Source organism: Winogradskyella ouciana (assembly GCF_009709615.1).
GTDB lineage: Bacteria > Bacteroidota > Bacteroidia > Flavobacteriales > Flavobacteriaceae > Winogradskyella > Winogradskyella ouciana.
Genome location: NZ_WJYA01000006.1, coordinates 346,027 through 395,039 on the forward strand (window position 1 = coordinate 346,027; position 49,013 = coordinate 395,039).

Below are 49,013 nucleotides of genomic sequence, written 5' to 3' on the forward strand. Positions count from 1 at the left end.
AATTTTTCAACAGGCAGTCGGTTAAGGATGAATTAGAACGTTTCTGTAACACATATAACTTGTGCAGAAAACATTGTAGTTTGGAAACGGTGAAAGGTCCCTGTAGTAATTATACCGTAAACAAAGAGGCTTGTGTTTGCGCTAGTTTGGAATCAATAGAAGATTACAATCAAAGATTTGAGCGAGCGTTTGAAAAGTTTCAAGCTGAAAAACACAGAACTATACTAAAACTTAGAGGAAGGCATACTGGCGAGGATGCGTTTATTTATCTTGTCAATGGCATATATGAAGGTTACGGTTATATCGATAAAGACGATACAATTAATAATTTCAATGATATTTTAGGGAAATTAATCAGTCAGCCCAACAATTATGATACTGCACGAATTATCAGAAGTTATTTAAATAATATTTCCAAGGAAGACAACCTAATCACCATCTATTAAATGGCATCCACTTTTCATCGATTCTAGAAGAAAAGACTTAACTTAAGAATGATATATATACATATTGGTTCAGTTTTCTTTCAACCTATGTCGTAACATACATAAAACGCCAACTTCTTCTTTAGATAGGCTTTCCATATTTTTCAAAAGTCTATTTATTTCCTGTTCAAAATACTTTATTGTTCTGCCCTCAACATATTCTTCAATAATTCGTGGATCAATGTATGAGCTTCTAGCAACAGAAGGGGTATTTCCTAATCGTTCTGAAACTTGAACAACCGCCTGTTTTATGTTTTTATCTAAAACTTCTTGATCTTTCTTGCTGACAACTCCAATTTCATCTAATGCCATAGCCGCAATCATTGTCCCTGCCCAAGTCCTAAAATCCTTCGCCGAAAAATCCTCTCCCATGACATCTCTTATATAGGCATTTAAGTCATCACTCTTTACATCAACTATATTATCATCTTCATCAAGATATTTAAACACTTCATATCCTGGCATATCATCAATATCCTTTACGATCTTTGCCAATTTTTTATCGACAATGTGTTTTTCTTGTTCCTGATTCGATTTTCCAGTGTATTTAAAGATGATTTCATCATCATCGATAGTTAAATGTTTATGACGTAAAGTGGTTAAACCATAGGTGGAGTTTTCTTTGGCATAATAATCACTACCAGGTCTGAAAAAAGCTGATTCTAATAATCGCAACATTGTAGCCATTACCTTGTTACGATCTAATTTTTTATTTCTTAGATGCTGGCCAGTAACGCGACGCATATGCTCTAATTGGTCAGCAAAATCAATAATACGATCAAATTTTTTGCTATTTTGCTTTTCTATATACTTGGGGTGATAAATGTACTGTTTCCTGGCCTTGTCATCTCTTCCAGTTACCAGTAAATCTGATTTTTTATCTTCACTAATTTCTACATCTGTCCATGCAGGTGGTATAACCAGTGAGTCAATCCAATCACGTATATTCTTGTCCTTAACGGTTTTTCCATTTTCATCTTTTATGGTAAAACCCTTGCCATGTTTTTTTCTATAATACATGTTTAAATCACTCTAAAAATGAATAGATTATCCCTCATCATCGAGATTCAGAATGCTTTTATAGTGACTCTTATTTTCATGTGGAATAGATTCAATAAATTCATGTACTTCTAAATCGGCAGTTGGGCCATAGGAATTAATAATAGTGCCTTTACAATTATCATCAGCTTCAATTACATATAAAATAGACTGGTCAGAAGGATTACTCATACCTTCATATCTATGTTCTGCCACCACCTTAACCTGCTCAGGAGTAAATTCAAGTTCTGAATTTGAGGTTTTTAACTTATTTTCTTCTACTCTAAAATTTTCTGTATAGCCGTTCTTGGCATACAATTCCAAAAAATTCAATTCGTGTTTAGCGTTTGGATCGCTATATTTTGGATCTTTCATTTTTACCAGATTTAAATTGAAAAATAGTTGATAAAACAATATTGTTCTAACTCATTACAATTAAATTTTATCTCAATGAAGTTTTTTGAGAGAATTAAGAAAGTTGGTTATTCAATTAAAGAATAGAATATTAGGACTAATTGAATGGCGTAATATATGATTAATAACAATTATTCATTGAAAAATTTACCCTTGGTTCAACAACTTTGCATCCACGTTAAAAACATGAATTAATAGGTCTGCATCAATAACTTTTACATCAGGTGTTGCGGTTTTGGCCTTCTTTTTCGGTGCTGCTTTGGGTTTTAGTTTTTTAAGTGGTGCTTTAGGAAAAGATTTAGGAATTTTAATTTTGGATTCCTCTTGTTTTATTTCTTCAATCGATGGAATAGGTCTGTTAAATGACTTACAAAAGTTTGCTTTTTTAAGCCAATGTCCAAATCGAGAATTTAACTCTTCATAGTGATCTAATGTGTTATGGTATTGTAAATTTAAATAGTTTTGAATAGTGGATTCATAGTTGCTAGCTTTGTTTTTTGCTTCATTCTTTGTTATTTCTGTAACATTTAACCAAGTGTTTAAATGCTCAGTATATTGATTAAGAAAAAATAAAAAAGCCTCCTTGTTTAGAGAACTACTCATTTTAAGGATTTCAAAAAAGTTTTCAGAGAGGATTTTGTCCCTACCCAATAAAATCATCGCTTCATATGCATGTTGTAAAGGCTTGATCTTACCGTCTTCGAATCTTATGATTAATGTATTTGTAAAGCCTATAGAATCCAAATCTTTCAAATCTTGTCCCAAGGCTTTTTCAAAAATGTCTCTTGGATAAAAGAACAGAGCAGGTTGCTTTATTTTTGTAAGCATATTTTCTAATGATTGATCTCCCATAATTTGCTTTTATAATAAATCTGAATAATCTGGTGGTAATTCTGCATCAATATCACGTAAATATTTTTCAAGGGCTGTCATAGTGCTATGTCCAGTAATAAGCATCAATCTACTTTTCGCTTCAAAAGGCGAAGAGTCTTTAGACATTGCTCTATATAAACGTGTAATAAAGGTGTGTCTAAAACTATAAAGGGTATAATTCTGTGTGAAACCTAATTCTTTCTTTACAGAAGCAAAACGCTTACTAAAATTAGTTCTACGGTTAATTTCTGTGGCATCCCATTGTCCTCCAATTTTATTTGGTGTAAATAACAGGTCGTCTGGTTGGCATTTTGAAAGATCTGGTAATTCATCAAACAGAAGATCTGGAATTAATTTGGTCTTTAGTACTTTATTCTTGGCTTCAAACTTTAGTGTCTTCTCGTCTAAATTTATATCTTTTACTTTCAGTCTGCAAACTTCCTGAGGTCTAAGGAAATTGTAAGAAATGAATTTTATGTAGAGTAGGAGTATAGGATCTTCTTTTTCTAAGTATTTAAAAATACGTTTTTGCTCTTTGTCCGTATACGTTTTGTGACGTTGTGGTTTAGACTTCAGCGATTTAATACGCTTAATTAAATTACTTTCAATCAGGTCGTTATCCTCCAATACTTGGAAAAGGCTGCTAAAAACGGTTCGATAATTATTTCGGTTTCTTGCTGAAGATTGCAATTGTACTTCATTAAGAAACTCCATGATGTGCTTTTTTTCTATATGCTCGATGTGAGTTATCTCTTTGTGTTCTTTTTTGAGCCATTTATGAAGTTTATAGATACGAGATTTGTAATCTTCGAGTGTTTTTGGTTTGGTGACGTTAGTTTTTAATTCTAAAGCCTTGTCAAAAGCCTCTAAAACCTTTGGTGACTTAGGTTTTGGTGGTTTTTCATGTTTTGTTTTCAAGGATATTTTGTCATCAGAAACAGCCTCATTTTTAGGCGTTTCTGTAGAAACGTGTTCTTTTTCGTGTTCCTGTGGCTGTTCTGTAGCAGTAGGTTTTGTTTCAGGCTTTACTGTTGTAGTTGGAGCTGGCTTCTGTGTATGTTTTAGATAGAGTTCAGTATTATCTTCAAACGGATTATAGCCTTGTTTTAAAAACCGTAATAATCTTTTCTTATATAAGCTAAGCACACTATAGCGTTCAGCTTTGGTTTTAAATCTATTGGCTCCGCCATAAATATTCTTCATGCGCTTCATCTTTCCCGTCTCCGGGTCGCGATACGAAAAGTAGACATACCAACGCTTCTTTAAGTCACCATTTGCATCGAAGATTTTTGGTGCTGAAAATTTTCTTTTGTGTTCCAAATCGTGTTCTAAATCGTGTTCGTTTAAGAAGTCTAAGGTAATCAAATCATAAATAATACACATAAAAAAACGGTTTAGCGTGAACTAAACCGTTGATAATGTGCAATTTAAGATTTTGTAGCGAGATCGAGATTTGAACTCGAGACCTCCGGGTTATGAATCCGACGCTCTAACCAACTGAGCTACCTCGCCATAATTGCGGCTGCAAATATAAAAACAAATTCTACGACAACAAACATAACAATCTAAAAAAATTATTTTAGTTTAAAGTTTTGAATTGTACCATAATTGTATATATTGAGCACACAATAAAATGCGTATATGGAGGACAAAGAAAAATATGAAATGGAGTTTGTTATACAGGCATCTCCTTCACTTATATATCAATATATATCTACACCTTCAGGCTTGTCTGAGTGGTTTGCCGATAACGTTAATTCTCGAGGAGAATTATTTACGTTTATTTGGGACGGTTCAGAAGAACAAGCAAAATTACTAACCAAGAAAAGTGGTGAACGTGTAAAATTTCGCTGGCTCAGTGATGATGAAGATGGTGCAAGCTGCTATTTTGAAATCCGTATACAGGTAGATGAAATTACTAAGGATGTATCTCTTATGATTACAGACTTTGCGGAAGAAGACGAGATAGAAGAAGGAAAAATGCTTTGGGATAACCAAATCTCTAGTCTTAAACAAGTTTTAGGCTCAAGGTAACAAGTAACTAACTCAACTATTATATCTTTGTCTCGATTTAATTTTAAACTAAATCGGGACTTTTTTTATGATAAATTTTAACGGAAATCTTGTCGCTGAATCAAACTCTAAATTGACTTCAGAAAACAGAGGATATAAATACGGTGACGCTCTTTTTGAAACTTTAAAAGTTGTAAATGGTAAAATCTTCTTTTGGGAAGATCATTACTTTAGACTCATGGCCTCAATGCGTATTATGCGGATGGATATTCCCATGAATTTTACCATGGAATTTCTCGAAGCAGAAATTTTAAAAACTCTTGAAGCTAACACATTGATTGATGCTTCAGCTAGAATAAGATTAAATGTTGATAGAGGAGAGGGTGGCAAGTATTTACCTGATGAAAACTCGAAAGTTAATTTTAATATAGTAGTTGAACCTCATAACAATCCGTTCTATACAATTGATGCAGATAAACCTTATGTAGTTGATTTGTACAAGGATTTTTTTATGGCTCCTGGCTTATTATCGGGTTTAAAATCTAACAACAAATCTTTACAGGTCATTGGGAGCGTCTATGCTAAGGAGAATGATTTCGACAACTGTTTGGTTCTCAATACCAATAAAAATGTGATTGAGGCACTAAATGGCAATTTGTTCTTGGTAAAAGGAGACAAAATTAAAACACCACCATTGGAGGATGGTTGTCTTAAAGGTGTAATGCGTAAGCAAGTTCTTGAAATTTTGTCCAAGGATGTTAATCTCTATGTTGAAGAAACATCTATTAGCCCGTTTGAACTACAGAAAGCTGATGAATTGTTTATTACAAATGTTATAAAGGGTATTGTGCCAATATCAAAATATCGTAAGAAGAATTATGGTAGTGATTTTGCACAGAAAGTAGTGGGAAAACTTAATGCCAAATTGAGGCTGATGTCTTAATTATAACTCGGATTTTCTGGTGCATTGGACCAAATGCTATAATCTCCACCAAGTTCTAGCATCTTTTCGCGCCAAAACGAATTACATGACTTGGCAATAATATCATTGTTGTATATATTTTCAGAAACCAACCAGGCATTAGACTCTAATTCGCTGTCTAATTGTTGTTCTGCCCAACCAGAATAACCCAAGAAAAACCGAATATCATCTTGTGAAATCTTTTGGTTGTTGATCAAATCTAGGACAATATTAAAATCTCCTCCCCAAAAAATACCATTAGAAATCTCTACACTATTTGGTATCAATTCTGGGGATTTGTGAATGAAATAAAGATTATCCTGCTCTACAGGTCCACCATTGTAAACCGTAAATTCTGATTCGGTACCATCAATAAGATCTTTAAGATTATAATCTAATGGTTTGTTTAGTATAAACCCAACAGAGCCTAGCGCATTATGATCTGCTAAAAGTATCACTGCGCGATTAAAAGACATATCTCCAATAATGGATGGTTCTGCAATTAACAAATTGCCTTTTTCGGGTTTTGTCATCTTAGCTGGCTATTTTCGCTTACTAAATCTATGGTATTTTTGCCATTTAAACAACTTAAACTCCTAAAATTAGAACAAAAAAAAGCCTACTCATTGAGCAGGCTCTGTATTTTTAAGAAAAAATGTCTTAGTTTACTGCGCTACTTAAGTCAGAACCTGCCTTAAATTTCACTACATTTTTAGCTTTAATCTTGATAGTCTTACCAGTCTGTGGGTTTCTTCCGTCTCTTGCCGCTCTTCTAGAAACTGACCAAGAACCAAATCCTACTAAAGAAACTCTGTTTCCTTTTTGTAAAGCTCCTTCGATGTCAATTAACATAGAGTCTAATGCTTTTTTTGCAGCTGCTTTTGTAATTCCAGCATTCTCTGCCATACCATTGATTAAATCTGTTTTGTTCATAAAATTTTAAATTTAAATTGTTAAAAATTCGGTTTTTAATTATGATTCTTAAAAATCCGTACACAAATTTATTAGGAATATTAAGCTACGCAAGTAATAGCAAGGGAAATAAGCGATTTTGTTAATAAGTTATAGCATTTGTTAATAAAGGAATGCATTTTGTCGGATTTTTTACGATACCAACAGCGATAAGGGTTCACAGCAGTTTTGCACTTTTTGAAAATTCAAAACCATTTAAAAGTGATTTTACATCCATTTTTCGCTTTCCAGGAAGCTGAATTTCGTTCACTTTAATATAACCTCCTCTACATGCTACTTTTAACTCATCCTTCAAAACAAAAATAGATCCTGGTTTATGGCTGTGTTTGTCTAATTCTTTTTCAATACCATATATTTTAATGGTAAGGTATTCCTCATCGCCATTGTCTAAATAGCACCAAGCTGCCGGAAAAGGATTTAAGCCACGTATCTTATTATATATGGAGTCTAAATCTTGTTCCCAATCAATTTTGCAATTATCACGATTGAGTTTATAAGCCGTTTTTAAATCTTCTGACTGTGGCTGAATGCTTGTGGAAACCTCGTCTTTTTCTATTATCTCTACCGTTTTTATGACTAAATCACTTCCAATAGCCATTAATTCATCATGAAGTTCGCCTACAGTTGTATCATCATTAATTTTGGTTTCTTCACTTAGAATTATGGCACCAGTATCAATTTTTTCATCGATAAAAAATGTGGTGACACCAGTTTTTGATTCACCGTTGATAATAGCCCAATGAATAGGTGCTGCACCTCTATACTGAGGCAGTAACGATGCATGAAGGTTAAAGGTACCATATTCTGGCATTTGCCAAACCACTTTTGGTAGCATTCTAAAAGCAACAATAATCTGTAAGTTGGCCTTAAGCGCTCTTAATTCTTCAATAAAAGATTCAGCTTTTAAATTTTTAGGTTGTAGAATATTAAGATTGCGCTCTAAAGCAAACGCTTTGACTGCAGATGCTCTTAATTTTTGCCCACGACCTGCTTTACGATCTGGCGCAGTAATGACTCCAACCACATTGTAATTGTGGTCTAAAAGCCCTTTTAGGGAAGCAACAGCAAAATCTGGCGTTCCCATAAATACAATCCGTAAATCTCGTTTTTGTGTCATTTTAAGGTGTAGGTATTAGCTTGGGTTATTTTAATTTTTTTAATTTCCATTAATTCTGAAAGAGTTTGCAACAATTCTTTTTCGGTACAATTAATGGATTTTAATAATTGTCGCGAAGATAAATCTTCTGCTTGTAACGCTTTTAGAATAAGGTTTGAAATATTAATTTTTGAATCTTTTTCTATATGTGAAACTTTTGCTGTACAGACAGAGCACTGAGCACAAGTTTCTATGGTTTTTTCGCCGAAGTAGGCGAGCAATTGCCGATTTTTACAGACAGAATCATTCTTTATATAATTAAGGACAGCTTCAACTTGTTTGTGTTTCAATTGATGTTGTTGCTCAATGGTTTTAGCAATGGGATTTATGGTGATATCGTCCTCACGAGGTTTCAGTAATGTGATTTCAGAATCGGTATTTGCCATTTGAAGGCTAATAACCTCGTCTTTCTCTAAACGTTTTAATTGTTCTATAATTCCTTTTTCCGATAGGTTGGCTTTCTGAACAACCAGATTCAGGTTAACCTTTGTTTCATAATCAAAAATGCCTCCATAGGTTCGTAACAGGACTTTAACCACAGTATTTAGATCTAAATGTGTTTCAAGATATTGAAACAGTGCAGCATTTGTAGTTAAAAACTGAATTTTGGTTCTAAAATTAAAATGCTGTGTTAAAGCTATTATTGAATTTCTGTCTAACACCAATAGTGCGTTATAAGTTATGCTAGCATTCAATTGGTATGTAGAACAAAATGTTTTAAAATCGAACTGATGCGTACTATTTTCTCCTTCGCCATAAGCAATCTGAAAATAGTTGCAAAGCTTTATGTAAACCTTCTTTACAAAGTCAACAGAAGGTAATGTGCTCAAAAACTGATTGCGCAAATGATCTTCGTCAATGTGCTGTTTTAAAATAATAGCATGTGCCAACTCCCCATCGCGACCAGCACGACCAGCTTCTTGATAATAACTTTCTAAACTTTCTGGTAAATTGAAATGAATTACTGTTTTTACATTAGCCTTATCAATTCCCATTCCAAAAGCGGTTGTAGCAACCATAATTTGCTTTTGTCCATTCAGCCATTGTTGCAGACGCTCCTGTTTTTCCTTGTTGGTTATACCTCCATGGTAAAACGTTGAAGAAAACCCTTTGGCTTCTAAATAAGTGTTAATCTCGGTTGTGGCACGTCGATTTCGCACATATATAATGGAAGCTCCATTGTATGTGTTTAAAATGTATTCTAACTGAAATAATTTGTCATCCGTGTGGATAACCTGATAAGCAATATTGGGTCTCGCAAATGATGCCTTAAAAACCTTTGGATTGATAAAATCCAAATTATCAACAATATCATTAATGACATTGTGTTTTGCAGTAGCCGTTAACGCAATGCAGTTGACTTGAGGGTGTAGTTGCCTCAAGGTTGAAATATTCTTGTAAGCCGGTCTAAAATCATTTCCCCATTGACTGATGCAATGCGCTTCGTCAACAGCAATGAGATTAACCTTCATTTGCTGAATACGTTCTTGTACTATGGGCTGTTGTAATCTCTCTGGCGAGAGGTATAGAAATTTATAATTTCCATAGATACAATTATCCAATTGCGTATCCAATTCATTATATGGCATGCCAGAAGTTAACGCAATAGCTTTAATGCCTTTATGTTTCAGTGTGTTAACCTGATCTTTCATTAAAGCAATTAAAGGAGATACTACAATGCAAATGCCATCTTTAATCAATGCAGGTACCTGAAAACATATCGATTTTCCACCTCCAGTTGGCAGTAAGGCAAAAGTGTCTTCATTCTCTAAAACCGAATCGATAATGTCTTCTTGTAGTGGTCTAAAAGAGGTGTAATTCCAGTAGCGTTCTAAAACTTCTATCGGATGCATTACTGAATGTTTAGTTCCTTAAGTATAAAATCAGACCTATCTTCTATTGAACCAAAAGGCACATCGATAAGTTGATAGCCAAAACGCATATATGTCTTTAATAAATGCTCGTGAATTTCAATGGCTTGTTCAAAATTTTCATAGCGTTCGCTATCACTTGTAAAGATTTCTTGCCAAGGTGCCAAAACAAAAACAAAATCATATGTATTGGTATTGCAAACATCGATGAAATACTGTGGGTATTTGTCACCTATATAATCCATATATGCCAAAACGTCTGGTAAACCTCTGTCTAAAAACACCACAGATTCTGTTGCTTTACCAGCATCCTTAAACTGCTGCAGTCTGCCTTCCAATAATTTTTCACTAAAAAGCAAAGGTTCGGTGAGAAACAATTGTTCAATGCCATCTTTTCTAGCTTGTAAAGTGACTTGTCTGGAGATTTCATCAAAACAGAGAAAACCACGTTCTTTTAAGTGATTGATAATTGAGGTTTTTCCTGTTCCAGGGCCACCAGCTATGACAACTTTTATAGGATTCAAATTGGCAATGTTTTTGCTATATAATAAGTGAATAAAAATAAAGATAAAAATGTAAAGTTAAGTGTATCTTTGCAACTGAAAAATTTTGATATGAATAGTTCTAAAAAAAGTGAGGAATTTTACGAAAAATTAAAATCACAATTGTACGATACAGCCATGTGGCCAACGGAGTATCTGTATAAGTTTATTGTGGTTTCTAAGGGTACGGGAATAAAGGATATTGAAGATTTATTCAATGATTTGGGAGCTGTCATTAATACCAACGAATCCAAGAAGGGAAAATATACAAGCGTCTCTATTAACGTTAGAATGAAAAACCCTGAAGCCGTAATTGAAAAGTATAAAGAGGTTGCCGAAAACGTTGATGGTGTAATTTCTCTATAAAATTTATATATGCTGCTTAAAATTTTGTACTTTGCAGCAAAACCTAGAGACTTCAGGTTTTAAAATTATTTACTACACATTTTACAATTTTGATTGACGATTTAGAATACAACACAGAACGCGAGCATTTAATAATTCCTGAGTATGGACGCCATCTACAAAAGATGATAAACTATGCCAAGTCTCGCGAAACCAAGGAAGAACGAAACAAGTTAGCAAAAGCTATTATTTCTGTAATGGGAAATCTACAGCCGCATTTACGAGATGTGCCAGATTTTCAGCATAAGTTATGGGATCAGCTATTTATAATGTCTGATTTTGATTTAGACGCTGATTCTCCGTTTCCGAAACCTTCAAAAGAAGAGTTAACCGCTCGGCCAGAACCGTTAAAATATCCTCAGAATCATCCAAAATATCGTTTCTACGGAAATAATATTAAAACGATGATTGATGTGGCATGTACTTGGGACGATGGTGAAATGAAAGAGGCATTGGTTTATACCATTGCTAATCACATGAAAAAGTGTTACCTCAATTGGAATAAGGATACCGTTGAAGATGAAGTTATCTTTGGTCACCTATTTGAGCTTTCCGATGGTAAGATAAACTTAAAAAATAAGGATGAGGATTTAACGGATTCTTCAGACTTAATGAGATCCAAATCCAAGTATAGTAAGAAAAGCGGTCCAAAAAAATCTAAAAAGAAATATTCCAACAATAGAAAACGTTACTAAAACGTATGGGAACATTTAAAATTGAAGGAGGCCACCAACTCAAAGGTAAAATTCAGCCTCAAGGAGCAAAAAACGAAGCTTTACAGATTTTATGCGCAGTTTTATTAACTGACCAAGAAATTAAAATAGATAATATACCAGATATTATTGATGTAAATAAACTCATTGCTTTATTAAAAAAGCTGGGTGTTAAAATCAATAAATTAGGTAAGGGTTCTTACACTTTTAAAGCAGATCAGGTAAATCTAAAATATTTAGAGTCTGCAGAATTTAAAGAAGATGGTAAGGGTTTAAGAGGTTCAATCATGATTGTAGGACCTTTGTTAGGCCGCTTTGGTAAAGGCTATATTCCTAAACCAGGTGGTGACAAAATTGGTCGCCGTCGTTTAGATACGCATTTTGAAGGGTTTATAAACCTTGGAGCTAAATTTAGATATAATAAGGAAGATTATTTTTATGGTGTAGAAGCAGAAAAGTTAAAAGGAACTTATATGCTTCTTGATGAAGCTTCTGTTACTGGTACAGCAAACATTGTAATGGCTGCAGTGTTGGCAGAAGGTAAGACCACCATTTATAACGCCGCCTGCGAACCTTATCTCCAACAGCTTTGTAAGATGCTTAACCGTATGGGAGCAAATATCTCTGGTATTGGTTCTAATATGTTAATTATTGAAGGTGTTGATAAACTTGGCGGAACTGAACATAGAATGTTACCAGATATGATTGAAATTGGTAGCTGGATTGGATTGGCCGCGATGACAAAGAGTGAATTGACCATTACCAACGTAAGTTGGGATGATTTGGGAGTTATACCAAGTGTTTTTAGAAAAATAGGTATAACGGTAGAGCGGCAAGGAGATGATATCCACATACCTGCTCATAAAGATGGGTATGAAGTTCAAAATTATATAGATGGCTCAATATTAACCATTGCAGATGCACCTTGGCCGGGTTTTACGCCAGATTTATTGAGTATTGTCTTGGTTGTGCTTACTCAAGCCAGAGGAAGTGCTTTAGTTCATCAAAAAATGTTTGAAAGTCGATTGTTCTTTGTAGATAAATTAATTGATATGGGAGCTAAGATTATTCTTTGCGACCCTCATAGAGCTACGGTTATCGGTCATGATTTTAAATCACAACTCAAATCAACCACAATGACCTCTCCAGATATTAGAGCAGGTGTATCGTTGTTGATTGCTGCTCTGTCTGCAAAAGGAACATCCACAATCCACAATATAGAACAGATAGATCGTGGTTATGAAAATATAGACGAACGCTTAAGGGCTATTGGAGCTAAAATTGAGCGTTTGGAAGGGAATTAGCATTTAAGTGCGAAGTAATAAATATAAAATAAAAAGTGTAAAGAGAGTTGATTGGGACTCCCTTTACACTTTTTACTTTTCACTAAAAGACTGTGTTATTCCATCGAATAGAAAAATTGCTCATTCACAATTTTATCATCATTCACTTCCCATACACCAACTTCCTCCATTTGTTGTCTTCCTCTGTCTTTAAAGGTGACGTCAAAAGTCATTTTAGAGGTAAAATGGTTTCCTGCCACAACAGGTTCTCCAATCTCTCCACCATGAAATTCTTCAACATTATCTAACCATTCTTTATTTTTATTCCAGACATTTTGTCTTCCTTCGGTAACTTCTCCAGGCATACCTGGCATTTCTCGGCTTGTTACGTTTTCTGCGTAAAGTTCGTTGACGCATTCTAGGTTTTTACCTTCTGCGCACATTTGGTGCCATTTTTTGGCGACATCCCAAGTACTCATATTGCTTATGATTTTTAATTAGTACTTTAAATGTACTTAAAAGTTTACCGACTTGTCTTAAAATAATGTTAGGATTATATTAACCCATTGTGCATTTTGAGTGGGTTTCGTTAAAAACAATTGAAATTTCAAGCTTTTTGCCTCTTGTCCTAAAGGATAAACTTGAAATTTCATCGATATTCCCTTCAGGGATCGGACAAAAATCGATGAAATGTTCATAATGCACAACGGGTTACATTTCTAAAAAAGTAAAAGCCCTGAGACTAATCAGGGCTTTTTAAAATTGTTTATTGAAATGGTTATTTCGGTTAAGACTTGATAAGTCTTAAAATTAGTAACGTTGGATTTTTTTAATTATTATATTAAATAGTTAAAAAAATAAAAATAATTTATTTAAGATGTTAATTTAGTGCTGATTTATAAGTTGTTAAACAGTGTTCCCTAGCTTCCTTATGGTCAACCATTTTCTCGGGATAATCCTCGGTGCCATATTCTTCTACCCATTTTTGGATGTATTTTTGGTCCTTATCGAATTTATCGATTTGAGTGGTGGGATTAAAAATTCTGAAATACGGTGCAGCATCCACACCAGAACCTGCTACCCATTGCCAATTACCGACATTGCTAGCCATTTCATAGTCATGGAGTTTCTCTGCAAAGTAGGCTTCTCCCCAACGCCAATCAATTAATAGGTGTTTGCACAAAAAACTACCTACCAGCATCCGCACTCTGTTGTGCATAAAACCAGTTTTGTTCAGTTGTCGCATACCTGCATCCACTAATGGATAGCCTGTTTTACCTTCGCACCATTTTTTAAATTCATCTTCATTATTTCGCCACTCTATTCGATCGTATTTAGATTTAAAAGCATTGTCCTTGGTTTCAGGAAAATGCCATAGAATTTGCATAAAGAATTCGCGCCAAATTAATTCCTGCCAAAAGATTTCGTTACTTTCATTAATCGCTTTTTTAATCATCTTACGGATACTAACAGTACCAAATCGTAAATGTGGACCTAAGCGAGAGGTGGCCTCTTTGGCTGGGTAATTTCGTTTTGCTTCGTATTCTTGGATTAATGTTGGTGTCACTTCGTAATCTTCGATTTCCTGTGATGATGTATTAAAACCAATATCCAATAAACTGAGGTTGGGTAATCTGGTGTGTTGAATTAAGTTATCTAAATAATCGTTAGTGTAGTAAATTTTTAAATTATGATCCTTAAATTTTTCTTTCCAGGTTTTCATGTAAGGTGTATACACAACATAAGGGTCTCCATCATTCTTTACGACTTCATCTTTTTCAAAAATTACTTGGTCTTTAAAGGTCTTAAAGTCTATCCCATTGTCATCTAAGAGTTTTTCGATGGCCTCATCGCGTTCTCTAGCATAGGGTTCATAATCGTGGTTTGTATAAACAGTTTCAATATCATAATCCTTAATTAATTCTTTGTAAACATCAATAGGTTTTCCGTGAAACATGGCGATACTACTATTATGCTCATCCTGCAATGTTTTGCGCATCTTCTGAAGCGTTTTAAAAATAAAGGTCACTCTGGCATCATCCTCGGGTAAATCATCTAAAATTTCAGAATCGAAAATGAATATTGGTGTAACAGGATACTCTCCCTTTAATGCTTCGTAAAAACCTACGTTATCGTCTAGCCTAAGATCTCTTCTGAACCAGAATATATTTGTTTTATTAGTCATTGTTTTTAATTATTCAGATAATGAATTAGTTATTAGATATTTGTCTTTGTTACATAATAATTCATTTTCAGTACTTTCCAAAGAGTGCTTCTAGCTTCTCAGTTCTGTAATTAAAGATTTCTTCCAATTTAGGCTTTACTAAAAAGGGGTGCACCATCTGGCCCAGTATTCCTAAAGGCACCTTGTAATCGATAATATCTTCCATTTCTACACCTCCTTCAATTTCCTTGATAAAATGTTTATGATGCCATAGCGCATAAGGACCAAAGCGTTGCTCATCTACAAAATATTTTTTATCCATTACATGTGTAATTTCAGTCACCCATTTGGTTTTTATTCCCATAACAGGCGTTACAATATACTGAATGATTTGTCCGGGAAACATAGGTCTATCAGCACCTGAAAGAATATTAAATCCCATATAATCTGGGGTAATGACTTTTAAATTTTTAGGGTCTGAAAGGAAATCCCAAGCCTCATTAACAGTTATGGGTAGGTTTTGCTTTTTGTGTAAGGTGTAAATTTTCATTTGGTGTATTTTGTTTTTGACTAGGTTTGGGCTTAGTTATTGAATAGTATATACCCATTTAAAGTGGTTGCTATAAATAGCCATATTATATAGGGTAACAATAGATATTTAACCCACTTAAGTCTATCGTGTCTAAATGTTATAAAAAAGTAGAAAATAGTAAGAAACAATAGTATTAAAACGATCAATCCTATAGTGATCATTTTTTGATTAAAGAAAAACCAATTCCAGCTAACATTTAAAAGCCAAGAGAATACATAAACTAACCAAAGCGAGACTTTTGATCTTTCAATAAAGAGTTCTGCTAGATAATAAGAAAAACACAGCATTATTATAGTCCATGCAAAACCAAATAACCAGCCTGGTGGTGTCCACGGAGCTTTATTAAGGTTAGTATACCATTCGCCAGATACAGCATCACCCATAAAACAATTACCAATGGCAAGCCCACCAAAATTAATGGCTAGAAAGAGGATGAGGTAGTATGCTTTTTTCAAAGTATTATGCTTTTATTTTCTCGATATGTGCGAGGACTTCTTGAGCTTCGGCATACTTCTTATCGCTTTTGGCTCTATTTATAGTCGATAGTTTGTGCCAGTCTGACATTAACTTTTCATACTGCCTTTGTAGCTTGTCTAATTCTGAAGTTTTTTTAAAAAGGCCAAACATATTATCTATTTTAAATGTTTTGTTATACGCGAATTTGTGGGTTTTGTGATGGAGTAGAAGTAGTCTATTAATTCGCCTTCTTCATCAACTAAATATTTCTGGAAATTCCATTTCACTACAGAACTTTTCTTACCATTAATAGCTTTTTTAGTCAACCATTCGTAAAGAGGATGTTGGTTATGGCCTTTTACGTTAATTTTTTGAGTAACAAGAAATGATACACCATAATTAACTTCACAAAACTGTTGAATGTCGTTAGAATCACCAGGCTCTTGTTTTCCGAATTGATTGCATGGAATACCAATAACGACAAGTTGTTCCCTATAAGTATCATGGAGTTGTTGTAGTTCTTTATATTGTGGTGTGAAGCCACATTTTGATGCCACATTAACAAACAAGATTTTTTTACCTTTAAAATCGGCTAAATCAATTGGTTGTCCTTGTAAACTGTCTAATTTGATATCATAAATAGGTTTTGACGCCTTTCTAGTTACAATATTATCTGAAGTTGTTAATGTGCCGACAAATGCTTTTAGTGGATTCATAAATCTATATTTTAAAACTAACTATACCGCAATCCATTTCAAATACCTGTCCGGACAGTGATGCTGCTTTTTGAGAAAGTAGAAAACCAGCCATATCGGCAACTTCTTGAGGTTGTAAATATTTTTTTAGTGGATGTCGATCGTTCATATTTTCAATCATCCTTTCATTTCTCAAAAGTTTAGATGCCAATTCGGTATCAGTTACCGTTGGAGCTATAGCATTGACTCTTACCGTAGGTGCTAACTCTGCTCCTAATGACTTGGTCAAACCTTCAACAGCAGATTTGGAAGCTGCAACACTAGCATGAAATGGCATACCTAGCTTGGTGGCTACTGTACTGAATAAAACTATAGAAGGGTTATTGCCATTTTTAAGTGATGGCAAATACTTTTGTATTGCTTTAACAGCACCTAATACATTAATTTCAAAATCGTTTTTAAAATCATCAATACTCAAACGATTTATCGGTTTAAGGTTAATGCTACCTGGGCAATATACTAATCCATCAGCACTGTCAATTTCTGGTAGTTCGTCATTTATGACATCACAACTGTAATGCTTTAGGTTTTCAGATTCATTTTCCGGTGGTGTTCTACTGATATTCACCACTTCATCATAGGAAGAAAGCAAAGATGTGATAATTGCATTACCAATACCTTTGCTTCCTCCAATTACTATTAATCTGCTCATATTGCTTATGCTGCTGTTAATGGACGTCCTTTTAAACGTTTTTCAATCTTTTGTTTTATAACTGTTAAACGCTTCATGAGTTCCATTAATTTTGCGTCTTTCTTCTGCTTGTAAACTTCGTTTACACCAAGAATAATCTCTTTAGCTTCTCTTGCGGCCAAGATTCTGTCACTAGTTGTCTTGAAGGAAAACTTCCTGTTTTCAAATTCAGTTGCTTTTTCTAATATATCCATTTGCTAATTGTTTATATAATTCTGTAATTCAACAATTTTTTCGGGTGTGTTGAAAATTCCACCATAATAAGTTGTAACTGTTGCTGATGTATCATCTTTAACACCTCTAGATGAAACACATAAATGTTTAGCATCAATGATTACGGCAACATCATCGGTTTCTAGTACAGTTTTAAGTTCGTTTGCTATTTGCTGGGTTAAACGTTCTTGAACCTGTGGGCGCTTTGCGTAATACTGTACGATGCGATTCAGTTTTGAAAGCCCTATGACTTTCCCTGATGATTTGTAGGCAATATGTGCTTTGCCTATTATAGGAACGAAATGATGTTCGCAATTTGAGTAGAACGTAATGTTCTTCTCCACTAACATTTGATTATACTGATATTTATTATCGAATAACGCTACTTTAGGTTTATTATTTGGGTCGAGGCCAGAGAATATTTCTTCGACGTACATCTTGGCAACACGGTCTGGCGTGCCTTGTAGTGAATCGTCTTTTAAATCTAAGCCCAATACATCCATTATTTCAGAAAATAGTATTGAAATTCGCTGTTTTTTTTCGTCATTGGACATCTCAAAAGCATTAGGCTTCATTGGTGTCTCTAGACTTGTAAATAAATGGTCATCTCCAATATCTTCAATCGAAAATCCATTTAATTTCTGACCATTTTTAGTGGAAGTTGTAGTATTCATAAAAATCTTTTTAATGTGCTGTCTTTAAGTACTCCAAGCTTAAATCAAAGCACGTGTTAACGTTTACTTATAGAGTTATTTGTTATTGTTCTTTGACGCGTACATTTAAATCTGCCTTTGTCAAATGTTCTTTTTTTAATGTGTTTGGTTGCTCGTCCTTGGACTCGTGCTCTCCACATTCTGAAACTACTAGGTTTCATTTCTCTCCGCATTAAATCGATAATTTCTTGTTCTTTTAAACCAAACTGAAATGTTATTGCTTCAAATGGTGTTCTATCCTCCCATGCCATTTCTATAATACGATCAATGTCTCTAATACTCAAATTCATAAACTTTCGGGCATTGCATATTGCATGTCGTATTTAACTTTCTGATCGAGTAACTTATTAAAGAATTTCTTGTTCTCTTTAAACGTTTTACTGTTTCTAAAACGGATAAACCTACCTTGTGCGTGCAGACTTGATCCATTAACCTTATATATTACTAATTGATAGTAAGGAATTATCCAAGTAAAATTTCTTAGCCCTTGATTGATCATCACCAAAATACCCTTAGGCCGTAATTCTATATTAGCATAATTTATATCTGACACTTTGTTCATCATGCTCTGCATATTAGGACTTACTTCTTCTATTATCATCCTTTTAGAGCCTATACCTTTAAGTTTCAATATCTGTACCAAACTAAAAGGACTGCCAATAAGGTCAGTTATAATTTGCCTGTGCTCACTATTATGATGTGTTGTGTTTAAAATCATTACACCGTAAATATACAAAATGTTTAACCTTTTATATAAAAAGTTAAACAAAAATTAACACAGAATTATGAATGTTGAAAATTTGGAGTCTATTCGTTTCGTAACATGCGCTTTCTATCACTAATGGTATGTCGCTTAAGTATTCTAAAACTTTCACGCATAACATCAGGATCTTTTTTCATATTCCAAAGAATATCGCTGGCATACTTGCGGTTCTCCTTTATATCTACAATTGGAAATGGATAATCCTCACCAAGCTTAAAATTATAGAATGCTTGTTCCATTTCAGTCATAAGGTAAGGTTCGTGAATAAGTGGTAGGTCTAAATTTTTCAATTCGGGCACCCACTTTTTGATAAAGACCGCATCAGGATCGTGTTTGAGACTGTTGGTAGTTGGATTGTAAATTCTAAGATTATTTATTCCTGTTTCGCCTGCTTGCATCTGTAATTGCGGAAAATGAATGCCAGGTTCAAAATCAAGAAATTGTTGTGATAAATGTGTGGTAGCATCTTGCCAAGGCTGCCAGAGAATATGCGTAAAGAACGATGCTAACATTGCACGCATTCTAAAATTAATATATCCAGTTTCAATAAGACATCGCATACTGGCATCTACTAACGGAAAACCAGTTTTACCTTCTCTCCAAGCTTTTTGATATGTTTTTGAGATACTCTTTTTCAGCTTATGGTAGCCTTTATTAATACTTGCGTTTTCCATGGTGTGTTCCATTTCAAACTTTTGAATAAAATGAGCTTGCCATCGTAAACGCGATATAAATGCCGCAATATGAGATTTATCCTTTGCATTGGTTTTTAAAGCTTTTGCTTTTTGATAAACTTGGCGTATCGACAAGTTTCCCCAAGCTATATAGGGTGAAATCCTACTGCAACTACTTCGTGATGCCTCGGGCTTAGATATATTGAACATGTAATCTTCATGTCTGCTTTCAAAGAAAGAGCTGGCATATTTCCAACCCATGGTGCTACCTCCTTTTTGAAAATTAGTGACTGATGGTGTCTCTAAATCGGTAACCGTAAATACCTTTTCTAAGGTTTCAATAGCGGTATTATTTATCAATTGGTTATCGTTGGGCTTAAAGATTTCCAAGTCCTTGTTCATATAGCTTTCCCAATTTTCAAACCAATTATCTCGATTTAGCAATCCACGCTCTACACCGTTGTTTTTGCTCTCGTGCCAATCGATAAAATTATTCCGACAATATCTCGTAAATTCTTTGTCTCTGTTGTAGGTGACCAACAATCCTGTTTCTACATGCGAATAGATGGCGTCAACTTTATAAAATTCCTGAATGAGATTAAACGCACTTTGAATATCGCAGGTCACAGCTAAAACCTTAGTGTTGTATTCTTTAAGGCTTTCATTGATATCTCGAATGGATTCCTTTATAAAATTGAAATGGCGTTCGCTATAATGTTTATCATTTAATATGATATATTCAAAAGCATAAAGAATCAAGGTTCGTTTTCCTGCTTTTAAGGCATTTGCAATAGCTTCATTGTCTTGAAGTCTTAAATCACGCTTTAACCAAACGACATTGATATGTTCTTTTTCTGCCATACTAAAGTTGCTCTAAAAACTGTTCTGCATTGTTGAAATGGTTTTCTAAAGTTTCTTTGTTCATTCTATCTAAATTGCCCAAAAGCATACCTAATCTAGGATTGCCTGAGAAGAAATCGCGATGCTTATCCATAAACGTCCAGAATAGACCATCCCAAGTGTCTTGCCAATCGCCTTTAGAGTAGTTGCTCATTTTCATGATATAATTACTACTACTGATGTAGGGTTTTGTGGACATTAGACCGCCATCAGCATAAAGGCTCATACCATAGACGTTTGGTACCATTACCCAATCATAAGCATCGATGAATAATTCCATAAACCATTGGTACACTTCGTCTGGATCAAATTCACATAACACCATAAAATTGCCAAGGATCATTAGGCGTTCAATATGGTGTGCATAACCTGTTTTGAGGACTTTTTTAATAACGTCGTCAATGGGTTTTATACCTGTTGTGCCATCATAGAATGAAGCTGGTATTTTTCGATCAAAATTCCAAAAATTCTTAGTGCGTTCTTCTGTTCCTTTTACTTCATAGACACCTCTAATAAATTCGCGCCAGCCCAATATTTGACGCACAAAACCTTCTATTGAATTAATGGGAACATCATTTGATTTTCCAAAGCCAATCGCTTTTTCAATCACTTCTGAAGGGTCAAGCAATCCAACATTAATGAGTGGTGAGAGGATGCTATGGTTTAAAAAGTGTTCTTCCTTCACGATAGCATCTTCATAAGGGCCAAACTCGTGAAAGCGTTGCTCAAAGAATTGCTGTAGCCAATCCTCAGATGATTTAAAATCTATAGGATAAATGGTTAAATCAGTAAGTTCACCATAGTGATTGCCGAAATTATCAGTCACATAGTTTTCAGCTTCCTTGTGATAATCACTTTTATCCGGAAATTGAATATGTGGTGGTGTTTTATCTTTAGGATACTTCTTTCTATTGTCACCATCATAGGTCCAGTTGCCACCTTCTGGCTCATTAGAAACCATTAAGATGTCACGATTTTTACGCTGTTGTTTGTAAAACGATGTTTGAAAGAATTTCTTTTTATTAGGTTTAAAGAACGAAGTGAGTTCTTCTTTTGTGTTTATAAAAAGTGGGTTCTCATACCATTTTATGTCAATAGCATTAAAAACTTCATTAATGTGTTTTTGCAACCAATTGTCGGTTGGGTCAATGATATGAAGCTTTTCGACACCTTCATCAATCAGTTTAGGGATGAGTTGTCTTACATCACTTAAGTCTGATGTAGCATCAATATAATTAACCGTTTTATCTTTACTCTTAAGATATTCTGCATAAGCCTTCATGGAAGCTCTATGAAATGCAATTTTTTGTTTGTGAAACTTGTAATGCGTAAAGAATAGAAATTCTTCAATGATATAGACATCAGCTTTTACCTCGAGAATTGGTGAATTCTTGAATAATTGATGTGGGAATATGAGTACGGCTTCTTTCATTATTAAAATAAGCTAGGTTGCAACCAAAGACTTCTAAATTTTCCATTAGCATCATAGCGCTCTGCCTGAAGCTGCACATTGAATTTTCGATTTCTAGGATCATTTCCTACACCAGCAACATACATCCAATTGCCGTAGTTGCTATGTACATCATAGTCAAGGAGCAGCGACTCAAAATAGGATGCGCCAATACGCCAATCTAGTTTTAATTCTTTGGCGAAATATGAAGCGACATTCTGTCTACCTCTATTACTCATCCAGCCGGTTTCTTTGAGTTCAATCATATTGGCATTTACAAAGTCAGACTGGGTTTCGCCATTAATCCAATTATTGATTTGAGTTTGGTTTGTAGACCATTCGTAATCTTTTTGAAGTATACCTCCTAGTTTAAAAATTTGGTTACCGTGCTTAATGGATACATACTTAAAATAGTCTCGCCAAATCAACTCGAAAATGAGCCAATACGTAGACTGATTTTTGTAATGTTCTTTTTCAAATCGCTTTACATTCCGGTAGATTGTTCTGGCAGAAATACTACCATTGGCTAACCATGGTGAAAATTTTGAACTGTAATCAACACCAACTAAGCCATTTCTAGTTTTCTTGTAGAATCCTAATTTTTTAGTATTGAAGAAATAATCGTTTAATCGATTTAAGGCTTCGATTTCACCGCCTTTAAAAGGGAATGCTGAATGCGGATGTTGTTCAAAGTCTTTAAATCCAAGGTCTGACAACGTTGGGATATTGATATTGTTCTCAATTCTATTATCGTTGGTTTGCTTTTTGGTTGTCACCTCATGTCTTATGTCAACATACTTTTCTAATTTCTTTCTGAATACAGTAAAAACTTGTGGTGTTTTAGAAATTTCAAAATTGATATCTTCTGGATGAAATAAAAGCTGATTGTGAATATGGTGCCAGTTGATATCCTCTAGTTCGACTTTCACCAAATTCTCAGTATCTACTTCCTCTTGCGTCCATTCTTTTTGAAGGTAAAGGTCAGTAATTTGATGTGTCTTGCACAATGTTGGAATAACGATTTCTGGTGTATCATGAAAAACCAGTAGATCAATATTCAGCTGATTGAGCTGTTTTTTTAAATCGTGAATAGTTTCTATTAAGAATTTAGCTCTGAACTTTTCTGTCTTTTTAAAACCAAACTTGTTTACTTTAAAATGTCTTGGGTCAAAACAATATACGCCAACAAGTTTGTGGCTGTTCTTTGATGCTTCAGCTAAAACAGCGTTGTCAATTGTTCTTAGGTCATTTCTAAACCAAACCAAGTTTTTTATTTTGTCCTTCTGCATTTTTCGCTACAATATTTTACGTTGTCCCAATCCTTTGCCCATTTTTTGCGCCATGTGAATGGACGTCCACAAACGAGGCAAATTTTCTCTGGTAAATGTTGTTTTTTTACACCTTTCATTTCGGTTCTACAAGGGCATTTAGCATACCTTTAAAGACAAAGGCATGGAACGGCAAAACCATATACCAGTACAATCGTCCCCAAACGCCTTTAGGCCTAAACACTGCACGCTGATATAGTTTGTCCTTCACAATTTTAAATTCCAACCAGGCTTCTCCAGGCAATCGCATTTCGGCAAATAATAATAGTCGTTTTTCGTTTTTATCAGCATAAAGTACACGCCAAAAATCGAGAGGGTCACCAGCTTCAAGATAATTATCATGCGTGCGACCTCTTCGTAATCCCACACCACCAAATAGCTTATCCATATAACCTCTTAGCTTCCAAAGGTTATTAAAGCTATACCATCCGTTACGACCACCAATACTCCAAATTTTGTTTAAGGTGTATTCTTCATCTACTATATTTCTCGACCTCACATCTTTAAAACAGCCATATTGAGGTAGCTCGATGTGTTTAGATAATTGACTTCTAAATCGGCCACTGCTAACGGCATCTTTCCAGCTTGATATCACCGCATTTTGTTCAATTTTTTGAAATGCTAAATCAACCGCAGTTTTATAATCAACCGGTTTTATGTCTATAACATCATTGATTTTGCTTGGTTTGCCAATAACTTCTACTTTCATGCTGTCTACCAATGCTTGAGCCAGTTGAAATGAAGTGGATGTTACAAAATACAGCCAATAAGACGATAACTTAGGTGTTAAGACAGGTAAGGTGTAGATGTAACGCTTCAGGCCACGAACTTCTGCAAATTGCAATAGCATTTCTTTGTAAGTCAAAACTTCAGGGCCATAAATGTCATAGGAATTGTTGTATAATTCTTTTTTCCCCAATGCGCCAGATAGATAGCCAAGTACATCTCGTATAGCCAAGGGTTGGGTTTTAGTGTTTAGCCACCTTGGAGTTATCATAACAGGTAATTTTTCAACAATGTCCCTAATAATTTCAAACGACGCGCTACCGCTTCCTACTATGATGCCTGCACGTAGCGTAGTGAGTGCATATTCATCTGATTTTAAGGTTTCCTCTACTTGTAGTCTAGACTCTAAATGCTTAGACAATGATTCATCATTAACAATCCCACTAAGGTAGATGACCTGTTTGCAATCCGTAGCGTTAACTAGATTTTTGAAATTAAGGGCGCATTGACGTTCTAGGGATTCAAAATCATCAGAACCAGTTGCCATAGAATGGATAAGGTAATATGCGGCATCAATATCTTTAGGAATTTTATTGGGCTCAGGATCTAAAAAATCAATTTTTATAAAAGAACAAAGAGGGTTGTCTTCTATTTCATCTGGAATACGGTTTAAATCACGTACACAGCATATTAATTCGTGTTCATCTTCTAGAAGTTGAAGTGCGAGTCTTTTGGCAATATAGCCTGTTGTGCCTGTAATTAATATGCGCATTAGTCATTCGGGATTGCAAATTCTGGTTTTGGGCGCTGATATTCTAATCGTGTTTTTAACTCTGGTACTGCATAGCCATCTAACCCGTTGATAGTCGCTACCTTGCCCTTAGATAAATTGATGAATCCATCTTTTTCTAATAAATCATCAGGCACATAGAGTTTTTCAATTTTACCAATGAGTAAGATAGTGTTATTTGCCTTAATAGGGTACTCTTCCACATAACTCATTGCTAATTGCACAGGGCAACCTTTTACAAATGGTGCTATAAAATTGTCTTTGTATTCTTCCTCTAATGACGTGACATTAAACTCTGAGATTGCTGAATCGTACTTGGCAGAGGTGTGATGCGCATCTTCTAAAATACCATCGTGTATATGATTTAGAGTATATTTCCCTGTAGTTTTAATGTTATCATAGGTGTTTCTAATTACAGTTGTAGGTCGCAAAAAGAAACCTAAAAGCCCAGGATTAGAACCTAAATGTGTTATAGAACTGAATACCGCCACATTACTTACACCAGTATCATCTTTGGTACCAATGAGATTAGCCGATTTATAACCAGAGCAACTATTAATTAAATTAATGCGATACAAATGATGCATTTGGTTAATATCATCTAAGCTGAATTTTGCCATTTTAAAGGTTTGTAAAATTGTTGATTTTAATATTTTCAGCTTTAAGATCGAACATTAAATTATATAACCCAAAGAATGTTCTGTTGATGTAAATAAAGTGTTTAGAACCTCTGTTGCCATTCATATTTCTAAGCTCTGTGCTTTTTGAATATTTCTGACCCATTTCTGCCACTTGATTAAAAAACGTTGGATCTGAAAAATCAAAAACGTCATTTTGGAATGGTTGCGTGAATAAGCTCAGTAACTCATGAAACATGTCAGAAAAAAAGGTAATTTCTTGTTCTGAATCGTCCTTACGCAGAATTTCGAGTTGGTACATTTTTTCTCTAAATGCTTCAGGATTATCAATGCATTCCTTCTTGGCAAATTCAAAATAAGGCACATAAAATTCATCTGGAATTGCCTTCATACATCCAAAATCTAATGCTATTAATTCGCCTTCATCAGATATTAAGAAATTACCAGGATGAGGATCTGCATGTACTTTTTTAAGCATATGAATTTGATACATGTAAAAATCCCATAAGGCTTGACCTAATTGATTGGATATATTTTGATTTGTATTGTGAGCCACAAATTCTGAAAGGTGCTCACCTTTCATATAATCCATAGCTATAATGCGCTCAGAAGAAAATTCTTCGTAATAATTAGGGAATTTTAAATTAGGAATATGCTTACAAGCCTCCACAACTTCTTTACTTTGTTGTATTTCTAATAAATAGTTAGTTTCTTCTGTTAACTTGTTTTCTACTTCTTTAAAGTATTTATCCGAATCTTTACCTTTAATATTAAACATCTTAATAGCAATAGGCTTTACTAAAGCTAAATCTGATGCGATACTCTCAGCAACTCCAGGATATTGGATTTTCACAGCAAATTTTTTCCCATCCTTTTCTGCAATATGGACTTGTCCTATACTAGCAGCATTTACTGAAGTTGCGTTGAAAGTATCAAAAATGTCTTCGGGATGTTTACCGAAATATTTTTTAAACGTTTTTATAACTAATGGCGGCGATAATGGTGGTACTGAAAATTGAGATAAAGAAAATTTCTCAACGTAAGCTTGAGGCAAAATGCTTTTTTCCATACTCAGCATCTGAGCCACCTTAAGGGCGCTACCTTTTAATGTTTTTAGGCTATCATATATATCCTCTGCATTATTCTTATTAAGTCGTTCTTTGGCATCTTCTTTAGAATTTACCATTTTATCACCATAGTATTTTAAGTAGTTTACACCTACTTTGGCACCAGTGGAGACTAATTTACTCGCTCTAGAAATTTTGGTAATGGGTATACTGTCTATTGTCTTCATTTAGTTACTGTGCATTTTTTCTTTATACAAGAATTTACCAAAATCTATTAAACTCTTTAACGGAGTGGTATCAATAAGATCAAAACTTGCTCTTACTGATTTCTCAATAAACAAGTCTGTTTTTTCAAAATAGGGTGAGGTGTCATCTAACCAAAATTTCATGGTAACTAGTAGTTGTAGCCAAGCTGATTCTTTTAAACCTCTGTTTTGAAGTTTTTCTAATTGCGCTTGCTTCAAATCTAAGGTCTTTATATTAAGATGCTCTATGTAATTTGAAAACCGTTGCTTTAGTTTTGCTAGGGTCTTGAGTGACTTTAGTTGATTTTTGTTATGCTCTAAGGCATGCACAACATAGCTTCTATTGGCGGTAAGAACTTCAAAAAAGGTGTAGTAGAAGCTAAGTAACTTATTTCTAGCATCGAAATTAATATAGTCTTCGCTTTTCTCTAATACTGCATGTGCACTATCAAAAAAGACTTTGAAAATACTTTGTTCTAAGGCATCAAACGAGCCAAAAAATTCGTAGAATTTTTGTTCTTCAAAATTATTATCCTTTGCAAAAGCATAAACAGACTTGGGCTGTTCATTATGAGTTAGTACATAATCCATGTATAACTCAATGATTTTTGATTCTGTGATTGGTTTTTTCTTTGCCATTGTATTTCATTTACAATGTAAAGATACGTAATGTTTAACTATTTTAAATAAAAGTTAAACAAAGTTTAACAGGAATATATGAATTTGAAAAAAAAATGTTTAACAATTTTCGTCACAGCAATTATCATCTTTAACCAATTTACAGCTTATAATGGCTAAAAAGGCTCCTATAATTGGTGCGGTTATATACAACCACAGATGTTGAAGATTTCCAGAAATAATAGCTGGTGCTAGTGATCTAGCAGGATTCATGGATGCCTTGGTCATTGGGCCAGCAAACATAGCCTCCAATAAAATTACACCTCCTACAGCTATTGCTGCCATGGTGCCGATTTCTTTACTTCCTGTAGAAACATTTATAATAACAACCATTAGGAAGAATGTGAGCAACAGTTCGAGAATAAAAGCTTTATAGGGTTCGAATCCTTCTGCGGGATAAGTGTGCCCAAAGCTGTTGCTCTCAGGAAATAAAACCCATAAAATAGCAATGGCCATAAAAGCTCCCGCAACTTGAAAAAGGATATATTTTGGCACATCTTTCCAATTAAAGCGTTTTGCTACAGCAAAACCTATGGTTACAGCAGGATTAAAATGTGCACCAGAAATTTCACCAAAGGCATAAATCATGGCCATGACAATAAGTCCCCAGGTTATGGCTACGCCAACGTGTGTAATGCTTCCTCCTGTAATTTCGTTTACGGTCATAGCTCCACAGCCACAGAAAACCATAGCGAACGTTCCGATAAATTCAGACCAAAGTTTTTTATTTAATGGGTATGTATTTAAACTCATATATTATTAATGATTGAGTTTTATGTTTGAGAAGACATATTTCATCTCGGTTGCAATTTGAAGACTACGCTCTAGGTATTTTTCAGCTTGCTGAGGTGTGCCGTCAAAAGCTTTTGGATCTTCATAGGTTATTGGGAGGCGCTTTTCAGCACCAGCAATGAACGGACAACCTTCATCGGCACTAGAACAGGTCATAATGGCTGCAAACTGTGTTGATGGATTAAACGAAGCATCAAACGTTTTAGAAAACCCAATAACAGGATGAGCTATTTCAGAATATTTTATGGCATACACAGGATTATCCTCATTGGATAGTTTTTCAATTTTAAACCCAGAGCTTTCCAAAGCTTCAGCAGCCGAAGGAAATAGAGCAGTGGCTTCGGTTCCGCCCGAATAGCAAAATACGTTGTTTATAATGTAATACTTCGCTAGAGTTTGTGCCCAAACCTGTGACAAATGACTACGACGCGAGTTGTGCGTACAAATAAAGTTTAGGTTTATTATAGCTTTAGCATCTGCTTTAGTCTTTATAAAATCAATTAAAGGTTGTAAAGTTGTTTTTCTTTCTTCTGAAATTGAAGTGGTATCTAAGCTTTCTATTTTTTCTGATAATTCTGAAAATATCATTGTGTGTTTATATTTTGATTAACAACAGTTGCCATCTGGTGAGCAACAAGGTTCATCAGATAAATCGGCTAATTGTAATTTTGGTTTAGATTGTTTTTCTGGTATTCCACAATTATCTTTTGCCAAACAATCGGTTTGTTTTGTAGTTAATAGAAAGTTAGTGCCATTAAAGTCTAACCCAAATTTACCAATGGTTTCTCCTTGGTATTCTACTTCGATTTCTAAATCACCAATATTTAGGGTTTTCTGAGATAATTCAATAATATGTAGCAACTTTTCAGGATGTAGTCTATGGTTGTAATCATTGGCTTCCCAAAGTTGAAAATTCACAACCTCTTCATGCCTTACGGTACCGCCACAATCAATAAAGTCTTTGGTGATTTTACCAACTTCGGTTACATGAAAGTGATTGGGAACCAATGTTCCGTTTGGCAATTGAAATGCTATATTGTCTAGCTCCTTTAGTTTCGATTTTATTTCTGATAGTTTCATAATTTTTGATTTACAATTTTAATTAACAACAATTAGTATTCTCGTTTACATCTTGATTCAAAAAATCATTTATAATGGTTTTCATTTTAGACCAATTGGCCTTGTCAATGCAATAGCAAACACTTGTCCCTTCGATATTGCCCGAAATGAGACCGACATTTTTTAATTCCTTAAGATGTTGCGAAATGGTGGGTTGTGCCAATCCAATTTCATCTACCAAGTCTCCACATATACAAGAGTTGGTCTTAAACAAATGTTGTAATATGGCGACTCTGGCAGGATGCCCAAAGACTTTGGCAATGCTCGATATTTGATTTTGCGCTTCAGTGAAAATTTCACTTTTAGTTAATCCCATAATATTTAATTATTATATTGCAATATTACGATTAATATGTTTATTAGAAAAGATTAGAGGGTTATAATTGTTGTTTTTAAGTCTTTCTTAACATATTTCGCTTTTCTTAAGTCGTAACTTTAAGGCACTTTAAACAAAACACTTAACACTATTAAAAAATGAAGAAATTATTACTATTTGCATTTGCGTTAACATTGATGTTTTCGATAAATGCACAAATTGAAACGCCTGCGCCAAGCCCTTTGAGTAAGGTAGAGCAACAGGTTGGATTAACAGATGTAACCTTGGAATATTCTCGTCCAAGTATGAAAGGACGTAAAATCTTTGGTGATTTAGTGCCTTATGGTAAAATGTGGCGTGCAGGAGCCAACAAAAATACAACCATAACATTCAGCGATGATGTTACTATTGGAGGTAATGAAGTAAAAGCGGGTTCTTATGCTATTTTTATTACGCCTAATGAAAAATCTTGGGATGTATATTTTTATTCAGACACCAATAATTGGGGAACTCCTCAAGAATGGGATGATTCTAAAGTTGCGGCCAAAGTCAATGTAGAGACGTATCAAATGCCTATGGAGGTAGAGACCTGGACTATGACATTCGATAGTTTAACTAACAATTCTGCAGAGCTTGGGTTTATATGGGAAAACACCTATGCTGGAGTAAAATTTGAAGTGCCAACGGCTGAAAAAGTATCTGCTTCAATCGCAAAAGTGATGAGTGGCCCTTCTGCTAATGATTATTATGCTGCTGCTGTCTATAACTTATCTGAAGGAAAAGACTTGGATAAAGCTATGATGTGGATTGATAAAGCTGTAGATTTAACTAAAGAACAGCCGCGTTTTTGGTACTTGAGACAACAGTCTTTAATTCATGCTGCAAATGGAGATAAAGACGGTGCGATCGCTGCGGCTAAAAAATCACTTGAAGGTGCACAAAAAGCCGGAAATGATGATTATGTGAAAATGAATAAAGAATCATTAAAAGAATGGGGTGCGATGTAATTGCAACTCAGAATAATTTAGAAAAAAAGCGTATCTACTTAGGTTGCGCTTTTTTTTTTAGTTTATAATTGCTTGATTCTTATTTATTAGCTGTAAAATATGTGCAATCAAGATCACCAATACGCAACCGAATAAATTCAACCATAAATAAGGCATCCAATCCAGCCACCATCCGGTAATAACAATAGCTTGTGTGATTAAGGCTCCCGTAAAGACGGCATTACCTTTTATATATTTAAAGAAGAAGGCCAACAGGAAAATACCTAAGACGTTTCCATAGAAAATTGAACCGATGATGTTGACTAGTTGAATTAGATTTTCGGCAAGATCGGCAAAACAAGCTATGATAATGGCTACAATTCCCCAGCCCAAAGTAAACCACTTGGTCATTTTTACCATGTGCTCTTCGCCTTTGTCTTCTTTTAGATTTCTGCCATATAAATCAATTGAAGTAATGGTTGCCAAAGCGTTGATTTCTGAAGCTGTTGAAGACATGGCTGCAGATAGAATAACAGCAAGCAATAATCCTATTAGTCCAGTTGGGAGATGGTTCAATATAAACCGAATGAACATATAATCCCTGTCGTTGGTCTGCGTGTCCTTAGCGGCATCATTATAAAGTGTCTTTAGCTCACTTTCCTTAGTTATAAATTCTTCACTAACAGGATTAGCCCTTAGACCTTCCAATTCATTTTGAAGCCTAGTGTAATTATTGGCATATTCATTGTCAATAGCTTTCTTTATCAAGAATTTAGACTCTAGACGATAGGTTTTTTCGATGCTGTCTAATTTAGAAAGTTGAACTCTGGTACGTTCACTTTCGTCCGTCGATAGTTTCAGACTCAATTCCTGTTTCTGGGAAAATAGAGTTGCTTGTTTGTCTTGAAGTGCTCTGTATTCGTCACCATATTCCGAAGCTAAAACCGTTTGGGTCGATTTATCGATAAAGTTTAATGGTGCAGGATTAAACTGATAAAACACAAACACCATAACACCCACAAGCAGTATGAAAAACTGCATAGGAACTTTAAATAAACCATTAAAGAGAAGACCCATTTGCATCTCCTTCATGGATTTACCAGAAAGGTAACGTTGTACCTGACTTTGATCCGTGCCAAAATAGGATAACATTAAAAATGTTCCACCAATGAGGCCCGTCCAAACTGTGTAGCGATTTTCTAAATCGAAAGAAAAATCTAAAACCTCCATCTTGCCAGTAGCACCAGCAATATCAATAGCATCAGTAAAAGAAACTTCTTCAGGTATTAAGTTTATAATGATAATTAATGCTGCAACCATACCAGCAAAAATTACAAACATCTGTTGCTTTTGAGTTACCGTAACAGCTTTTGTACCACCAGAAACGGTGTAGATAATAACCAATACTCCAATAACAATATTGAGCGTTACAATATTCCAACCGAGTACAACCGAAAGGATGATGGCTGGTGCGAAGATTGTGATTCCGGCAGCCAAGCCACGTTGAATTAAAAACAGAATAGCTGTGAGGCTTCGGGTTTTAAGGTCGAATCGATTTTCGAGGAATTCGTAGGCTGTATAAACTTTTAGACGATGATAGAGTGGAATAAACACCAAGCAGATAATAACCATGGCAATTGGCAGTCCAAAATAAAATTGAACAAAGCCCATACCATCTGAAAACGCCTGACCAGTAGTAGAGAGAAAGGTAATTGCACTCGCTTGTGTTGCCATTACGGATAATCCAATGGTCCACCATTTTGAGGTGTTTCCTCCTCTTACATAATCCTGAACATTTTTACTACCTCTGGTTTTCCAAGTACCATAGCCCACAATTGTGGCCAGTGTGGCAATTAAAACCGTCCAGTCTATCCAATCTAAAGTTTGCACCATAAAATTAAGCGAATGAAGCTGTTATAAAGTAAAAGAGAATGATGTACAGGGCATTGGCAATTAATACGATGGTGTACAATTTGTCCCATTTTTGTTTTGGTTGTGGTTGGTTGTTCATTAGTTTAGTTGTTAGTTGTTAGCTGTTAGTTGTTCATCTGATGGACAGATGATGTTTTGTATGTATATCTCAATTCTTCAACTTAGTTGCATCCTCTTTTCCTGCGGAAAGCAAATTAGCAAAAAGCCGGTAGGCTCCAGAAACTCCTGCAGGGAACTCTCTAAAGAAGCTTAATCCTGTATAAATGTAATTGCCTTTTCCATATTTAGCGACGAGCAAGCTCCCTTCTTTAGAACTTTCACCTTTGTCATTCATTGCTAAGAGTGGTGTAAATTCTTCCGACCATTCACCTGGAAAATACAAACCACGCTCTTGTACCCAGCCTTCAAAGTCTTGCGTTGTGATTTTATTCGGGAAATTAAGAATAGGGTGATTTGGATCTAAAATTCTCACTTCGGCATTTTCGTCTGTAACTCTGTCTCTGGATAATTGCAGCTCATAAGGAGCGATGTTATCTGTTTTTATACCTCTACTTGTGTTGTACTGCACAACCATGTTGCCGCCTTCTTTTACATAATCCAGCAAAAATTTTTGTTTGAATTTCATTTCATCTAAAATATTGTAGGCTCTAATACCAACTACGATGGCATCAAAATTAACGAGGTTGTCTGCTGAAATTTGTTCAGGCTTAATAATGGTGACATTATAGCCAATTTGGCGTAAACTTTCTGGTACCACATCACCAGCCCCTTCGATATAACCAATATTGTTGCCACGTTTTTCAATATCCAACCGTACCACTTTACTAACACTTGGCATCAATACAGTTTGGTAAGGTATGTGAGCATAATCAATCTCAACCAATTCGTCTGTGTAGAATTCACCATTAAAATTGACCATTGGTGTGATTAAACCCTCACTCTGATTTTTTGGAGGAATAACCGTAAAAACTAATTTTTGAATATCTCCTTTGTTGGCAATTTCAATTTTTTGTTTTTGAGGATAGACGCTCCAATCATTTGGGTAAGCCATTTGCACATAACCTTCAACGGCATCTCTACTGGCTTTTACTGTGACTTCAATTTCTTTTTGCTGATCGTTTTCAAAAATGAAAACCTTATCAGCGATGCTTGCAGAAACTGGAGGTACAATTTCAAAAGGTCTATACAATTCCCCTTTGTCTGGTTTTGAATAACGATACACCACTGGTTTCGTAATGGTAATTGGCGTGCCTAAAATATTCAGGTTAAAATCCACAAAAACGGCTCTAGGTGTTTCTGGCAATCCAATCCATTCCGGATTTTCAACATGGTACATGCCCAAGGTGCTTTTTTTGTTTAGCCAATACGGTGTTGTATAATGAATGTCTTTTGGAATGGTAATACCTTCATCGAAATTCAGACGTTGATTTTCTGGCATTGCCATGTTTTTTGAAATTCCGTTCTCTAGTGTCGAAAGGTTATAGGATACCAATTCGATTTTGGCAGCACTTCGGTTCAAGGCCTCAATATTTAAACCTACGGTGGCATCTGGTGAAGCATGAGGCGTATTGGCAGAAACTTCTAAATACAATCCTGCGCAAGCTTCAATTATCGTTTTTAGTTCTTTGGTTTTTATGGTTTTCCAGTGTTCGTTTTTTACATTTTGAAGCAATTTGTAGGCTTCTAAAAGTTGCGGTAGGTGAGCAGCTGGATTCACAAAATTAAAGTTACTTTCAACTTTATTTAGAATATTACCAATGGCTTGTCCGCCTTCAACTCGGTTCCATGAGGTGTCAATACCTGCAAACACATCGTTGCTATCGTCTAAAGGTTCACCTTTTAAAAACTCAATATATTCGTCTTGAGTACCACGAGTCATTAAACGTCCAAAACCTTGGCAAAGATGTTGACTGCTTGCCAATGAAGCCACCTCGTTATTAGACATGCCTTTGGTTGGGTAATATACTCCAATATCAAAACTGAGCATTTTACTTTTATCAATTTTATCAAATTCTTCCCTGCTACCATAACGCCACCAAGAGGTGTTATAAAATAGGCGTTTTGGTTGCCATGTCTCTGTTAAGTTCAATTGTGATGGATACTTTGAAGCATCATTCGCCAAATCAAAAGCCTCTAGGCTTAGCATTGCTGAACTGGTGTGGTGGCCATGCGTTCTTCCTGCTCTTCTATGGTCAAAGCGATTGATAATAATGTCTGGTTTAAATTCGCGGATGGCCCAAACAACATCTGATAAGACTTTGTCCTTATTCCATATTTCCAAAGTTTCATCAGGATGTTTTGAGTAGCCAAAATCATTAGCTCTTGTAAAACGCTGTTCACCACCATCAACACGTCTTGCTGCCAACAATTCTTGTGTTCTGATGACTCCAAGTAATTCTCTGATTTCTGGTCCGATGAGGTTTTGTCCTCCATCTCCACGTGTTAAGGATAAATAGGCCGTACGTGCCTTAACTTCGTTGGACATGTACGAAATTAGCCTCGTGTTTTCATCATCTGGATGCGCAGCGATATAAAGTACAGAACCCAAAACGTTGAGTTTTTGTACGGCTTCGTATATTTCTGAGGAATTAAGTTTTTTGGGTTGTTGTGCTGGTAAGGAAATTACTGTGCCCAAAAGAAAGATGAGGCAAAGTTTAATCTGGCGCATAAGGTGAATAGTTAGTTACTCTTCAAATATAAAAAAGTTACGCGCTTATGCCTTGGTTTTAGGTTTTGTTTAACGGTTATTTTCACAACCACTTCTTACGCTTAAAATAAATCAACAACCCAATAAAGATGGTAAACATTACACCCAAAAGCACAAAATAACCATAGCGGTATTTGAGTTCTGGAATATACTCGAAGTTCATGCCGTAGAGACCTGCCAAAAATGATAAGGGTATAAAAATGGAAGACATTATCGTGAGGACTTTCATTACTTCGTTCATCTTGTTACTAATGGTAGTCATGTACATATCCATTAAACTCCAGATCATTTCGCGATAAATATCTATGTTTTCTGATACTTGAATTAAATGATCGTAAATATCTCTATAATAAGTTATTGTGCGTTTAAAAATTAATGGATGTTCTCCTTTTTCGATACGATTAATAATCTCACGTAATGGAAAAATAGCACGACGTACTTTTAGGATTTCACGCTTAAGTTGCTGCACCTCAATATTGACATCTTCTCGTGCATGGCCTGTAAACAATTCGGTTTCTAAATCTTCAATCTTATTGCCCAAAGTTTCTATGATGCTGAAATAATTATCCACCACAGCATCGATTAAGGCGTACAATAAATAGTCTGATTTTAATCCACGTATTCTTCCATTGGCATAGCGCAAGCGTTCACGGATAGTACCAAAAACGTCACCTTCGGCTTCCTGAAAAGTCAACACATAATTTTTCCCAAGGACAAAGCTTACTTGTTCAATAACAATTTCTTCGTTGACATCGTAATAGAGCATTTTCAACACGACGAAGAGGTAATCCTCGTATTCATCAATTTTAGGGCGTTGAGTTGTGTTTACAATATCCTCTAAAACGAGTGGGTGCAAATCGTACTGCTTACCAATATCCTCAATTTTATCAGTATGCTGAAGGCCATCTACATTAATCCAAGTAACGGAATCTGTGTCCTTATAGTTTACGGCATCTTCGATATTGAGCAAAATAGTTTCCTCGATATCGTCCTTGGTGTAGTCAAAACATTCAACTTGAAAATCTTTATCCGATTTTTTACCAGTATAGACCAGGGTTCCTGGAACTTGTCCGATGTGTTTTTTGTGTTCTTGAGTACGTTTTTTATTTCTCTTTTTTAACATAGGCTACAGTATGCTGCTATCGTCTAAAGCATCTTTCTCCATTAAAGTTACTGCTTTTTGAAGAATAAGGTTGTTGGGATAGGTGACCAAGTCGCCATTGTCGTCCCTTAGGATTAGCTGAAATGCCCTAATATCTTCTATTATGGCTTCTACAGGATAATCCTTATCATGTATTTTTATTTTGTCTCCCACTTTATAAGGAAATGAAAAGAACATAATAATGCCAGAGGTTATATTACTTAGAATAGACCAGATGGCAAAAAGAGCGATACCAATTACTGCAAAAACGGAAGAAAAAACTAGTGAGATTTGATTGATTTCAACACCAAGAATAAAGGCTTCAATCAATATGGCGATGAGTAATAATGTCACCGTAACATAGCGACCGATAAGATTTGCCCTAGCTTCTGTAGTACCACTTCGTCTGCCTATTTTTTTTACTGTAACGACTATAACAGCCCTAATAATGAGAAGTATTATGAGAAGTATTGCTGTTGTAATGATTTCAGATTGGTACGTATTGAAAAAGTTTGACATGTTAAGTAAGTTGGTACTTAACAAATATAACTTAGATTCCTTAAAAAGCTATTGCAATTTTAATTTTTCCCGAAGGCTTTCGTCTGCGTTATTGTTTTTATTCCAATAGGCAGATTTAATCGAGCTAAGTTTTGTGGCTTTAGTGGTTAAAGTCTTTGTAGAAGCACCAAAACCGCTTTCTGATGTTTCTTCCCAGCCTAAAATATCAAAAGGGAATTCATTGTTGAAATTAATCTTGAGTGTTCTGTTTAATTCAGGATACGAAAGTGTGTACATTCCATTGTCTAAACTGGCGATTGCATCATATGCTTTTATGGGTTGGTGTCGCAATCTGGCATATTCCAATGAAGGAATAATGTTTAGTTCGCCAGTTGGAAGACTTTCAGGATCTATTCTGAGTTTTGTCCATAGTTCGTTTTCCGTCCAGTTTTTTTCAATATCGAAATTTTGATCAGCCTCTCCTTGAAAGTATGAATGTGACATGATTTCAAAATCATCACGATTATTAAGTTGTGCATAGACTTGTCCGCACCATTCCTGTATGGAAGCCGTAACTTTTATGGCATGTTGATTGTTTGCCACGGGATAAAACGTGCTCTGCATTATGGAATATGGATAAATACCAGTGTTGAAATTTTTTGTGGCATTCAATTTTAAAACAGGAATGTTGGATTCATCATAATTGTCTGCTTTGACCTGTTGTTCTGGTAGAAAATCTTCAGTGACAAATACCATAACAGCTGTGCCTTCCCTAAGTTCTCCATAGCGTGCTTGTTCTAACTTGTAGGAGGTGATTTCGGCTTCGCCATTGTACCAGTAGTCCTTAAATTCTTTTGAAAGCTTTGTTTCGGGAGATTGCTTTTCTTCTTTGGGTTCTGATATGGCAATAGTATCTGAGGTTTCAGATTTGTTTTCTTTACAGGAATTTAGTACAAAAATTATTGAAACAAGTGATAGAATTTGTATTGTCTTCATAGGTAGAGATTTAAAGGTTATAAGACACTTCGACTGCGCTCAGTGTGACAATTTAATATGCCAGAAGATTGTGAACAACAAAGTTACAATCCTAACGACCTTCTGCAATGGCATTTAACGTTTCATAAAGTAAATGGGTTGGTAGTCCGACGACATTGTTGTAAGACCCTTCTATATTGGTAATGCCAATCGCACCAATCCATTCTTGTATACCATAAGCACCAGCTTTATCCAGTGGTTTGTATGTGTCAACATAATAACGAATTTCTTCATCAGATAAGGCTTTAAACGTTACTTTGGTAATAGTATTTACCAATCGTTGCCCAGAAGTTTGCGTAAAACAAATAGAGGTCATCACCTGATGTGTTTTAGCGCTCAGCGATTTAATCATTCTGAAAGCATCGTCTTCATCCTTTGGTTTTTCAACGGCTTTTCCATCTAACCACACAATGGTGTCGCTTGTTATTAGAATATCCTTGGGACGAAGCTCAATTATAAAAGCTTCAGCTTTTAATTTAGCTAAGTAATCGGTAATTTCTGTGCCTCTTAGATGTTTTGGGTAGACTTCGTCAATGGGTTTTAACTTTACTTCAAAATCTATGTTCATAGATTTCAGAAAAGTATGCCGTCTTGGCGAAGCAGAGGCCAGAATAATGTTGTAATCTTTTAGTTTGTCGTTCAGCATTTAATTTAAAACATAAGAATATAGTGTCATAGAAAGCATACCAGTTAACATCACTAACTTAAGTATAAGGCTTATATGTTTGTAGTGCGATTTGTGTTCTACACTAAACAATTTGATTGTGACATAAATTAGAGGTGCAATGACCAATACCAAGAAATAACCTACAAGAAGTTGTTGCTTAAATAGGTTATCCACCACGTAATACACTACAGCAAACAAAGGGATAAGCGATAGCACAAATACTATTTTATTGGCACGTTCTCTACCCAAAACAATAGGAAGTGTTTGCATGCCAGCTTTATAGTCTCCGTCAATATCTTCAATGTCTTTTACCAATTCTCTTATGAAGTTAATTATGAAAGCAAAAATGGCGTAGTCTAAAATAAGTCTGAAAAAGAAAATCTGAATTTCCCTATTGCTGTCATTAATGACTGGCAACAATTCAAAAACCCCTACCAATAAAATACTTAGGGCAACGACCAATGAAACAATCACATTGCCAACCAAAAGTATTTGTTTTAAGAAAGACGAATACATATAGAGTAGTGCAGAGGCTATAAAAAAGATGACGAAAAATCCTGACTTGCCAATGCCGTTAGATAAATAAAAACCAATCCCAACACCAATGACATTTAAAATTATAAAAAGGCGCAATGCGATTTTTTCAGAAATATGTGTGTTGATTATAACTTTACTCGGCTTATTGATTTTATCTGCTTCAACATCATAAATATCATTGATAACATAACCACCAGCAGCTATGCAAACGGTAGCTATTACCAATAGAAAAAAGGCCAATGGACTAAGCGTGGTTATAACTCCATGACTTTCATAAAAGGGCAGCAGTAGTGCATATTTAATTAAGATTTGCACAAGGGCAATCATTAAAAGGTTTTTCCAACGGATTAAATTGAGGAAGTGAATCATTTAGGAATTTACGATTTTTGATTTAGGAATAACGATTCAGTGAAAACTAGTCATATTTAGCACTAAAGTTGCCGTTCCATTTATTCTGAACTTTCAACACTTGCTCAATCACATCTCTCACGGCGCCTTTTCCACCATTTTTATGCGATACATATTTTGAAATCGCTTTTATTTCTGGTGCAGCGTCTTGTGGGCAACATGGTAAACCTACCAATTTCATTACAGGAAAATCAGGAATGTCATCTCCCATATATAACACATTGGTTTTATCAATATTGTTTTTGCTAGTGTATTCGTTGAGTTGATCTATTTTATTGTGAGCGCCCAGGAAGATGTCTTTAATACCCAATCCTTCTAGGCGCTTGCGTACTCCTTCGTTAGATCCTCCAGAAATGATGCAAATATTAAAACCAGCATCAACAGCCGTTTTAAGTGCAAAACCGTCCTTAATGCTCATGGTGCGCAACATTTCACCATTGGTGGTTACATTGATGGTACCATCGGTAAGTACACCATCCACATCAAAAATAAAGGTGGTAATATCTACTAAATATTCTTTGTAGCTTTTGTCGTCGTTCATTTATATTTTGCTATGCGTCACTTCGACTTCGCTCAGTGACCAGTTTCGTTTTTTGGTTTTTTATGGATGCTTTTAGTTTTTCGATGGGTCGTAACACCATGTGTTTTTTTTATTGAAGTCGTCAAAAGCTCATAAATTGCTTTGTGTTCTTCGGATTCTATTTGCTTTAAATGACGCTTAATCGTCTTTTTGTCATTGCGTTTTGCAGGTCCTGTTTGTGCCATGTATGGTGACATGTCCTGAACCTTCTTAGCGGTTTCTAAAATCAGAGGCTTTAGAATATCAAAGTTAATGCTTTTGGTATCACTGATTTCATGCGCTATACGATACAACTGATTGGTGAAATTATTCACGAAAACAGCAGAGAGATGTAAGGTTTGCCGTTGTTCAGTATTTATTTTATAAGGTTTACAATCTACTGCTGCAGCCAAATCCTTCATAAATTGAAGGTTGAGCTTTTCCGTAACTTCAATACAAATTGGTATTTCGCTAAAATTCAATTCGGCTTCTTTAGAAAAGGTCTGTAAGAGGTAAAAAACAGCACGTTGATTTTTTTTATCCATATCATGAATGGAAACACTGCCAGAGGTATGTGCTATCAATCGATTTTCAAAAGGTAAATCTTTAGAAAGCTGAGAAATGCTATCGTCACTAACAGCCATAATATAAATGTCAGCTTCCTTTAAATCCGAAAGCTGGTCTGTAGTTTCAACTTCATTGGCATAAGATGATATGCTACTGTAAGAGCGATTATACCATTGTGCTACCTTAACACTTTCTGATGATTTGAAAGCCTTGTATAAATGTGTAGCTACGTTTCCTGCTCCAAGAAGTATTACTGATATCATGGTGTAAAAATACTAAGATTTCGCATTTTACAAGTATATGTTTTGGATTAAAAGAATAACTTTGAATTATGGCCAAAACAGACATTGAAACTCGAGACGATATATTTTTGTTAGTTTCTGAATTTTATAAAAAAGTTAGGAGAGATAATGTTCTCGGCCCTTTTTTCAACGACACCATACAGGATTGGGGTACACATCTTCAGCATCTTACGACGTTTTGGGAATCGAGTTTGTTTTTAAAGACGAAATATTATGGCAATCCGCTTGAAGCCCACGTAAAGGTGGATAAAGCCCATAATAATAGCATAACTGAGTTGCACTTTGGTTTGTGGCTTAATCTATGGTTTGAAACCATTGACGAATTATTTGAAGGAGATTATGCCGAAAACGCTAAACGCAGAGCTCGCAAAATGGGAACTTTTTTATATTTGAAAATCTTTGAAGCAAGATCCATTGATTAATAAATCTGTCATACTTAAAAAAATAAGCTACTATGCTTTTGGTGTCCTTTGTGTCAGTATCGGCCTCTATCCAATAATTTATTTTATAATTGATAGAAAGTTTGGATTATTAGCATCAAAAACGGATACATTACTTTATGATGTGCTATGGAATTTTGGGTTTTATGGACATATTGTTTTTGGTGGTTTGGCATTACTGATTGGTTGGTTGCAGTTTAGCAGGAAAATAAGATTAAAAAATTTAAAAATTCATAGAAACATTGGTAAGGTTTATGTGGTTTCAGTTTTAATAAGCGGTACCTGTGGTTTGTATATTGCCTCTCATGCTACAGGCGGATTAATTAGTAAAGTAGGCTTTGGCTCTTTAGCTATTGTCTGGTTAACTACTACATTTTTAGGATATCGTTCTGCACAAAAAGGTAAGATAATTAAACATCAATATTTTATGATATATAGTTATGCGGCTTGTTTTTCGGCAGTAACTTTAAGAATTTGGTTACCTTTACTTAGTGTGAGTTTTGGTGATTTTATTCCGGCTTACAGAATTGTTGCCTGGTTATGTTGGATTCCTAATTTAATTGTGGCGTATTTAATTATTCAATACCTCAAAAAGAGAAACTTATCTTTATAAATTTTTGTCATTAAAATATAAATTAGACCTATGAAACTTTTAAAAGAATTTAAAGAATTCGCCGTAAAAGGCAATATGATGGATATGGCCATCGGTATCATTATTGGTGCAGCATTTAATAAAGTCATCGATGTTTTAGCAAAGCAAGTACTACTGCCTCCTTTGTCACTATTATCTGATGGTGCAAATTTCGAAAACAAAAAAATTGTCTTGAGAGATGCAGTTACTAATACTTCGGGAGAAGTTACAACAGCTGAAGTTGCCATGGCTTATGGTAAACTGTTTGAAGTGTTTTTAGACTTTTTAATTATCGGGTTTACAGTTTTTATAGTTGTAAAAGCCATGAACAGATTAAGAACTAAAGCACAAGACTCAAAAGATAAAACTGTTGCAACTCCTAAGGATATAGAGCTATTATCAGATTTAAAAGAGCTGATGGAAGAACAAAATAAATTACTCAAGGCAAGTACTTCTACCTAAAACTTTTATTACATAAATTTTAACGCTTTTTGATGATTGCAAAACGGGAGTAGAATCATCAAAAAGCCTTATCTTTGCACGAGCTTAAAATAAGCCTATTGCTATGCAAAAGAAAATCTCGAATTTCCTATTCTCTACAAGACTTACCGCTATTCTGTTTATTGTTTTTGCCGTTGCCATGGCAACAGGAACTATTTTAGATAGAAACATGGAGACCTCTCCAACGCCTTATACCAGAACATTGATATACAATGCATGGTGGTTTGAGACCATTATGGTGTTTTTCGTTATCAACTTTGTGGGTAATATTAAACGGTACAGGTTGCACAAAAAAGAAAAGTGGGCAACACTAATTCTTCACTTGGCTTGGATATTCATTATTGTTGGAGCTGGCGTTACACGATATATCGGTTACGAAGGAATGATGGCAATTAGGGAAGGAGCAACAGAAAGCGAGTTTCGTTCTCAAAAGACTTACATAAGCGGACGCGTCCTTGGAGATTATAAAATTAATGGTCAATTACAACAGCGCAATATTATGGAAGAGGTGGATTTCTCACCTCGATTAGATAATGATTTTGAAAGAACTTATGATTATGGTGATGCAGAAGTGAGTTTTAAACTAAAGAAATTCATCAAAGGGGCAGAAAAGGATATTGTGCCAAATGAAAATGGTGAAAGCTATCTTAAAATTGTAGAAGCTGGTGACGGAAGACCTCACAATCATTTTTTAAAAGAAGGTCAGGTCTCTAATTTGCATAATGTACTTATTTCCTTAAATAAAGATCAAGAAGGCGCTATAAACATCACAAGTACCGAAGATGGGTTATTCATTAAATCTCCTTATGAGGGTGAATATATGACCATGGCAACGGGCCAAAGAGGTAAACTGGTTAAGGATAGCTTACAGCGTTTGGCTCTGCGTTCGCGTTATGTGATTGGTAACATGCAATTAGTGTTTCCTAAACCAGTAGTGAAAGGTGTTTTTGATATTGTAAAGAAACCAACAATTCTAAAAGGTGATGAAAGTGGAATTGTTTTAGATATTACCGCAAACGGTGAGACAAAAAGTATAAATCTTTTAGGTGGGCCAGGTACTTATGACCAGCTAGAAGAGGTTAATGTTGGCGGATTGGATGTGGCTCTGCGTTATGGTTCAAGATTAGAACAGTTACCATTTAAGGTGAAGCTAAATGATTTTATTGCCGAAAAATATCCAGGTACTGAAAATGCCTATTCTTCATATGAAAGTAAAGTCACTGTTTTGGATGAGGAGCAAGGAGATTTTGATTATCATATTTACATGAACCATATTTTGGATCATAGAGGATATCGTTTCTTTCAGGCGAGTTTCGATCCTGATGAAAAAGGTACTATACTTTCAGTAAACCACGATCGATGGGGAACGTATATCACTTATACGGGCTATATGTTGTTGTACTTTGGCTTAATGGCTATTTTGTTTGCCAGAAACACAAGATTTGATGATATAAGAAAACGTCTTGATAAGTTGAAAAAGAAAAAGGCAAAAATAATGACAATGATTGCCTTGTTGTTAAGTTTCACAGGCTTTGCGCAAGAGCATTCTGAGAATGACGGTCATGATCACTCACAAAATCAAAGACCAACCAAAGTACAGATAGATTCTATTCTAAAAGAAAACATTACGCCACAGGAGCAAGCCGATAAGTTTGCCAAAATGGTAATTCAGGATTACAGTGGTCGTATGATGCCAATGCACACGTACGCCTCAGAAATGCTAAGAAAGCTTTCAAAAAAGGATACTTATGAAGGGTTTTCGGCAACACAAATATTTTTGTCTATCCAAGAAAGTCCATTGTTGTGGTACAATGCTCCTGTAATATATCTTAAGCCAAGAAAAGCAGACTCAATACGATCAATTATTGGTGTGGATTATGATAAAAAGTATGTAACCTTACTCGACTTTTTCACTCCAGACGGCAGAAATAAATTAGGGCCATATGTAGAGGAAGCTTATAAAGCACAGGTGCCTAATGGATTTCAAAAAGAGGTAAAAGAAGCCTATGGGAGATTGGGATTATTATCTGATGCAATTGAAGGTCGGTCTATTAAAATTTTCCCAGTACCAGATGATGAGAACAACACTTGGATTTCATCTTTAGAATTTCGAGAAGGTAATTATCGGGAAAAAATTAAGGATTCATTGTATGGGAATTTCATTAACAATGGCTTTAGTTCTTATTTGATTCGATTAAATAATGATAAGAAGACTGGTGATTTTTCGAGTTCTCAGGCATTATTGGAAGCCATAAAGAAAACACAGCAAAAATTCGGAGCAGAGATTATGCTCTCAGATGAAAAGGTAGAATCTGAAATTCTATACAATAAGTACGATATCTTCAAAAAGCTCTTTAGTTGGTATATGTATGCAGCGACAGTTCTGTTCATACTTATAATAGTTCAGATATTTAAGTATAAAAGTAGAGGGCTTAAGATAGCTGTGAATACTATGGTTGGTGTTGTTGTACTGTTATTTGTTCTTCATACTTTAGGTTTAATTTGGCGTTGGTATTTATCTGGTCATGCACCTTGGAGTGATGCTTATGAATCTATGATTTATGTAGCGTGGTCTGTGATGTTATTTGGTCTTTTATTGGGTAGGAAAAGTAATCTTACAGTAGCTGCATCAGCATTTGTAAGTTCCATGATTTTAATGGTAGCGCATTGGGCTTGGATGGATCCTGCAATTGCCAATCTTCAACCTGTATTGCAAGGCTATTGGTTAATGATTCATGTTTCTGTTATTGTAGCAAGTTATGGACCTTTTGCTATAGGAATGATTCTTGGTGTGGTCGCTCTGTTGTTGATGATTTTCACAAATAAAGAGAACAAAGCCCGAATGGATATTAACATTAAGGAACTGACCATTATCAATGAAATGGCATTGACTGTAGGTTTGGTGATGTTAACCATAGGTAACTTCCTTGGAGGCATGTGGGCAAACGAAAGTTGGGGACGTTATTGGGGCTGGGATCCAAAAGAAACTTGGGCATTAATCAGTATTATGATTTATGCTTTTGTTATCCATATGCGATTGGTGCCAGGCCTACGCGGAAAATGGATTTACAACCTTATGTCTGTGTTGGCTTTTGGTTCTATACTTATGACTTATTTCGGTGTTAATTTCTACCTATCAGGTTTACATGCTTATGCTAGTGGAGACCAGATATTAAGTTTTCAGTTCATAGCTGTCACATTGGCTATTATTGCAATATTAGCTTTCTTGGCTTATAGAAAACATAAGTTATTCTACAAGTAAAATCTATTTTTTAATGGAAGACAAACAATAAATGAATTTTTCATAACTTGAGGGTTTAAACCAACCTTTTAAAATGAATTACTTCAAAAAATTAGGAACTGCAAATTTATTTATGCTATTCTTATGTGCAGTTATAGTTCTTGTTGCTGAATATTTGTTTCTAACCGGAGATCAAATGCATGGATTATTTGTTGGCCTTTGGGCACCAACATTATTAGGTGTTATGATTTATTTAAAACTTGTGGATCATGGCGGGAAATGATGTTGTATTTTGGTTTTCTGTTATAGTTATAGTGTTAGTTGCATTATGGGCTATTCTTATGATTCGTGCTTATAATAAAGCGAGTCGAAACGATTAAATTATTGAAGACATAGTTGTTTAGAAAATAATGCGCATATTTGTGTCATTATGATTGCATAATAAACCCATCTCGGAAAAATTTTCACTACTTCATGTGATGTCAGTTGTTAAACAAAACTTTTGTTTAGCTATGTCTTACTTTTTATGTAATAATTATGCAATCCAATAAAATTTCAATAAAACAATTTCTCAGGTATTTAAGAATCGCTGTTTCTGGCAAGGAACAAGATTTTACTTCCGGTAGTATTCGCAAAGCTGTATTTATGCTATCCATTCCAATGATTTTGGAAATGCTTATGGAGTCCATTTTTGCCATAGTAGATATTTTTTATGTCTCGCAAGTCAGTGTTAATGCTGTTGCTACAATTGGCCTAACCGAATCTGTAATTACATTGGTTTATGCCGTTGCCATTGGTTTAAGTATGGCAGCAACGGCAATTGTTTCAAGGCGCATTGGCGAAAAGGATAGGGAAGGAGCATCACAAGTCGCGGTGCAGGTCATTGGTCTTGGGATTTTTGTAGCTGCCATTATTAGTGTAATAGGTATTTGTTACCCAAAGGAAATATTAGGACTTATGGGAGGTGAGGTTGACCTGATAGAAGAAGGTTACGGTTATACCCAGGTGCTATTAGGTGGAAACGTTACGATTATCCTTCTGTTCTTAATCAATGCCATTTTTAGAGGTGCTGGTGATGCCTCAATTGCCATGTGGGCATTGGTGTTGTCTAATGGATTGAACATCATTTTAGACCCAATGTTTATTTTTGGTTTTGGGCCAATCCCAGCTTACGGAGTTGAGGGTGCTGCTATAGCAACGACTATTGGTAGAGGAACAGCTGTTGTATTTCAGTTGTTAGTTCTATTTTATGGCTGGAGTAAAATTAAAGTCAGATTTAAGGATTTAGTGCTTCGAGTTGCTGTGATGTTCAATCTCATAAAAGTTTCACTCGGTGGCATTGGTCAATTTTTAATTGGGACATCATCATGGGTGTTTTTAATGCGAATAATGAGTGAATTTGGCAGTGAAGTGCTTGCTGGCTATACCATAGCTATTCGTGTAATGATGTTTACCTTAATGCCTGCTTGGGGAATGAGCAATGCAGCCGCAACTTTGGTAGGTCAGAATTTAGGGGCTTTAAAACCACAACGTGCCGAGGATTCTGTTTGGAAAACTGGAAAGTTCAGCGCCATTTTTATGGGCTTGGTTTCTGTTGTCTATCTCATATTTGCGCCAGAAATTATTTCGTGGTTTACACAAGAAATAGAGGTCATTAAAAATGGAGCACTCTGTCTCAGGATTATTGCCGCAGGTTATGTGTTTTATGGTTATGGCATGGTAATCATCAATGCCTTTAATGGAGCGGGAGATACCAAAACACCAACATGGATAAACTTTATCTGTTTTTGGATGTTGCAATTGCCTTTTGCCTACCTCATGGCATTGACTTTTGATTTTGGACCAGTAGGTGTCTTTCTGGCGATAACTTTAGCTGAAGTCTTAATAACAGTCATTGGTATTCTTTGGTTTAAAAAAGGATATTGGAAAATGGTCAATGTCTAGTGTTATAAAAAACTTCTTATTACTCTAAATTATTGAAAATCAACCGTAAAAGTGTATTTTGGTAGTTTGTCGATTAATTTGCCTTATCGCCGAAAATATCATTAAATTTAATTGTTTCCCCCTGATTAATAGCAAACATTAACATTTTCCAAAATTTGATTTTAAATAAATCAGATTCAGGATGGTGTATATTAATATTTAAAAAAAATTGATATGAATAAGTTTCTGCTATTAAACTTATTATTTATGCTTTTGGGGAGTATAAATTTAAATGCTCAATCGGGGATTTTTGAAAGTTATGCTATCGTCGATAGTGGTTTTGGTAACAATTATTATGATTTAAATCCACATACCCAGACACCCAATTTTGATTTTAATGGAACAAATCTTGGAACTTTTCAAAGTACAGACACCTTTATACTAAATGGTGGGCAAAATAATATTTTTAAGTGTGGCTCTGATGATGTTACTTCAGGTTGGTTACATTACAGAATTTTTCCTTCAGGTATTCCTTCAGGTACTTTTTTATCAATTGACTTAAGTTCAAATGTTCAGAATTTCCCTGGTGCTGCCTGTGGCGGAACTGGCGATAATCAATCTTGGAGTACTACAAATGCTAATATTAATGTTTTGTCAGGATTAACTTCAGGGATTGATTATTCAATTGAAGTTTATACTACTGCAGATTTTTCTGTTGGTGGAACACCCAATCCTTTTCCTCATACGGTTAATAATGGAGGTGCTAATTTTAGTGCTACATTTAGAGTGGATAATCCGCCCACAGTATCTTGTACAAATTATACAGCACAATTAGATAACTCTGGAAATGCTTCCATAACAGCTGCAAACGTAGATGGTGGTAGTTCCGATGATTTCGGGATTGTAAGTATGACGGTTTCGCCAAATACGTTTAATTGTTCGAATATAGGTTCTAATACAGTTACACTAACGGTTACGGATACAAACGGACAAACAGATACCTGCACCGCAACAGTTACTGTAGAAGACAATATTGACCCAACCACACCAACTTTAACAGATATAACAGGCGAATGCTCGACCACGGCCACGGCACCGACCACGTCGGACAACTGTTCGGGAACATTAACAGGAACCACGAC

The 49,013-nt window shown here is 35.1% G+C and carries 55 protein-coding genes and 1 tRNA gene (1 of these 56 running past the window's edge); 14 read left to right on the plus strand and 42 right to left on the minus strand.

Annotated elements, in window-relative coordinates:
• On the plus strand, positions 1–446 hold the end of the coding sequence (locus F1003_RS11495) for a GIY-YIG nuclease family protein (RefSeq protein ID WP_155089571.1). 844 nt of this gene lie to the left of the window's left edge; 446 of the gene's 1,290 nt are visible here — the last part of the coding sequence; the start codon falls outside the window, past its left edge; its stop codon occupies positions 444–446.
• A gap of 69 nt (positions 447–515) precedes the next feature.
• On the opposite strand, the gene F1003_RS11500 is transcribed toward F1003_RS11495, so the two are convergent.
• The 5 genes from F1003_RS11500 to F1003_RS11520 form a co-directional block, all read right to left on the minus strand.
• Positions 516–1,505 (minus strand): DNA topoisomerase IB, encoded by a 990-nt coding sequence (locus F1003_RS11500; protein ID WP_155089572.1) that lies wholly within the window; start codon positions 1,503–1,505, stop codon positions 516–518.
• A gap of 27 nt (positions 1,506–1,532) precedes the next feature.
• Positions 1,533–1,898, minus strand: coding sequence for a hypothetical protein (locus F1003_RS11505; protein WP_155089573.1), 366 nt, complete (start codon positions 1,896–1,898; stop codon positions 1,533–1,535).
• 186 nt (positions 1,899–2,084) lie between these two features.
• Entirely contained in the window at positions 2,085–2,789 is a 705-nt protein-coding gene (locus F1003_RS11510) for a hypothetical protein (RefSeq protein ID WP_155089574.1), read from the minus strand.
• 9 nt (positions 2,790–2,798) lie between these two features.
• Positions 2,799–4,193, minus strand: a complete 1,395-nt coding sequence (locus tag F1003_RS11515) for a tyrosine-type recombinase/integrase (protein WP_155089575.1) — start codon at positions 4,191–4,193, stop codon at positions 2,799–2,801.
• Between the two features lie 55 nt (positions 4,194–4,248).
• Positions 4,249–4,322 (minus strand) — tRNA-Met (locus F1003_RS11520).
• Between the two features lie 129 nt (positions 4,323–4,451).
• On the opposite strand from F1003_RS11520, the gene F1003_RS11525 reads away from it, so the two are divergent.
• Together F1003_RS11525 and F1003_RS11530 are read left to right on the plus strand one after the other, a co-directional pair.
• Complete coding sequence (locus F1003_RS11525; RefSeq protein ID WP_155089576.1) at positions 4,452–4,844, plus strand: START-like domain-containing protein; 393 nt, start codon at positions 4,452–4,454, stop codon at positions 4,842–4,844.
• Between the two features lie 67 nt (positions 4,845–4,911).
• Entirely contained in the window at positions 4,912–5,766 is an 855-nt protein-coding gene (locus F1003_RS11530; protein WP_155089577.1) for an aminotransferase class IV, read from the plus strand.
• On the opposite strand, the gene F1003_RS11535 is transcribed toward F1003_RS11530, so the two are convergent.
• From F1003_RS11535 to F1003_RS11555, 5 genes are all read right to left on the minus strand, one after another.
• Positions 5,763–6,317, minus strand: coding sequence for a YqgE/AlgH family protein (locus F1003_RS11535; RefSeq protein ID WP_155089578.1), 555 nt, complete (start codon positions 6,315–6,317; stop codon positions 5,763–5,765). The genes F1003_RS11530 and F1003_RS11535 overlap by 4 nt on opposite strands.
• Before the next feature lie 127 nt (positions 6,318–6,444).
• Positions 6,445–6,717 (minus strand): HU family DNA-binding protein, encoded by a 273-nt coding sequence (locus F1003_RS11540; RefSeq protein WP_155089579.1) that lies wholly within the window; start codon positions 6,715–6,717, stop codon positions 6,445–6,447.
• A gap of 196 nt (positions 6,718–6,913) precedes the next feature.
• Entirely contained in the window at positions 6,914–7,873 is a 960-nt protein-coding gene (gene fmt, locus F1003_RS11545) for a methionyl-tRNA formyltransferase (protein ID WP_155089580.1), read from the minus strand.
• Positions 7,870–9,765, minus strand: a complete 1,896-nt coding sequence (locus F1003_RS11550; RefSeq protein ID WP_155089581.1) for a RecQ family ATP-dependent DNA helicase — start codon at positions 9,763–9,765, stop codon at positions 7,870–7,872. The genes fmt and F1003_RS11550 overlap by 4 nt, the downstream gene beginning before the upstream one ends.
• Positions 9,765–10,307, minus strand: a complete 543-nt coding sequence (locus F1003_RS11555; protein ID WP_155089582.1) for an AAA family ATPase — start codon at positions 10,305–10,307, stop codon at positions 9,765–9,767. Before F1003_RS11555 ends, F1003_RS11550 begins: the two co-directional genes overlap by 1 nt.
• A 90-nt stretch (positions 10,308–10,397) precedes the next feature.
• Here F1003_RS11555 and F1003_RS11560 point away from each other — a divergent pair, with 90 nt between their 5' ends.
• The 3 genes from F1003_RS11560 to murA all read left to right on the plus strand — a co-directional run bounded on the left by F1003_RS11560 (position 10,398) and on the right by murA (position 12,747).
• Positions 10,398–10,691 (plus strand): DUF493 family protein, encoded by a 294-nt coding sequence (locus F1003_RS11560; protein ID WP_155089583.1) that lies wholly within the window; start codon positions 10,398–10,400, stop codon positions 10,689–10,691.
• 89 nt (positions 10,692–10,780) lie between these two features.
• Positions 10,781–11,425: a DUF4290 domain-containing protein gene (locus F1003_RS11565; RefSeq protein WP_155089584.1), complete on the plus strand. Its 645-nt coding sequence runs from the start codon at positions 10,781–10,783 to the stop codon at positions 11,423–11,425.
• Positions 11,426–11,430: 5 nt separating this feature from the next.
• Positions 11,431–12,747 (plus strand): UDP-N-acetylglucosamine 1-carboxyvinyltransferase, encoded by a 1,317-nt coding sequence (murA, locus tag F1003_RS11570; protein WP_155089585.1) that lies wholly within the window; start codon positions 11,431–11,433, stop codon positions 12,745–12,747.
• Positions 12,748–12,842: 95 nt separating this feature from the next.
• Here the strand turns inward: murA and F1003_RS11575 are convergent, their stop codons facing one another.
• From F1003_RS11575 to F1003_RS11685, 23 genes are all read right to left on the minus strand, one after another.
• Positions 12,843–13,205 (minus strand): nuclear transport factor 2 family protein, encoded by a 363-nt coding sequence (locus F1003_RS11575; RefSeq protein ID WP_155089586.1) that lies wholly within the window; start codon positions 13,203–13,205, stop codon positions 12,843–12,845.
• Between the two features lie 401 nt (positions 13,206–13,606).
• Positions 13,607–14,911 (minus strand): cryptochrome/photolyase family protein, encoded by a 1,305-nt coding sequence (locus F1003_RS11580; RefSeq protein WP_155089587.1) that lies wholly within the window; start codon positions 14,909–14,911, stop codon positions 13,607–13,609.
• 67 nt (positions 14,912–14,978) lie between these two features.
• Entirely contained in the window at positions 14,979–15,440 is a 462-nt protein-coding gene (locus tag F1003_RS11585; protein WP_155089588.1) for an SRPBCC family protein, read from the minus strand.
• Between the two features lie 32 nt (positions 15,441–15,472).
• Positions 15,473–15,937, minus strand: coding sequence for a TspO/MBR family protein (locus F1003_RS11590; RefSeq protein ID WP_155089589.1), 465 nt, complete (start codon positions 15,935–15,937; stop codon positions 15,473–15,475).
• Between the two features lie 4 nt (positions 15,938–15,941).
• Positions 15,942–16,109, minus strand: a complete 168-nt coding sequence (locus F1003_RS11595; protein ID WP_155089590.1) for a Lacal_2735 family protein — start codon at positions 16,107–16,109, stop codon at positions 15,942–15,944.
• Between the two features lie 5 nt (positions 16,110–16,114).
• Complete coding sequence (locus F1003_RS11600) at positions 16,115–16,654, minus strand: glutathione peroxidase (RefSeq protein WP_155089591.1); 540 nt, start codon at positions 16,652–16,654, stop codon at positions 16,115–16,117.
• Between the two features lie 4 nt (positions 16,655–16,658).
• On the minus strand, positions 16,659–17,345 hold the full coding sequence (locus F1003_RS11605; RefSeq protein WP_155089592.1) for an SDR family NAD(P)-dependent oxidoreductase: 687 nt from the start codon (positions 17,343–17,345) through the stop codon (positions 16,659–16,661).
• 5 nt (positions 17,346–17,350) lie between these two features.
• Positions 17,351–17,578, minus strand: coding sequence for a hypothetical protein (locus F1003_RS11610; protein ID WP_155089593.1), 228 nt, complete (start codon positions 17,576–17,578; stop codon positions 17,351–17,353).
• A 3-nt stretch (positions 17,579–17,581) separates the two neighbouring features.
• Positions 17,582–18,271: a GTP cyclohydrolase I FolE gene (gene folE / locus F1003_RS11615; protein ID WP_155089594.1), complete on the minus strand. Its 690-nt coding sequence runs from the start codon at positions 18,269–18,271 to the stop codon at positions 17,582–17,584.
• Between the two features lie 56 nt (positions 18,272–18,327).
• Positions 18,328–18,600 (minus strand): TIGR03643 family protein, encoded by a 273-nt coding sequence (locus tag F1003_RS11620; protein ID WP_155089595.1) that lies wholly within the window; start codon positions 18,598–18,600, stop codon positions 18,328–18,330.
• Positions 18,597–19,028: a hypothetical protein gene (locus F1003_RS11625; protein ID WP_155089596.1), complete on the minus strand. Its 432-nt coding sequence runs from the start codon at positions 19,026–19,028 to the stop codon at positions 18,597–18,599. Before F1003_RS11625 ends, F1003_RS11620 begins: the two co-directional genes overlap by 4 nt.
• Positions 19,029–19,117: 89 nt before the next feature.
• Positions 19,118–20,608, minus strand: coding sequence for a cryptochrome/deoxyribodipyrimidine photo-lyase family protein (locus F1003_RS11630; RefSeq protein ID WP_155089597.1), 1,491 nt, complete (start codon positions 20,606–20,608; stop codon positions 19,118–19,120).
• 1 nt (position 20,609) lies between these two features.
• Entirely contained in the window at positions 20,610–22,079 is a 1,470-nt protein-coding gene (locus tag F1003_RS11635) for a cryptochrome/photolyase family protein (RefSeq protein WP_155089598.1), read from the minus strand.
• Between the two features lie 2 nt (positions 22,080–22,081).
• Positions 22,082–23,386 carry a DASH family cryptochrome gene (locus tag F1003_RS11640; RefSeq protein WP_155089599.1) on the minus strand — a complete coding sequence of 435 codons (1,305 nt, stop codon included), beginning with the start codon at positions 23,384–23,386 and terminating at the stop codon, positions 22,082–22,084.
• The gene (locus tag F1003_RS11645) at positions 23,368–23,505 is read right to left on the minus strand and encodes a DUF2256 domain-containing protein (RefSeq protein ID WP_155089600.1); all 138 of its coding nucleotides are present in this window, start codon (positions 23,503–23,505) and stop codon (positions 23,368–23,370) included. The genes F1003_RS11640 and F1003_RS11645 overlap by 19 nt, the downstream gene beginning before the upstream one ends.
• Positions 23,502–24,923: an SDR family oxidoreductase gene (locus F1003_RS11650; protein WP_155089601.1), complete on the minus strand. Its 1,422-nt coding sequence runs from the start codon at positions 24,921–24,923 to the stop codon at positions 23,502–23,504. The genes F1003_RS11645 and F1003_RS11650 overlap by 4 nt, the downstream gene beginning before the upstream one ends.
• Positions 24,923–25,561, minus strand: a complete 639-nt coding sequence (locus F1003_RS11655; RefSeq protein WP_155089602.1) for a flavin reductase family protein — start codon at positions 25,559–25,561, stop codon at positions 24,923–24,925. Before F1003_RS11655 ends, F1003_RS11650 begins: the two co-directional genes overlap by 1 nt.
• A 1-nt stretch (position 25,562) precedes the next feature.
• Positions 25,563–26,873, minus strand: a complete 1,311-nt coding sequence (locus tag F1003_RS11660; RefSeq protein ID WP_155089603.1) for an ABC1 kinase family protein — start codon at positions 26,871–26,873, stop codon at positions 25,563–25,565.
• Positions 26,874–27,530 (minus strand): TetR family transcriptional regulator C-terminal domain-containing protein, encoded by a 657-nt coding sequence (locus F1003_RS11665; protein WP_155089604.1) that lies wholly within the window; start codon positions 27,528–27,530, stop codon positions 26,874–26,876.
• Positions 27,531–27,629: 99 nt separating this feature from the next.
• Entirely contained in the window at positions 27,630–28,322 is a 693-nt protein-coding gene (locus tag F1003_RS11670) for an MIP/aquaporin family protein (protein ID WP_155089605.1), read from the minus strand.
• A gap of 6 nt (positions 28,323–28,328) precedes the next feature.
• Positions 28,329–28,949 carry an arsenate-mycothiol transferase ArsC gene (locus F1003_RS11675; RefSeq protein ID WP_155089606.1) on the minus strand — a complete coding sequence of 207 codons (621 nt, stop codon included), beginning with the start codon at positions 28,947–28,949 and terminating at the stop codon, positions 28,329–28,331.
• A gap of 18 nt (positions 28,950–28,967) precedes the next feature.
• Positions 28,968–29,441, minus strand: a complete 474-nt coding sequence (locus tag F1003_RS11680; protein ID WP_155089607.1) for a DUF6428 family protein — start codon at positions 29,439–29,441, stop codon at positions 28,968–28,970.
• 22 nt (positions 29,442–29,463) lie between these two features.
• Positions 29,464–29,796, minus strand: a complete 333-nt coding sequence (locus F1003_RS11685) for an ArsR/SmtB family transcription factor (RefSeq protein WP_155089608.1) — start codon at positions 29,794–29,796, stop codon at positions 29,464–29,466.
• Positions 29,797–29,954: 158 nt separating this feature from the next.
• On the opposite strand from F1003_RS11685, the gene F1003_RS11690 reads away from it, so the two are divergent.
• On the plus strand, positions 29,955–30,803 hold the full coding sequence (locus F1003_RS11690; RefSeq protein WP_155089609.1) for a DUF2911 domain-containing protein: 849 nt from the start codon (positions 29,955–29,957) through the stop codon (positions 30,801–30,803).
• 57 nt (positions 30,804–30,860) lie between these two features.
• Here F1003_RS11690 and F1003_RS11695 read toward each other — a convergent pair whose 3' ends face one another.
• The 9 genes from F1003_RS11695 to F1003_RS11735 form a co-directional block, all read right to left on the minus strand.
• Positions 30,861–32,675 carry a sodium:solute symporter family protein gene (locus F1003_RS11695; protein ID WP_155089610.1) on the minus strand — a complete coding sequence of 605 codons (1,815 nt, stop codon included), beginning with the start codon at positions 32,673–32,675 and terminating at the stop codon, positions 30,861–30,863.
• Positions 32,676–32,862: 187 nt separating this feature from the next.
• Positions 32,863–35,382, minus strand: coding sequence for a PIG-L family deacetylase (locus F1003_RS11700; RefSeq protein WP_155089611.1), 2,520 nt, complete (start codon positions 35,380–35,382; stop codon positions 32,863–32,865).
• An 82-nt stretch (positions 35,383–35,464) separates the two neighbouring features.
• Positions 35,465–36,544, minus strand: coding sequence for a magnesium/cobalt transporter CorA (gene corA / locus F1003_RS11705; RefSeq protein WP_155089612.1), 1,080 nt, complete (start codon positions 36,542–36,544; stop codon positions 35,465–35,467).
• Between the two features lie 3 nt (positions 36,545–36,547).
• A complete protein-coding gene (locus F1003_RS11710; protein ID WP_155089613.1) occupies positions 36,548–37,081 on the minus strand; it encodes a mechanosensitive ion channel domain-containing protein in 534 nt (177 codons plus the stop codon).
• Between the two features lie 48 nt (positions 37,082–37,129).
• Complete coding sequence (locus F1003_RS11715; protein ID WP_155089614.1) at positions 37,130–38,056, minus strand: septum formation inhibitor Maf; 927 nt, start codon at positions 38,054–38,056, stop codon at positions 37,130–37,132.
• 91 nt (positions 38,057–38,147) lie between these two features.
• Positions 38,148–38,741 (minus strand): Maf-like protein, encoded by a 594-nt coding sequence (locus F1003_RS11720; protein WP_155089615.1) that lies wholly within the window; start codon positions 38,739–38,741, stop codon positions 38,148–38,150.
• The gene (locus F1003_RS11725; protein ID WP_155089616.1) at positions 38,742–39,668 is read right to left on the minus strand and encodes a geranylgeranylglycerol-phosphate geranylgeranyltransferase; all 927 of its coding nucleotides are present in this window, start codon (positions 39,666–39,668) and stop codon (positions 38,742–38,744) included.
• Between the two features lie 46 nt (positions 39,669–39,714).
• The gene (locus F1003_RS11730) at positions 39,715–40,248 is read right to left on the minus strand and encodes a KdsC family phosphatase (protein WP_155089617.1); all 534 of its coding nucleotides are present in this window, start codon (positions 40,246–40,248) and stop codon (positions 39,715–39,717) included.
• Positions 40,249–40,280: 32 nt separating this feature from the next.
• On the minus strand, positions 40,281–41,096 hold the full coding sequence (locus F1003_RS11735) for a Rossmann-like and DUF2520 domain-containing protein (protein WP_155089618.1): 816 nt from the start codon (positions 41,094–41,096) through the stop codon (positions 40,281–40,283).
• 68 nt (positions 41,097–41,164) lie between these two features.
• On the opposite strand from F1003_RS11735, the gene F1003_RS11740 reads away from it, so the two are divergent.
• The 7 genes from F1003_RS11740 to F1003_RS11770 form a co-directional block, all read left to right on the plus strand.
• The gene (locus tag F1003_RS11740; RefSeq protein WP_155089619.1) at positions 41,165–41,557 is read left to right on the plus strand and encodes a group III truncated hemoglobin; all 393 of its coding nucleotides are present in this window, start codon (positions 41,165–41,167) and stop codon (positions 41,555–41,557) included.
• Positions 41,535–42,188, plus strand: a complete 654-nt coding sequence (locus F1003_RS11745; protein WP_235898339.1) for a DUF2306 domain-containing protein — start codon at positions 41,535–41,537, stop codon at positions 42,186–42,188. The genes F1003_RS11740 and F1003_RS11745 overlap by 23 nt, the downstream gene beginning before the upstream one ends.
• 30 nt (positions 42,189–42,218) lie before the next feature.
• The gene (mscL, locus tag F1003_RS11750) at positions 42,219–42,668 is read left to right on the plus strand and encodes a large conductance mechanosensitive channel protein MscL (RefSeq protein ID WP_155089620.1); all 450 of its coding nucleotides are present in this window, start codon (positions 42,219–42,221) and stop codon (positions 42,666–42,668) included.
• A 103-nt stretch (positions 42,669–42,771) separates the two neighbouring features.
• Positions 42,772–45,969 (plus strand): cytochrome c biogenesis protein, encoded by a 3,198-nt coding sequence (locus F1003_RS11755; RefSeq protein WP_155089621.1) that lies wholly within the window; start codon positions 42,772–42,774, stop codon positions 45,967–45,969.
• A gap of 73 nt (positions 45,970–46,042) precedes the next feature.
• Positions 46,043–46,231 carry a hypothetical protein gene (locus F1003_RS11760; protein WP_155089622.1) on the plus strand — a complete coding sequence of 63 codons (189 nt, stop codon included), beginning with the start codon at positions 46,043–46,045 and terminating at the stop codon, positions 46,229–46,231.
• A gap of 254 nt (positions 46,232–46,485) precedes the next feature.
• Positions 46,486–47,892 carry an MATE family efflux transporter gene (locus F1003_RS11765; RefSeq protein WP_155089623.1) on the plus strand — a complete coding sequence of 469 codons (1,407 nt, stop codon included), beginning with the start codon at positions 46,486–46,488 and terminating at the stop codon, positions 47,890–47,892.
• A gap of 213 nt (positions 47,893–48,105) precedes the next feature.
• Positions 48,106–49,013: HYR domain-containing protein (locus F1003_RS11770; protein ID WP_155089624.1), on the plus strand; the 908-nt coding region annotated here is incomplete at its 3' end.

Coding starts and splice junctions, on each gene's coding strand:
- F1003_RS11500 (WP_155089572.1), bottom strand. CDS start 1,505: ATGTATTATAGAAAAAAACATGGCAAGGGTTTTACCATAAAAGATGAA.
- F1003_RS11505 (WP_155089573.1), bottom strand. CDS start 1,898: ATGAAAGATCCAAAATATAGCGATCCAAACGCTAAACACGAATTGAAT.
- F1003_RS11510 (WP_155089574.1), bottom strand. CDS start 2,789: ATGGGAGATCAATCATTAGAAAATATGCTTACAAAAATAAAGCAACCT.
- F1003_RS11515 (WP_155089575.1), bottom strand. CDS start 4,193: ATGTGTATTATTTATGATTTGATTACCTTAGACTTCTTAAACGAACAC.
- F1003_RS11525 (WP_155089576.1), top strand. CDS start 4,452: ATGGAGGACAAAGAAAAATATGAAATGGAGTTTGTTATACAGGCATCT.
- F1003_RS11530 (WP_155089577.1), top strand. CDS start 4,912: ATGATAAATTTTAACGGAAATCTTGTCGCTGAATCAAACTCTAAATTG.
- F1003_RS11535 (WP_155089578.1), bottom strand. CDS start 6,317: ATGACAAAACCCGAAAAAGGCAATTTGTTAATTGCAGAACCATCCATT.
- F1003_RS11540 (WP_155089579.1), bottom strand. CDS start 6,717: ATGAACAAAACAGATTTAATCAATGGTATGGCAGAGAATGCTGGAATT.
- fmt (WP_155089580.1), bottom strand. CDS start 7,873: ATGACACAAAAACGAGATTTACGGATTGTATTTATGGGAACGCCAGAT.
- F1003_RS11550 (WP_155089581.1), bottom strand. CDS start 9,765: ATGCATCCGATAGAAGTTTTAGAACGCTACTGGAATTACACCTCTTTT.
- F1003_RS11560 (WP_155089583.1), top strand. CDS start 10,398: ATGAATAGTTCTAAAAAAAGTGAGGAATTTTACGAAAAATTAAAATCA.
- murA (WP_155089585.1), top strand. CDS start 11,431: ATGGGAACATTTAAAATTGAAGGAGGCCACCAACTCAAAGGTAAAATT.
- F1003_RS11575 (WP_155089586.1), bottom strand. CDS start 13,205: ATGAGTACTTGGGATGTCGCCAAAAAATGGCACCAAATGTGCGCAGAA.
- F1003_RS11580 (WP_155089587.1), bottom strand. CDS start 14,911: ATGACTAATAAAACAAATATATTCTGGTTCAGAAGAGATCTTAGGCTA.
- F1003_RS11585 (WP_155089588.1), bottom strand. CDS start 15,440: ATGAAAATTTACACCTTACACAAAAAGCAAAACCTACCCATAACTGTT.
- F1003_RS11595 (WP_155089590.1), bottom strand. CDS start 16,109: ATGTTTGGCCTTTTTAAAAAAACTTCAGAATTAGACAAGCTACAAAGG.
- F1003_RS11600 (WP_155089591.1), bottom strand. CDS start 16,654: ATGAATCCACTAAAAGCATTTGTCGGCACATTAACAACTTCAGATAAT.
- F1003_RS11605 (WP_155089592.1), bottom strand. CDS start 17,345: ATGAGCAGATTAATAGTAATTGGAGGAAGCAAAGGTATTGGTAATGCA.
- F1003_RS11610 (WP_155089593.1), bottom strand. CDS start 17,578: ATGGATATATTAGAAAAAGCAACTGAATTTGAAAACAGGAAGTTTTCC.
- folE (WP_155089594.1), bottom strand. CDS start 18,271: ATGAATACTACAACTTCCACTAAAAATGGTCAGAAATTAAATGGATTT.
- F1003_RS11620 (WP_155089595.1), bottom strand. CDS start 18,600: ATGAATTTGAGTATTAGAGACATTGATCGTATTATAGAAATGGCATGG.
- F1003_RS11625 (WP_155089596.1), bottom strand. CDS start 19,028: ATGATTTTAAACACAACACATCATAATAGTGAGCACAGGCAAATTATA.
- F1003_RS11630 (WP_155089597.1), bottom strand. CDS start 20,608: ATGGCAGAAAAAGAACATATCAATGTCGTTTGGTTAAAGCGTGATTTA.
- F1003_RS11635 (WP_155089598.1), bottom strand. CDS start 22,079: ATGAAAGAAGCCGTACTCATATTCCCACATCAATTATTCAAGAATTCA.
- F1003_RS11640 (WP_155089599.1), bottom strand. CDS start 23,386: ATGCAGAAGGACAAAATAAAAAACTTGGTTTGGTTTAGAAATGACCTA.
- F1003_RS11645 (WP_155089600.1), bottom strand. CDS start 23,505: ATGAAAGGTGTAAAAAAACAACATTTACCAGAGAAAATTTGCCTCGTT.
- F1003_RS11650 (WP_155089601.1), bottom strand. CDS start 24,923: ATGCGCATATTAATTACAGGCACAACAGGCTATATTGCCAAAAGACTC.
- F1003_RS11655 (WP_155089602.1), bottom strand. CDS start 25,561: ATGGCAAAATTCAGCTTAGATGATATTAACCAAATGCATCATTTGTAT.
- F1003_RS11660 (WP_155089603.1), bottom strand. CDS start 26,873: ATGAAGACAATAGACAGTATACCCATTACCAAAATTTCTAGAGCGAGT.
- F1003_RS11665 (WP_155089604.1), bottom strand. CDS start 27,530: ATGGCAAAGAAAAAACCAATCACAGAATCAAAAATCATTGAGTTATAC.
- F1003_RS11670 (WP_155089605.1), bottom strand. CDS start 28,322: ATGAGTTTAAATACATACCCATTAAATAAAAAACTTTGGTCTGAATTT.
- F1003_RS11675 (WP_155089606.1), bottom strand. CDS start 28,949: ATGATATTTTCAGAATTATCAGAAAAAATAGAAAGCTTAGATACCACT.
- F1003_RS11680 (WP_155089607.1), bottom strand. CDS start 29,441: ATGAAACTATCAGAAATAAAATCGAAACTAAAGGAGCTAGACAATATA.
- F1003_RS11685 (WP_155089608.1), bottom strand. CDS start 29,796: ATGGGATTAACTAAAAGTGAAATTTTCACTGAAGCGCAAAATCAAATA.
- F1003_RS11690 (WP_155089609.1), top strand. CDS start 29,955: ATGAAGAAATTATTACTATTTGCATTTGCGTTAACATTGATGTTTTCG.
- F1003_RS11695 (WP_155089610.1), bottom strand. CDS start 32,675: ATGGTGCAAACTTTAGATTGGATAGACTGGACGGTTTTAATTGCCACA.
- F1003_RS11700 (WP_155089611.1), bottom strand. CDS start 35,382: ATGCGCCAGATTAAACTTTGCCTCATCTTTCTTTTGGGCACAGTAATT.
- corA (WP_155089612.1), bottom strand. CDS start 36,544: ATGTTAAAAAAGAGAAATAAAAAACGTACTCAAGAACACAAAAAACAC.
- F1003_RS11710 (WP_155089613.1), bottom strand. CDS start 37,081: ATGTCAAACTTTTTCAATACGTACCAATCTGAAATCATTACAACAGCA.
- F1003_RS11715 (WP_155089614.1), bottom strand. CDS start 38,056: ATGAAGACAATACAAATTCTATCACTTGTTTCAATAATTTTTGTACTA.
- F1003_RS11720 (WP_155089615.1), bottom strand. CDS start 38,741: ATGCTGAACGACAAACTAAAAGATTACAACATTATTCTGGCCTCTGCT.
- F1003_RS11725 (WP_155089616.1), bottom strand. CDS start 39,668: ATGATTCACTTCCTCAATTTAATCCGTTGGAAAAACCTTTTAATGATT.
- F1003_RS11730 (WP_155089617.1), bottom strand. CDS start 40,248: ATGAACGACGACAAAAGCTACAAAGAATATTTAGTAGATATTACCACC.
- F1003_RS11735 (WP_155089618.1), bottom strand. CDS start 41,096: ATGATATCAGTAATACTTCTTGGAGCAGGAAACGTAGCTACACATTTA.
- F1003_RS11740 (WP_155089619.1), top strand. CDS start 41,165: ATGGCCAAAACAGACATTGAAACTCGAGACGATATATTTTTGTTAGTT.
- mscL (WP_155089620.1), top strand. CDS start 42,219: ATGAAACTTTTAAAAGAATTTAAAGAATTCGCCGTAAAAGGCAATATG.
- F1003_RS11755 (WP_155089621.1), top strand. CDS start 42,772: ATGCAAAAGAAAATCTCGAATTTCCTATTCTCTACAAGACTTACCGCT.
- F1003_RS11760 (WP_155089622.1), top strand. CDS start 46,043: ATGAATTACTTCAAAAAATTAGGAACTGCAAATTTATTTATGCTATTC.
- F1003_RS11765 (WP_155089623.1), top strand. CDS start 46,486: ATGCAATCCAATAAAATTTCAATAAAACAATTTCTCAGGTATTTAAGA.